58 protein-coding genes and 1 tRNA gene (1 of these 59 running past the window's edge) are annotated in these 57671 nt (G+C 48.2%); 6 read left to right on the top strand and 53 right to left on the bottom strand.

Annotation, left to right across the window (positions count from 1 at the left end):
• Positions 1–330: 330 nt before the first annotated feature.
• The 36 genes from lysS to Q9M42_RS04210 all read right to left on the bottom strand — a co-directional run bounded on the left by lysS (position 331) and on the right by Q9M42_RS04210 (position 36029).
• Positions 331–1833: a lysine--tRNA ligase gene (lysS, locus tag Q9M42_RS04035; RefSeq protein WP_322525258.1), complete on the bottom strand. Its 1503-nt coding sequence runs from the start codon at positions 1831–1833 to the stop codon at positions 331–333.
• 124 nt (positions 1834–1957) lie between these two features.
• Positions 1958–2947, bottom strand: coding sequence for a tRNA dihydrouridine synthase DusB (dusB, locus tag Q9M42_RS04040; RefSeq protein WP_322525259.1), 990 nt, complete (start codon positions 2945–2947; stop codon positions 1958–1960).
• Between the two features lie 32 nt (positions 2948–2979).
• Positions 2980–3495 carry a 2-amino-4-hydroxy-6-hydroxymethyldihydropteridine diphosphokinase gene (gene folK, locus Q9M42_RS04045; protein ID WP_322525260.1) on the bottom strand — a complete coding sequence of 172 codons (516 nt, stop codon included), beginning with the start codon at positions 3493–3495 and terminating at the stop codon, positions 2980–2982.
• Positions 3495–3857, bottom strand: a complete 363-nt coding sequence (folB, locus tag Q9M42_RS04050; protein ID WP_322525261.1) for a dihydroneopterin aldolase — start codon at positions 3855–3857, stop codon at positions 3495–3497. The genes folK and folB overlap by 1 nt, the downstream gene beginning before the upstream one ends.
• Positions 3850–4692, bottom strand: a complete 843-nt coding sequence (folP, locus tag Q9M42_RS04055) for a dihydropteroate synthase (protein ID WP_322525262.1) — start codon at positions 4690–4692, stop codon at positions 3850–3852. Before folP ends, folB begins: the two co-directional genes overlap by 8 nt.
• Positions 4693–4719: 27 nt before the next feature.
• Positions 4720–5556: an aminodeoxychorismate lyase gene (gene pabC / locus Q9M42_RS04060; RefSeq protein ID WP_440972307.1), complete on the bottom strand. Its 837-nt coding sequence runs from the start codon at positions 5554–5556 to the stop codon at positions 4720–4722.
• 2 nt (positions 5557–5558) lie between these two features.
• Positions 5559–6146, bottom strand: a complete 588-nt coding sequence (gene pabA / locus Q9M42_RS04065; protein WP_322525263.1) for an aminodeoxychorismate/anthranilate synthase component II — start codon at positions 6144–6146, stop codon at positions 5559–5561.
• 27 nt (positions 6147–6173) lie between these two features.
• On the bottom strand, positions 6174–7637 hold the full coding sequence (locus Q9M42_RS04070; protein WP_322525264.1) for an anthranilate synthase component I family protein: 1464 nt from the start codon (positions 7635–7637) through the stop codon (positions 6174–6176).
• Positions 7638–7871: 234 nt separating this feature from the next.
• A complete protein-coding gene (cysK, locus tag Q9M42_RS04075; protein WP_322525265.1) occupies positions 7872–8804 on the bottom strand; it encodes a cysteine synthase A in 933 nt (310 codons plus the stop codon).
• A gap of 109 nt (positions 8805–8913) precedes the next feature.
• On the bottom strand, positions 8914–9807 hold the full coding sequence (gene hslO, locus Q9M42_RS04080; protein WP_322525266.1) for an Hsp33 family molecular chaperone HslO: 894 nt from the start codon (positions 9805–9807) through the stop codon (positions 8914–8916).
• 212 nt (positions 9808–10019) lie between these two features.
• A complete protein-coding gene (gene ftsH, locus Q9M42_RS04085; protein ID WP_322525267.1) occupies positions 10020–12056 on the bottom strand; it encodes an ATP-dependent zinc metalloprotease FtsH in 2037 nt (678 codons plus the stop codon).
• 67 nt (positions 12057–12123) lie between these two features.
• Complete coding sequence (hpt, locus tag Q9M42_RS04090; RefSeq protein WP_322525627.1) at positions 12124–12666, bottom strand: hypoxanthine phosphoribosyltransferase; 543 nt, start codon at positions 12664–12666, stop codon at positions 12124–12126.
• 230 nt (positions 12667–12896) lie between these two features.
• Positions 12897–14255, bottom strand: a complete 1359-nt coding sequence (gene tilS, locus Q9M42_RS04095) for a tRNA lysidine(34) synthetase TilS (RefSeq protein WP_322525268.1) — start codon at positions 14253–14255, stop codon at positions 12897–12899.
• Positions 14239–14691, bottom strand: a complete 453-nt coding sequence (locus Q9M42_RS04100; RefSeq protein WP_322525269.1) for a threonine/serine exporter family protein — start codon at positions 14689–14691, stop codon at positions 14239–14241. Before Q9M42_RS04100 ends, tilS begins: the two co-directional genes overlap by 17 nt.
• Positions 14692–14715: 24 nt before the next feature.
• Positions 14716–15477, bottom strand: coding sequence for a threonine/serine exporter family protein (locus Q9M42_RS04105; RefSeq protein ID WP_322525270.1), 762 nt, complete (start codon positions 15475–15477; stop codon positions 14716–14718).
• A 166-nt stretch (positions 15478–15643) separates the two neighbouring features.
• A tRNA-Met gene (locus tag Q9M42_RS04110) sits at positions 15644–15720 on the bottom strand.
• Between the two features lie 147 nt (positions 15721–15867).
• Entirely contained in the window at positions 15868–16305 is a 438-nt protein-coding gene (locus tag Q9M42_RS04115) for a S1 domain-containing RNA-binding protein (RefSeq protein WP_322525271.1), read from the bottom strand.
• 129 nt (positions 16306–16434) lie between these two features.
• Positions 16435–16827 (bottom strand): FtsB family cell division protein, encoded by a 393-nt coding sequence (locus tag Q9M42_RS04120; RefSeq protein ID WP_322525272.1) that lies wholly within the window; start codon positions 16825–16827, stop codon positions 16435–16437.
• 221 nt (positions 16828–17048) lie between these two features.
• Positions 17049–17303: an RNA-binding S4 domain-containing protein gene (locus Q9M42_RS04125; RefSeq protein ID WP_322525273.1), complete on the bottom strand. Its 255-nt coding sequence runs from the start codon at positions 17301–17303 to the stop codon at positions 17049–17051.
• A gap of 2 nt (positions 17304–17305) precedes the next feature.
• Positions 17306–18790 carry a nucleoside triphosphate pyrophosphohydrolase gene (gene mazG / locus Q9M42_RS04130; protein ID WP_322525274.1) on the bottom strand — a complete coding sequence of 495 codons (1485 nt, stop codon included), beginning with the start codon at positions 18788–18790 and terminating at the stop codon, positions 17306–17308.
• Entirely contained in the window at positions 18790–20352 is a 1563-nt protein-coding gene (locus tag Q9M42_RS04135) for an oligosaccharide flippase family protein (RefSeq protein ID WP_322525275.1), read from the bottom strand. Before Q9M42_RS04135 ends, mazG begins: the two co-directional genes overlap by 1 nt.
• Positions 20353–20377: 25 nt before the next feature.
• Positions 20378–23917: a transcription-repair coupling factor gene (mfd, locus tag Q9M42_RS04140; protein ID WP_322525276.1), complete on the bottom strand. Its 3540-nt coding sequence runs from the start codon at positions 23915–23917 to the stop codon at positions 20378–20380.
• An 82-nt stretch (positions 23918–23999) separates the two neighbouring features.
• The gene (gene pth, locus Q9M42_RS04145; protein WP_322525277.1) at positions 24000–24554 is read right to left on the bottom strand and encodes an aminoacyl-tRNA hydrolase; all 555 of its coding nucleotides are present in this window, start codon (positions 24552–24554) and stop codon (positions 24000–24002) included.
• Positions 24555–24787: 233 nt separating this feature from the next.
• The gene (locus Q9M42_RS04150; RefSeq protein ID WP_322525278.1) at positions 24788–25456 is read right to left on the bottom strand and encodes a 50S ribosomal protein L25/general stress protein Ctc; all 669 of its coding nucleotides are present in this window, start codon (positions 25454–25456) and stop codon (positions 24788–24790) included.
• 126 nt (positions 25457–25582) lie between these two features.
• On the bottom strand, positions 25583–26533 hold the full coding sequence (locus Q9M42_RS04155; protein WP_322525279.1) for a ribose-phosphate diphosphokinase: 951 nt from the start codon (positions 26531–26533) through the stop codon (positions 25583–25585).
• 16 nt (positions 26534–26549) lie between these two features.
• Positions 26550–27938, bottom strand: coding sequence for a bifunctional UDP-N-acetylglucosamine diphosphorylase/glucosamine-1-phosphate N-acetyltransferase GlmU (glmU, locus tag Q9M42_RS04160; RefSeq protein WP_322525280.1), 1389 nt, complete (start codon positions 27936–27938; stop codon positions 26550–26552).
• A gap of 185 nt (positions 27939–28123) precedes the next feature.
• On the bottom strand, positions 28124–28420 hold the full coding sequence (spoVG, locus tag Q9M42_RS04165; protein ID WP_322525281.1) for a septation regulator SpoVG: 297 nt from the start codon (positions 28418–28420) through the stop codon (positions 28124–28126).
• 341 nt (positions 28421–28761) lie between these two features.
• The gene (locus Q9M42_RS04170; RefSeq protein ID WP_322525282.1) at positions 28762–29139 is read right to left on the bottom strand and encodes a RidA family protein; all 378 of its coding nucleotides are present in this window, start codon (positions 29137–29139) and stop codon (positions 28762–28764) included.
• Positions 29136–29978 (bottom strand): pur operon repressor, encoded by an 843-nt coding sequence (purR, locus tag Q9M42_RS04175; RefSeq protein ID WP_322525283.1) that lies wholly within the window; start codon positions 29976–29978, stop codon positions 29136–29138. The genes Q9M42_RS04170 and purR overlap by 4 nt, the downstream gene beginning before the upstream one ends.
• 59 nt (positions 29979–30037) lie before the next feature.
• Positions 30038–30901, bottom strand: coding sequence for a 4-(cytidine 5'-diphospho)-2-C-methyl-D-erythritol kinase (gene ispE, locus Q9M42_RS04180; RefSeq protein WP_322525284.1), 864 nt, complete (start codon positions 30899–30901; stop codon positions 30038–30040).
• Positions 30902–31152: 251 nt separating this feature from the next.
• Positions 31153–31407 (bottom strand): Veg family protein, encoded by a 255-nt coding sequence (locus tag Q9M42_RS04185; protein ID WP_022792872.1) that lies wholly within the window; start codon positions 31405–31407, stop codon positions 31153–31155.
• Between the two features lie 120 nt (positions 31408–31527).
• A complete protein-coding gene (gene rsmA, locus Q9M42_RS04190; protein WP_322525285.1) occupies positions 31528–32406 on the bottom strand; it encodes a 16S rRNA (adenine(1518)-N(6)/adenine(1519)-N(6))-dimethyltransferase RsmA in 879 nt (292 codons plus the stop codon).
• A complete protein-coding gene (gene rnmV, locus Q9M42_RS04195; RefSeq protein ID WP_322525286.1) occupies positions 32403–32969 on the bottom strand; it encodes a ribonuclease M5 in 567 nt (188 codons plus the stop codon). The genes rsmA and rnmV overlap by 4 nt, the downstream gene beginning before the upstream one ends.
• A gap of 88 nt (positions 32970–33057) precedes the next feature.
• Positions 33058–33822 carry a TatD family hydrolase gene (locus Q9M42_RS04200; protein ID WP_322525287.1) on the bottom strand — a complete coding sequence of 255 codons (765 nt, stop codon included), beginning with the start codon at positions 33820–33822 and terminating at the stop codon, positions 33058–33060.
• 18 nt (positions 33823–33840) lie between these two features.
• Positions 33841–35826, bottom strand: coding sequence for a methionine--tRNA ligase (metG, locus tag Q9M42_RS04205; RefSeq protein ID WP_322525288.1), 1986 nt, complete (start codon positions 35824–35826; stop codon positions 33841–33843).
• Positions 35827–35840: 14 nt separating this feature from the next.
• The gene (locus tag Q9M42_RS04210; protein WP_322525289.1) at positions 35841–36029 is read right to left on the bottom strand and encodes a hypothetical protein; all 189 of its coding nucleotides are present in this window, start codon (positions 36027–36029) and stop codon (positions 35841–35843) included.
• A 453-nt stretch (positions 36030–36482) separates the two neighbouring features.
• Between Q9M42_RS04210 and Q9M42_RS04215 the strand changes: the two genes are divergently transcribed.
• Positions 36483–36776 carry an AbrB/MazE/SpoVT family DNA-binding domain-containing protein gene (locus Q9M42_RS04215; RefSeq protein WP_022792877.1) on the top strand — a complete coding sequence of 98 codons (294 nt, stop codon included), beginning with the start codon at positions 36483–36485 and terminating at the stop codon, positions 36774–36776.
• A gap of 41 nt (positions 36777–36817) precedes the next feature.
• Here Q9M42_RS04215 and rsmI read toward each other — a convergent pair whose 3' ends face one another.
• The 11 genes from rsmI to Q9M42_RS04270 form a co-directional block, all read right to left on the bottom strand.
• Complete coding sequence (gene rsmI / locus Q9M42_RS04220; RefSeq protein ID WP_440972310.1) at positions 36818–37684, bottom strand: 16S rRNA (cytidine(1402)-2'-O)-methyltransferase; 867 nt, start codon at positions 37682–37684, stop codon at positions 36818–36820.
• The gene (locus tag Q9M42_RS04225) at positions 37653–37943 is read right to left on the bottom strand and encodes a GIY-YIG nuclease family protein (RefSeq protein ID WP_322525291.1); all 291 of its coding nucleotides are present in this window, start codon (positions 37941–37943) and stop codon (positions 37653–37655) included. The genes rsmI and Q9M42_RS04225 overlap by 32 nt, the downstream gene beginning before the upstream one ends.
• Complete coding sequence (locus Q9M42_RS04230) at positions 37930–38670, bottom strand: tRNA1(Val) (adenine(37)-N6)-methyltransferase (RefSeq protein ID WP_322525292.1); 741 nt, start codon at positions 38668–38670, stop codon at positions 37930–37932. The genes Q9M42_RS04225 and Q9M42_RS04230 overlap by 14 nt, the downstream gene beginning before the upstream one ends.
• A gap of 40 nt (positions 38671–38710) precedes the next feature.
• Positions 38711–40543, bottom strand: coding sequence for an ABC transporter ATP-binding protein (locus Q9M42_RS04235; RefSeq protein WP_322525293.1), 1833 nt, complete (start codon positions 40541–40543; stop codon positions 38711–38713).
• Positions 40540–42258 carry an ABC transporter ATP-binding protein gene (locus tag Q9M42_RS04240; protein ID WP_322525294.1) on the bottom strand — a complete coding sequence of 573 codons (1719 nt, stop codon included), beginning with the start codon at positions 42256–42258 and terminating at the stop codon, positions 40540–40542. The genes Q9M42_RS04235 and Q9M42_RS04240 overlap by 4 nt, the downstream gene beginning before the upstream one ends.
• Positions 42259–42384: 126 nt before the next feature.
• Entirely contained in the window at positions 42385–43266 is an 882-nt protein-coding gene (locus tag Q9M42_RS04245; protein ID WP_322525295.1) for an aldo/keto reductase, read from the bottom strand.
• Positions 43263–43742 (bottom strand): GNAT family N-acetyltransferase, encoded by a 480-nt coding sequence (locus Q9M42_RS04250; protein ID WP_322525296.1) that lies wholly within the window; start codon positions 43740–43742, stop codon positions 43263–43265. The genes Q9M42_RS04245 and Q9M42_RS04250 overlap by 4 nt, the downstream gene beginning before the upstream one ends.
• Positions 43743–43840: 98 nt before the next feature.
• The gene (gene yabA, locus Q9M42_RS04255; protein ID WP_322525297.1) at positions 43841–44209 is read right to left on the bottom strand and encodes a DNA replication initiation control protein YabA; all 369 of its coding nucleotides are present in this window, start codon (positions 44207–44209) and stop codon (positions 43841–43843) included.
• Between the two features lie 32 nt (positions 44210–44241).
• Entirely contained in the window at positions 44242–45057 is an 816-nt protein-coding gene (locus Q9M42_RS04260; protein WP_322525628.1) for a PSP1 domain-containing protein, read from the bottom strand.
• Positions 45058–45059: 2 nt separating this feature from the next.
• Positions 45060–46049 (bottom strand): DNA polymerase III subunit delta', encoded by a 990-nt coding sequence (holB, locus tag Q9M42_RS04265; protein ID WP_322525298.1) that lies wholly within the window; start codon positions 46047–46049, stop codon positions 45060–45062.
• 16 nt (positions 46050–46065) lie between these two features.
• The gene (locus Q9M42_RS04270) at positions 46066–46395 is read right to left on the bottom strand and encodes a cyclic-di-AMP receptor (RefSeq protein WP_322525299.1); all 330 of its coding nucleotides are present in this window, start codon (positions 46393–46395) and stop codon (positions 46066–46068) included.
• A gap of 265 nt (positions 46396–46660) precedes the next feature.
• Between Q9M42_RS04270 and Q9M42_RS04275 the strand changes: the two genes are divergently transcribed.
• The gene (locus Q9M42_RS04275) at positions 46661–47995 is read left to right on the top strand and encodes a TolB family protein (protein WP_322525300.1); all 1335 of its coding nucleotides are present in this window, start codon (positions 46661–46663) and stop codon (positions 47993–47995) included.
• Between the two features lie 34 nt (positions 47996–48029).
• Here the strand turns inward: Q9M42_RS04275 and Q9M42_RS04280 are convergent, their stop codons facing one another.
• The 3 genes from Q9M42_RS04280 to Q9M42_RS04290 all read right to left on the bottom strand — a co-directional run bounded on the left by Q9M42_RS04280 (position 48030) and on the right by Q9M42_RS04290 (position 50631).
• Entirely contained in the window at positions 48030–48455 is a 426-nt protein-coding gene (locus Q9M42_RS04280; protein WP_322525301.1) for a DUF948 domain-containing protein, read from the bottom strand.
• Positions 48456–48543: 88 nt separating this feature from the next.
• Entirely contained in the window at positions 48544–49191 is a 648-nt protein-coding gene (gene tmk / locus Q9M42_RS04285) for a dTMP kinase (RefSeq protein ID WP_322525302.1), read from the bottom strand.
• 6 nt (positions 49192–49197) lie between these two features.
• Positions 49198–50631, bottom strand: a complete 1434-nt coding sequence (locus tag Q9M42_RS04290; protein WP_322525303.1) for an aminotransferase class I/II-fold pyridoxal phosphate-dependent enzyme — start codon at positions 50629–50631, stop codon at positions 49198–49200.
• Positions 50632–50752: 121 nt separating this feature from the next.
• On the opposite strand from Q9M42_RS04290, the gene Q9M42_RS04295 reads away from it, so the two are divergent.
• Together Q9M42_RS04295 and Q9M42_RS04300 are read left to right on the top strand one after the other, a co-directional pair.
• On the top strand, positions 50753–51319 hold the full coding sequence (locus Q9M42_RS04295) for a TIGR00730 family Rossman fold protein (protein WP_322525304.1): 567 nt from the start codon (positions 50753–50755) through the stop codon (positions 51317–51319).
• A gap of 123 nt (positions 51320–51442) precedes the next feature.
• On the top strand, positions 51443–52351 hold the full coding sequence (locus tag Q9M42_RS04300; RefSeq protein ID WP_322525305.1) for a sulfotransferase: 909 nt from the start codon (positions 51443–51445) through the stop codon (positions 52349–52351).
• Positions 52352–52373: 22 nt separating this feature from the next.
• Here the strand turns inward: Q9M42_RS04300 and Q9M42_RS04305 are convergent, their stop codons facing one another.
• On the bottom strand, positions 52374–52646 hold the full coding sequence (locus Q9M42_RS04305) for a DUF3219 family protein (protein ID WP_322525306.1): 273 nt from the start codon (positions 52644–52646) through the stop codon (positions 52374–52376).
• 168 nt (positions 52647–52814) lie between these two features.
• Here Q9M42_RS04305 and Q9M42_RS04310 point away from each other — a divergent pair, with 168 nt between their 5' ends.
• Positions 52815–53666 carry a YihY/virulence factor BrkB family protein gene (locus Q9M42_RS04310; protein WP_322525307.1) on the top strand — a complete coding sequence of 284 codons (852 nt, stop codon included), beginning with the start codon at positions 52815–52817 and terminating at the stop codon, positions 53664–53666.
• A gap of 115 nt (positions 53667–53781) precedes the next feature.
• Here Q9M42_RS04310 and Q9M42_RS04315 read toward each other — a convergent pair whose 3' ends face one another.
• Both Q9M42_RS04315 and Q9M42_RS04320 read right to left on the bottom strand, forming a co-directional pair.
• The gene (locus Q9M42_RS04315) at positions 53782–56049 is read right to left on the bottom strand and encodes a glycosyltransferase (RefSeq protein ID WP_322525308.1); all 2268 of its coding nucleotides are present in this window, start codon (positions 56047–56049) and stop codon (positions 53782–53784) included.
• 14 nt (positions 56050–56063) lie between these two features.
• The gene (locus Q9M42_RS04320; protein ID WP_322525309.1) at positions 56064–57122 is read right to left on the bottom strand and encodes an endo-1,4-beta-xylanase; all 1059 of its coding nucleotides are present in this window, start codon (positions 57120–57122) and stop codon (positions 56064–56066) included.
• A 356-nt stretch (positions 57123–57478) separates the two neighbouring features.
• Between Q9M42_RS04320 and Q9M42_RS04325 the strand changes: the two genes are divergently transcribed.
• A protein-coding gene (locus Q9M42_RS04325; RefSeq protein ID WP_322525629.1) for a DeoR/GlpR family DNA-binding transcription regulator crosses the window boundary here: on the top strand, positions 57479–57671 show its beginning. 545 nt of this gene lie beyond the right edge of the window; only the first 193 of its 738 coding nucleotides appear in the window; it begins with the start codon at positions 57479–57481; its stop codon lies beyond the right edge, outside the window.

Raw genomic sequence — 57671 nt, forward strand, 5'->3', positions numbered from 1 at the left:
TCCTGAGCCAGGATCAAACTCTCCGTAAAAAGTTTGATGCTGTGGCATCAGAGATGCCCTAAAAATGTGTTGCTTTTGATTGGGGCTCTAGCTTGTCTTTCCTTTTCAAAGAACAATCTGTCGTTATTTTTGCGACTTTTATATATTAACACCGGAGTGTTATTAAGTCAATAACTTTTTTTCAGCTGTCTGAACAGCCTGCCACTCTCTTTACGGCGACAAAAAATAATATATCATCGTTTCTTATTTGTACGCAACCCATTTTTATATTTTCTTTTGATTTTTTATATAAATGCCGGCTTTCGGGTCAGAAAGCCGGCAGAAAACTGTCTACTCTTCGTGGGAAGCCTGGCTGCGCATTTGCGGAAACAAGAGCACATCTCTGATAGAAGCAGAGTCCGTGAGCAGCATCACCAGCCGGTCAATACCTATACCGAGCCCTCCTGTTGGAGGAAGTCCGTACTCCATTGCTTCAAGATAATCGTAGTCCATCATATGAGCTTCTTCGTCTCCAGCTTCTCTTTCTTCCACCTGTTTTTCAAACCGCTCCCGCTGATCTACAGGATCATTTAACTCACTAAAAGCGTTAGCGTGCTCACGACCTACAATAAACAATTCAAAGCGGTCTGTAAATCTGGGATCTTTTTCGTTTTTCTTTGCAAGCGGAGAAATGGCGAGCGGATGACCGTAAACAAATGTAGGCTGAATTAATTTTTCTTCCACAAAGTGCTCAAAGAATTCGTTAACCACATGACCAAATGACATCGTTTCCCGAATAGGCACATTATGTTTTTTAGCCAAGGCTCTGGCTTCTTCGTCACTCATTTCCTGCCAGAAATCCACTCCGGTTTCTTCTTTGACAGCGTCTACAATGTGCATTCTTTTCCACTGATTGCCAAGTTCAATCTGTTCGTCTCCGTATTGGAGGGTCGTGCTCTCCAGTACATCTTCCGCGATCTGTACGATCAAGCTTTCGGTCAGGTCCATAATATCTTCATAATCTCCGAAGGCTTCATACAATTCCATCATAGTAAATTCAGGGTTATGGCGGGTGGAAATACCTTCATTCCGAAAAACACGGCCAATTTCATATACTTTTTCCATGCCACCGACAATCAGACGCTTTAAATGCAGTTCAATCGCAATACGAATGTACAGCTCCATGTCCAGAGCATTATGATGAGTAACAAACGGACGCGCAGACGCTCCACCCGGTATTGTATGCAGCATCGGTGTTTCCACTTCCAAAAATCCCTGACGGTTCAAATGATTTCTCATGGACTGGATGATTTTACTCCGCATGATAAACGTATCTTTCACTTCCGGATTCGCAATAAGATCTAAATAACGCTGGCGATAGCGCTGTTCAATATCCTGAAGTCCATGGTATTTATCAGGCAGCGGGCGAAGAGCCTTTGTTAAGAGCGTTACTTCTGTGGCCCGCACAGATAATTCCCCTACATTTGTTTTAAATGCACGGCCTCGCACCCCGACAATGTCTCCAATATCCATATCCTTAAAGCCTTCGTATGCTTCGTCACCGACTTCGTCTTTCCGTACGTAAATCTGAATCTGCCCTTCAAGATCCTGCAGATGGGCAAATCCTGCTTTTCCTTTTCCACGCTTAGTGACCATGCGCCCTGCTATCGTAATATCCGTATTTTTTTCGCTCAGCTCCTCTTTAGAGAAGGCGTCGAACTCCCGGTGCATGGTTTTTGAATCATACGTACGCGCGAAGCGTTCTCCAAATGGGTTTTTCCCTTCATTAATCAGTGCTTCTCGTTTTTCCCGCCGTACACGGAACTGGTCGTTCAGCTCTTGATCCTGGCTCATAGTAGTCTCCCCTTTAGATCGCTTTTAATTTTTCCTTCTATATAATACCTTTTGTTTCCAGTTTTGTGCCGGCAGTCATAAACAGAGCGGCTTCCCTGGAAGAAGCCGCTCTGCGTGCAAATGCTTATGCCATACTGGGAGCTTCCGTAGAACCGACAAAATTATATAGTGTTTCCGCCACTTCATCGCGTGTATTCAGTTCATTTACTTTGCCCCGTACTTTAGAGCCGCCGTGCATACCCTTTAGATACCAGGCCACGTGCTTGCGCATTTCCCGCACAGCCACATCTTCACCTTTCAACTCTATCAAACGGTCCATATGCACGATACACACATCCATTTTTTCCTTTGGAGTTGGTTCTTCTTCTACAAGCTTTCCAGTCTCCAAATACTGGACCGTCCGATAAAACATCCACGGGTCCCCGAGAGCTGCACGGCCGATCATGACTCCGTCCACTCCAGTCGTATCAAGCATCGCCTGGGCGTCCTGAGGGGTAGAGACATCTCCATTGCCAATTACCGGGATGTTCACAGCGTCTTTAACTTCCTTAAGTATTTCCCAGTTCGCCACGCCTTCATACATCTGCACCCGGGTGCGCCCGTGTACCGCTACGCCTTCGCCGCCGGCTGCCTCAATCGCCTGGGCATTCTCCACAGCCAGTATATGCTCGTCATCCCAGCCCATGCGCATTTTCACCGTTACGGGCTTATCTACTGCGTTCACAGCTGCTTTTACCATTTGATAAATTTTATCCGGATCAAGCAGCCATTTGGCCCCTGCATCACACTTAGTGATTTTCGGCACAGGACACCCCATGTTTATGTCAATGATATCTGCATTGGTATGCTGATCCACTACTTCAGCGGCCCCGGCCATCGTTTCTTTGTCCCCGCCGAAAATCTGAAGACTGAGCGGTTTTTCCCTTTCATCCACGTAGAGCATCCGCATCGATTTTTCATTTTCATGCAGGATTGCTTTGTCGCTTACCATTTCTGCGCACACAAGCCCTGCTCCAAATTCCTTCGCAATCAGTCGGAAAGCAGGGTTACTGACTCCTGCCATCGGAGCAAGCACCACCGGGTTATTCATTTCTATGTCACGAATTTTTAACACCACAGCAACCTCCTATGTGTTGTCTTTATTTTTCACACGTCGTCGTTTTCTATTAACAGCTCGCCCCAGTATACTACATCAGCCCGTTCCTTTTCCGGCAGCTTTTTTACATACCAACGAACCGTTCTGTCCTCGTAAACAAAACGGTCCGGAGCAATATCAAAAAACGGCACCAGCACAAAGGCCCGCTCAGTTAACCGGGGATGCGGAATAATTAAATGCTCCTTGTTCATATTTTCTTCATCATAGATAAGAATGTCAAGGTCCACGGTCCTCGGTCCCCATCGCTCTTCACGTATGCGCTCAAGCTCATGTTCAATTCCGTGCAGCACCTCCAGCAGTTCTTCCGGCCCGTAATCAGTGCTCCATTCGGAAACCATATTCAGAAAATGCGGCTGATCAGTCACCCCTACCGGCGCGGTTTCATACACCGGTGAAAGCTTTGTCAGCTGCATCTGTTTTTTCTGCTGCATAGCCAGGACAGCCCGCTTTAAATACTCTTCCCGCTTTCCAAGGTTTGACCCCAGTGCAATAAAAACCTGGGGCATTATGGACGAACCCTCGTCATTTCAATAGCAACATGATCGTAGTGTCCCGCGATTGGCGGATCCGGTTTAATCACTTTTACATGAAGCTGCTCCACGATTCCAAAACGCGCAAATATTGTGTCGGCGATTGTTTCGGCGATTGTTTCCACCAGCCGGTACGTTTGGTTTTCCACGGCTTCTTTGACTGCTTCAAATGCTTCGGCGTAGTTAACGCTTTTTTCTACGTTGTCCTCTGCCGCTGCCGGCTTCAGATCCGCTTCAAGCACCAAATTGACACGAAAGCGCTGGCCGAGCCTGTTTTCCTCCTCAAACACTCCGTGATAAGCGTAAAACTCCATTCCCTGCAAATGAATTTTATCCAACCGAATGCTCCTTTCTTACTCCGAGCATAGCGTCCATCATCCGGGCTACGCGCGTCATTTCTTTTACGTCATGTACACGGACAATATCGCATCCGCGTTCGATACCAAGGCTTATTGTAGCGCCTGTTCCTTCTACCCGGTCGTCGGCAGGAAGCTCAAGCGTTTTTGATATAAGCGATTTACGGGAACTGCCAAGGAGTACGGGGTACGAAAGCGACGTAAACTGATCCATCTTCCGCATCGCTTCCAGATTCTGCTCATAGGTCTTTGCAAAGCCGATGCCGGGATCCAGAATAATACGGTCTGCTTTGACCCCGGCCTGCTCACAAATGGCTATGCTTTCATAAACATCCTGAATCATATCAGGCATCAAATCCTGGTATTCAGTATTATCCCGGTTGTGCATCAAAATTATTGGCACGTCGTATTCAGCCGCTACCCGGGCCATGTCGGGATCTGCTTTCGCTCCCCATACATCGTTAATGATATCCGCCCCGGCTTTAACAGCTGCCTCTGCAGTGGAAGCTTTATAGGTGTCCACGCTGATAGGTACGCCTATCCGGCCCCTCAGGGCTTCGAGCACCGGAACAATCCGACGCTGCTCTTCTTCTGCTTCTACAAATGCCGCCCCGGGGCGTGTAGACTCCCCGCCGATATCGATAATATCCGCGCCGTCCCCCACCAGTTTTTCTGCCTGCGCGACAGCCTGCTCTACCTCGCTGTACCGGCCTCCGTCAGAAAAGGAATCCGGCGTCACATTTAAAATCCCCATGACAAACGTTTTTAAGGAAAAATCAAGCTCCCAATTCTTCCATCGCATTACCTGATTGCGCATTTTCTCTCCTCCCTGCCGTGCCAGCTGTTATTTTTTCTCTCTTTCTTTCTGGTAGCGGCGGTGCAGCAGCCGGGCCGCTGAATAGCTTGGAAAATAATAATCCCCAAGGGCACGGACTGCTGCAATTTCCTGAATAGAATTCGTGACAAACATTTCTTCTGCTGCTTCTATATCCTGCGGGAGAAAGTGTCCTTCCTCCACGGCGTAGTCATTTTCATGTGCTAACTGTATCACAAATTGACGGGTAATGCCGTTTAAAATACCTGTCTCCACTGCCGGTGTGTACAAAGTATCTCTCTTCCGCCAGAAAATGTTGGACACGATGCCTTCTGCGGCATACCCTTCACCGTTAACGAAAATGCCCTCTGTCTCCGGCCGGTCTTTTATTTCCTGTTTGGCAAGCCAGTTGTTCATATAATGATGGGACTTCATGCGTTCCCGTCCTTCCGGACTATTCCGCCTCAGCTGAAGCCATAAAGCGTCCTTTTGCATAGGTTCCGCTCCCGCTGCCGGAAGCGGCTTCATGTAAATAACAATAACCGGCTCAAGATAGGGAGTCGTTTGAAGCCCCAGACCTCCGGGCCCTGCGGATACGTTATATCGTACGTAGGCATTCTGCAGCCCATTGGCGTCGAGCAGCTGCTGAATTTCTGCCTCGACCGTTTCGCGTTCATAGCGGAAGACAATGCCGAGCTCTTCTGCGGCGGCTTCAAGCCTTTCCATATGAGCATTCAGCAAAAACGGGTTGCCGTTATACACCCGAAACGTCTCAAATAAGCCGAGCCCATACATAAAACCGTGATCAAAAACAGAAAGACGAGCTTCGCCCGCCTTCTTGATCTCACCGTCTATATACACATACAATGCTACAGCACCTCTTCTGACTGCCGGTGCCGGTCCACAAAGCGCTTGAGCATCTGTTTCCCTTCACCAGTCATAATCGATTCGGGGTGAAACTGCACACCTTCCACAGGAAGGGTGCGGTGGCGAATCCCCATAATCTCCCCGGCTTCCGTTTCAGAGGTGATGTCAAAGCAGTCCGGCAGTGTTTCTCTTTTCACAATTAACGAATGGTATCTTGTAGCCGTCAATGGATTTGGAAGATCGGCATAAATACTTACACCGTCGTGATGAATAGCCGATGTCTTTCCGTGCATCAGCCGCTCTGCCCGTACCACATCGCCGTCAAAGGCCTGCGCAATCGCCTGATGGCCGAGACAGACACCAAAAATCGGGATTTCACCGGCAAAGCGGCGTATCGCTTCGACGCTGATCCCCGCCTCATCCGGACTGCAGGGTCCCGGGGAAATCATCAGAATATCCGGATTCAAATGGGCAATCTCCTCCACCGTAATTTGGTCGTTGCGCCGCACTTCGAGTTCTTCTCCCATTTCTCCGAGGTACTGCACGAGGTTGTACGTAAACGAGTCATAGTTATCAATCATTAAAATCATGCGAAAACCTTCCTTTCTATTCTAGTCTCAGCTCTGCTCGTGGGTGATGCCGGCCTCTGCTTCGCTCTGTCTTTTCGCTTCCCATAACGCTTTGGCTTTTTTGATTGATTCTTTGTATTCTGCTTTTGGATCAGAGTCGATAACGATCCCGGCCCCTGCCTGAACATGGGCGTACCCGTCCTTGGCAAGCATCGTGCGGATGGAAATGTTCAGCTCCGCATCCTTGTTGTAGCCGATCCAGCCGAACGCTCCTGTATAAAAACCCCGGCGTACCGGTTCGAGCTCTTCAATAATTTCCATCGTCCGTATTTTCGGCGCGCCGGTGATCGTCCCTCCGGGGAACACTGCCCTTATCATATCATATACCTGCTCTGTTTCAGCAAGTATTCCTCTTACATTGGAGACGATATGCATCACGTGGGAATATCGTTCCACTGCCATTAATTCATCCACTTTTACCGAACCATAGCGGCAGACACGGCCCAGGTCATTTCTTTCAAGATCGACGAGCATGACATGCTCGGCCCGCTCTTTTTCTGTGCCCATCAGCTCCTGTTCAAGCGCCATATCCTCCTGTTCGTTTTTTCCTCTCGAACGGGTTCCGGCAATCGGGCGGGTGGAGACCTCCGCCCCCCGTTTTTTAACCAGAAGCTCTGGGGAGGCACTGACCGTCTGCCAGTCCGGTGTATGCATATAACCCATATAGGGGGAAGGATTCAGCTCTCTCAGCTTTTGATAAATATGAAAGGCAGAGGTATGCAAAAGCTGGGTCTGGCGGGTGGATAAATTCACCTGGAATACGTCCCCCGCAGCAATATACTCTTTAATCTGCTCTACTGCCCCGCCGAACAATTCCCCGGAAAAGGAGGGCACCGACTTTTCGACAGAGACAGCCCCCTTCGATTCTGAACGCCCCTGTCCCGCAGACTTTTCTGCCGCCTCCATCCACGCTTTTTTCCATTTCTCGACGAATTCAACGGCTTCTTCCTTTTCGGCATGTAAATGCCATACCCACGTTTTCCCGGTTTTTTTATCGTGAATGAAAAACAGGTCATACAGTAGAAAATACGCATCTGGCATCCTCAGGTCATCAACCGCGAGCTCCGGCAGATGTTCAATATAACGTACATAGTCGTAGCTTATCTGGCCTACCGCTCCCCCCTGGAACGGAGGCAGAGCCGGCTCCCCTGGAAGATTGTACGGCTCCATCCATTTTGCCAATGCTTCAAGCGGATCTCCTGCATGCATTTCAGTACTTTCATGTCTATGAAGGCTCGTCTCTCCATTTTTCCCTTCCACTACCGCAAAGGGGCAGAGGCCAGCGATATCGAGTTCGCCCTGACGTCCGCTTTCAAGCAGCACATGGTAAGGTTCTTCCCTGGCAAGAAAGTCGAACGCCTGAAAAAACTCGTCATTCGTCTGAAAAAACGACGTCGTAGTCTGTGTATAAGATTCTCCTGCTTGAGGCCCTCGGGCCAGTCGCTCATCCATTATGTGTATGCCCCCGGTTTCATCCAATTCTCTCTTTTTACAGAAAATTCTCTTTACATTTCTTCCAAGTCTACGAAATTTTTTATAAAAAAACAATCAGAACGCTGCGTTTGCTTCATTACCCTTTTTCGTTCCCATTCACTCCAAATAAACTAAAGCGCATCATCAAAAATATTTTTCCATAAAAAAAGCCCGTCCCTTTTTGAGGGTACGGACTTTTAAACGTTTTTTATGTCAGTCTACAGTATCTTCAAACTGATAAAGAGGCGTGCTCAAGTAACGTTCCCCGTTACTAGGAATAACAGCCACAACTTTTTTGCCTTTGCCGAGCTTTTTCGCTTCCTGTAATGCAACATAAATAGCCGATCCGGAAGAAATACCGCCCAAAATGCCTTCCTCGCGGGCAGCACGGCGGGCATATTCAAACGACTGCTCCGTCGTTACTTCCGCTACTTCATCATAAACCTCTGTGTCCAGCGTGCCTGGTACAAAGCCGGCACCAATGCCCTGGATTTTATGAGGCCCCTTATTTCCGCCGTTTAAAATCGGGGAATCTGCCGGCTCAATACCAACGATACGCATCTCCGGATAGTGCTCCTTCAAAAGGCCGCCTGCACCAGAAATCGTGCCACCGGTGCCGATGCCGGAAACGAAGGAATCAATCGGGCCGTCAATCTGCTCCAACAGCTCACGGCCGGTCGTTTCACGGTGAATTTTCGGGTTCGCTTCGTTTTCAAACTGCTGCGGCATAAAGTAGCCTTTTTCTTCAGCAAGCTCATTCGCTTTAGAAATCGCGCCACCCATGCCGTCAGGTCCTGGTGTAAGCACCAGTTCCGCGCCGTATGCACGAAGAAGATTGCGACGCTCCATGCTCATTGTTTCCGGCATTACCAACACCGCCGGGTAGCCTTTGGCAGCAGCTACCATCGCAAGGCCGATGCCTGTGTTACCGCTTGTTGGTTCAACGATTGTATCCCCTTCTTTTAAACGGCCATCCCGTTCAGCAGCTTCGATCATCGCAAGACCAATACGGTCTTTAACGCTGCTTCCTGGATTCATATACTCAAGTTTCAAATAAACATCTGCATCGTTTTCCCCGGTTAAACGGTTTAGTTTTACTACGGGAGTATTTCCAATGAGTTCTGTAACGTTATTTGCAGCCTTCATTCATGCTCCTCCTTCAAACACCAAGTAAATTTATTGGTTTTATTATAATTTAATCGTATCAATTTGGTCAACTTCTGTCAATCTGTAGATCAAAAGGCGCATAAATAATCTAGGAGCGGTTTTCAATTTCGGAGGTGCGCTCTTTCAAACGCTCCAGATCGTCCACGTCCAGGTGATAGACCTCGTTACAAAAGTGACACGTTGTCTCGGCTCCCCCGTCCTTTTCAATCATATCCTGGAGTTCGTCGGTGCCAAGAGAAATGATCGCGTTTTCCACCCGTTCCTTGGAGCACTGGCAGGAAAATTGAACTGGCTGCGTATCGAGCACGTTCACTTCTTCACCGAGGATAATATGAAGAATTTCCTCCGGGGTTTTGCCATGTTCAATCAGCTTGGACACCGGCGGCATCTGCTGTATCTGCTGCTCAAGGTGCGCTACATATTCTTCCTCTGCATCTGGAAGCACCTGAATAATAAAACCGCCTGCTGCTTTCACAGAGTTATCCGGATTTACGAGCACTCCGAGACCAACAGACGAAGGCAGCTGCTCGGAATTCGCAAAGTAATACGTGAAATCGTCCCCGAGTTCCCCGGAGACAATCGGGACGTTGCCGGTAAACATATCCCGCATGCCAAGATCTTTAACGACCGATAGTGTGCCTTCTGTACCGACGGCACGGGCTACGTCCAATTTACCACTGTCGTTCAAATCGAAGTGAACCTGCAGGTTGTGGGCATAGCCTCTCGTATCACCCGAAGAGTTGCTGTCGACAATAATTGGACCCATCGGCCCATGCCCTTCAATTTTAATGGTCAGTTTATCGTCGCCTTTAAGCATCGCTCCCATCATGGAACCCGCTGTCATCGCCCGGCCTAAAGCCGCCGAAGCCGTCGGCCATGCCTGATGGCGTCTGACCGCCTCATCCACCATTTCTGTCGTGTGTACGGCGTAAGCACGAACCTGATGGTTAAACGCTGTTGCTTTTACTAAATAATCCTTCATTGATTTAATTCCTTCCTTTCCACTCTTGCTCTCTATATCATTATATTATCTTTGAAAACCTGATACATAGTATTGTACAAAACCAATCGAAAAACAACTAATCCGCTCGCATGCTTTCTGTTTATGATATACCGCAGAACGTGCGGAGAAAAACATCCGCTCCTTTTCATCATATAAAAAAGGATGCCCGTGTAAAGGCACCCTTTTTTATACTAGTCGCGACGGTTGGTATCGTCACTGCCGGAGCCCGAGTCCGAAGAAGTTGTCGTTTCTTCCGAGGAGGTCTCCTCCGAAGAAGATTCACCGCTGTCGTCTTTTAGGACGTGGTCAGCCTGTTCCTCTTCACGCTTTTGTTCTTCGCTTTTCGTAGCACCCATCTCTTCATCCGATTTATTCGAATAGTGATCATCCGGAAGCTTGCCGTCTTCAACAAGAGAACGGATCTGCTCTGCATCCAGCGTTTCCAGCTCCAGAAGACTTTGGGCTACAAGCTCAAGCCGGTCTTTGTACTGCGTAAGAATCTGTTTACAGCGTTCGTACGATTCCATAATGATTCTTTGCATCTCATTATCAATTTCGTGCGCGATAGCGTCACTGTAATTTTGTTCGTTCTGCATGTCACGGCCTAGAAATACCTGGCCTCCGCCGCTTGAACCAAACTGCAGCGGGCCGAGCTTTTCACTCATACCGTATTCGGTAACCATGCGGCGGGCGATATCTGTCGCACGCTGGAAGTCATTATGAGCACCTGTGCTCACTTCGTTAAACATAACTTCCTCCGCCACACGGCCGCCTAACAGGCCGACAATTTTATCGAGAAGCTCCGGCTTGGTCATAAAGTAACGATCTTCCTTCGGAAGCATCATTGCATAACCGCCGGCCTGGCCGCGCGGAACGATGGTTACCTTGTGCACCATATCCGCGTTTTCAAGCTTCATACCAACCACTGTGTGGCCTGCTTCGTGGTGAGCCACGATGTTGCGTTCTTTTTCTGAAATAACGCGTGATTTTTTCGAAGGACCGGCAATAACGCGGTCAATCGCTTCTTCCACATGCGTCATTCTGATTTTCTGCATATCAGCACGGGCTGCCACAAGCGCCGCTTCATTCAGAAGGTTTTCGAGATCCGCCCCGGTAAAACCAGGCGTGCGCTGGGCAATGGCCCGGAAGTTAACGTCTTCTGCAAGCGGCTTGTTGCGCGCATGCACCTGAAGGATTTCCTCCCGGCCGTTTACATCCGGACGGCCGATAAGAATCTGACGGTCAAAACGTCCTGGACGGAGAAGCGCAGGGTCCAGTACGTCGGCACGGTTGGTCGCTGCAATGATAATGATACCTTCATTGCCGGCAAAGCCGTCCATTTCAACCAGAAGCTGGTTCAGCGTCTGCTCACGTTCGTCGTGGCCGCCGCCGACACCGGCACCACGCTGGCGTCCTACTGCGTCAATCTCGTCAATGAAAATAATACATGGTGAATTTTTCTTCGCGTTTTCAAAAAGGTCACGTACACGGGAAGCACCGACACCGACAAACATTTCCACGAAGTCTGAACCACTGATGGAAAAGAACGGTACGTCTGCTTCTCCGGCAACCGCCTGGGCGATCAGCGTCTTACCTGTACCCGGAGGACCGACAAGAAGTACGCCTTTTGGAATACGGGCACCGATGTTGGAGAACTTACGGGCGTCTTTCAGAAAGTCTACGACTTCTACAAGCTCCTGCTTTTCTTCCTCCGCACCGGCTACGTCTTTAAAACGCACCTTCTTTTTGTCTTCCTGGTACATCTTCGCCTTACTTTTGCCAAAGTTCATCATCTTGCTGCCGCCGCCCTGGGACTGGCTGAGCAGGAAGAAGAATAAAAGGAAGATAATGATGAATGGAATCATCGTCGTAAGGAAGGTAACCCAGCCGCTTGTTTCCTCTTCAGGCTCTGTATCAAATTCGACAGCGTTGCCGTTTGGCCCCTGCGCGGTCTGCAGCTCCTGTGTTGATTCATCTGTCATCGGAATATACGACTCGTATGTTTCCGCATTTTCAGTATTCTCACTGGTCGCAGCTGTTACATTGTAAACTCCGCCCTCGGGCTGAAGCGTAATAGTAGCAAATTCGTTCTCACTAAGACGTTCATTGAACTCTGTACTGCTGATTGTATTTGTATCTCCACCATCGTTTTGGGCAAAGCTGATAATCCCTATAATAACCAGGAATAAAAAAAGCCAAAACACAGTGTTACGAAAAATTCGGTTCATTCCTGACCTCCTCCTGCATACATCGAAAGCTGCAATAATAGTATCATATTCACTTGTCTGTTCCTAATCATCCGCCTCGATAAATCTCGGGCTTTAACACACCAATATACGGCAGGTTCCGGTATCTTTCTGCGTAATCCAGACCGTAGCCCACGACAAATTCATCCGGCACAGTAAAGCCAACCAGGTCTGCGGTAAGGTCCACTACCCGTCCCTCCGGCTTATCCAGGAGCGTTACCACTTTTAACGACTTTGCTCCCCGGGTCTGCAGGAGGCTGATTAAGTATTTAAGCGTGCGCCCGCTGTCGATAATATCTTCAAGAATTACGATGTCTCTGTCGTAAACCGTGGTATCCAGGTCTTTGATAATTTTAACTTCCCCAGTGGAAACCGTGCCTCCGGCGTAACTTGAAACGTCCATAAAATCCATTTCAAGATGAATGCTCATACGTTTGACAATATCAGCCATAAAAGGAAGTGCTCCTTTTAAAACTCCTATCACTAAAGGAAAACGCCCGTCATATTCTTCCGTAAGCGTTGCGCCCAGTTCTTTAATTTTTGTCTGCAGCTCTTCTTCCGAGATTAATATATCCTGTATTTCGTCGTGCATCTGAATGTCTTTACCCTCCCAAGCGAATTTCATTCTTTCATCCGGGCTGAATTTTCACAGCCACTGTTTTATTTTATAAAACTATAGTCACAAAACAGAAGCATTACAACCATGTTATAAGCTGCCATTGTTAAAAATGGTCCATTTTCAATCATAGCACGTATAAAGGGAATTTGCTTCCCTGCACAACAAATTTTCCGAAATTGTCACTTCTTATTTCATGTGCCTTCTCAGTTCTTTTTCCATACGAAGTAGGCCGATTCTTTTTCATAGCGAAAGGAGGCACGCAGGCCGGGAAGCCATAAAATGGTCCCTTTTTCATCTGTAAATACGGGCCAGTGGGCACGTTCATGCTTTGGAACTTTCTCGTCTATAAACAGACGATGAATTTTTTTCGCTTCCTTCATGCCTGGTATATGTATTCGGTCCCCTGCGCGCGGGGGTCTTACGTATATCGGGAACGAAAGAATTCTTTCCGGCACAGCCACCCACCAATCCGCATCCTCCGGACGGTCACGACTCACCCTGACGACCCCGGGGCCGTATTTGTAGTTACCGTAGTCAGAAATACGGATCGGTTCAGGAAAAGAAGGGCCGGATTTTTTCCTGCGTAAGAATTCCAGCCTATCGTAAGATTTGCGGACCAGTATCCCCCCGGGTAAATGAAGCTCTCCTGAGGCACCGTCGGCAGAAGCCAGACTGATACAGGAATCCACCAAAGAAGCCGAAATGCCTGTTTCTTCTGTAGAAAAATAATAATTTAATAGTAGCGAAACCGTTTCCCTTTGTAAAGCAAGAGAGGTTTCATGAAAAAGATCCATTCTTACAGCTGCATCATTAAGGTCCAGCTTTTCTCCGTAAAAGTCAAGAGAAGCCCGTGCCTCGCTGGTCATATAGTTTTGCTGTTCTTTCTGCCATTCATATTTTTCCTGCATGTGCTGATGCACTAAAGGAAATTCATCTGTCAGCGCCGGAATGACATGGCGGCGCACCCGGTTGCGCCTGTAATCGTCCGTAGCATTGCTTTCATCCTCCACGTAAGGTATGCCGTACTCTTTGCAATAGAGCAGAATTTCTGTTTTTTTCACACCAAGCAGAGGACGCGCAACCTCAAAACCGTTCATTATACGTTTCGGGGCAATTCCTTCTTCGCCGAGAAGCGACCGGCCCGAAGCTGCCTGCATGATCATCGTTTCAAGCTGATCATCTGCATGGTGGCCGGTCATTAGCACGCTGTAGCCAAAATGTTCCATAGTGCGGAAAAAGAAATCGTACCTTTTTTCCCGTGCCGCTGCCTGTGTCGCCTTTTCTTCAGGAGCTTCTTTCATAAACATTGCCGCCGAAAAAAAAGGCAGCTGCTGATGCTCCGCCCAAGCACGCACCATCCGCGCCTCTGATTTCGATGCTTCCGGCCGGAAGCCGTGGTTTACATGAGCGATTCCCAAGGTAAATTCATATTTACTCTGTAAGCTTTTCAGGATGGATGCAGCTGCCATGGAATCCGGACCGCCGGATACCGCTGCGAGTACTTTCGCTCCCGGCGGTATCATTTCCCATCTCGTGATCCATTCTTCAACGATGCGTTTCATAACGCTGGCCCACTCCTTTGCCAACAGAAAATACCGAAAACGCAAACACAAGACCGGCCGCAATTGCAATGGCCTGCAGCACTGTTTCCACGCCCTGCTCCAGTCCGTATAAATACCGTTCCTGTACGAATGCGAGCATCGTTTCATACGCCCTGCTGCCGGGGATCAGTGGAATAATTCCCGGGAGACTGAAGGTTGTTACCGGGACTTTCATAAAACGGGCAAACCATTGGCTGACAAACGAAGCAAAAAAAGCAGCCACCGCCGCCGAAAAAACGAGCGACAGGCCTAAAACCGGCATCAGTGAATAAATCGCCCACGTGCCTACACCGATAAACCCGCCCCACCAGACGAGCCGGAGCGGAATATTAAAAATAATCGCAAAAGCGATCGTCGCGACAAAACAAAGGCCCAGCTCTAATGCAAACATCGCCATCGTTATTTCCCTCTTTTCCTCAGTCTATACGAAAAAAATTGTGAGTGCGACTGCCACACCTCCTGCTATAGACATGCTTGAGACAGCCGCTTCGGCGCCCCTGGCTACTCCTGCCACCAGATCTCCCGACATTAAATCCCGTACCGCGTTCGTCAGCGGCACGCCTGGCACAAGAGGAATAATCGTTCCGATAATTACCTGGTTGGTATTCATTACAAGTCCCATCTGCACCATCAGCATGGCTATTAAAGCACCCGTGAATGATGCCAGAAACTCCGAAAAAAACTTCACTTTCAGCCTCATTTGGTAGCGTACGAGCGCAACTGCTGTCACGAGTCCGCCAAGCGCGGCTGGCAGCATATCCATAATGCTCGAGCCGATCAAATAAGAAAAAGCGCCCCCGCCAATACCGGAAGCCAGGTAAATGAACCATACAGGATAATTCATCGGTGATTCTTCGATTTCTTTTAACTGCTTCTTTACTTCCCTTGAAGTAAGAAGACCGCTCACGTATTCCCTCGACAGCTGGTTGACGGAGGTCACCTTGCTTAAATCCTGGTAACGCTCCTCAATTCGGAGCATTTGTATATGATCACGCTGGTCTACAGGTGATTTAAACGACAAAAAGATAGCTGTTGTCGTCACAAATGTATTTACCTGCTCCATTCCGGCAGCCCGGCCCATTCTCCGCATTGTGTCCTCTATTCGGAACGTTTCTGAACCGTAGCGGAGCATAAGCTGTCCGGCATGCAGACACATGGCCATAATGTCATCTGCTTTTTCCACGTGCCTCCCCGCCCTTCCTCAATTAATATGTAAATGTGCTTTCGCTTAAAGTATAGAATACTCGCCAGCGGAACAAAAGTAGTTTTCAGCAGTGAAACCGCTTTAATTACCTGGAACAAAATAAAACCACTGCCCGATTGGCAGTGGAAGCATTCAAATTATAATTTGGTAGCGGCGGAGGGGATCGAACCCCCGACCTTACGGGTATGAACCGTACGCTCTAGCCAGCTGAGCTACGCCGCCATTTATTGCGACATTCACGATTATAAATTGTTTTTGTATTAAAAGTCAATATGCGCTATGAAATTAATTTCTGCTGAAGCATTTCCCCAAACAAAGAGAGCCTGCCGTGCGCTGGCAGGCTCTCTCCAGGGTTGGAAGCTTTCGGCATTACTTGCGGGATTTTTTTCCTCGTTTTTCAGTTTGCTTACGGATAGTGGCCAGGCGTTCTTCACTGTCTTTCATGAAGCTGCTCATTTTGTCTTCAAAGCTTGCCGGACGCTGCTGCGGAGGCTTCGACCCTCCACGCGGCCGGTCTCCCCCGCTTTTTGGGCGGCCACTGCCGCTGCTTTTCGGGCGTTCTTCCTGAGGACGGTCCTGCGCCTTACGGATAGAGAGTCCGATTTTTCCATCATCCTCTACCTTCATCACCTTTACTGTCACTTCATCCCCGACGGACAGAAAATCACTGATGTTTTCCACGTATTTATCCGCGACTTCACTAATGTGAACGAGACCTGTTTTTCCCGGCTCCACTTCTACAAAAGCTCCAAACTTCGTAATGCCGGTAACCTTGCCCTGTATCTTGCTGCCCACTTCAATTGCCATCTAAAAAATGCTCCTCCTTATGGATCCTATATGAAATATAAAAAGAGATTAGTGCAAAAGAAAGAGAAACGCCTCACGTTTTCAATTTCTCTGTGTCCAAGTAATTATACTCGAAGCCAAAAAACAATGTCAATTAGATGAATCGCTTTCCGGAAGTTTATAAAGCGTTTCCCCTTCTTTAGTTAAATAATATTCTTCACGGGCGACTTCCGCTATGTAATCAAGGTCGTTGTAATCCTCCACCTGCTGATTTAGATCCGCTTCTTTATCCTCAAGGTTCGCCATCTGCTCTTCCATCTGGTGCTGCTCCTCATTGTTGGCCGAAATGGTCTGCCACTGTGAGAACAAAGTAATTCCCATTAATATGACAACAAGGGCAGTGACAACAGTTAAAGCAGTCATTCTTTTTTTCAATCCACGGCGCTGCTTCTGTACTGAGGCTTCTTTACGGGCGTCTGTCTGTGTCTGCTGGTGGGAGTGCGGTCTATGAATGTTTGTTACTTTTTTCTTTTCCTCAATCAATCAAGAGCTCCTCCTTCACTTGTCTCTGCAAGCTTTGTTGTAAAACAAGCGCTTTATAAACCGTTTACGATTTTAGTTATGTTAATCATAACGGAGCAGCGAAAGAGTTTCAACACGGTTTTTCCTCTTTATTACAGTTTTTCGCTTTATTTTTTCTGTTTTCGCAGGTTTTCTTCCATACTAAATAATAAAGCCGTCCCAAAAAGGAACGGCCGTTCGTATTATTTACTTTCTTCTTCCATCAGTGTATACATCGATTCTGCTTCATCTTTTTTCGTTGTATCCTTAATGGCTTCCACTCTTAACTTTAATGTGTTCGAAGCAAAACGTACGATGATTTCATCGCCAGGCTTTACTTCCGTTCCGGCCTTCGCCTGATTACCGTTTACCGTAATGCGTCCCTGGGCAGCTACTTCCTTTGCAAGAGTTCTCCGCTTAATCAGCCGGGACACCTTTAAAAACTTATCTATTCTCACCGTTATCGTTCCTCCTTCTTCGCTTCCTGCCACCATGCTTCCGCTGTCTGCAGAAAGTTATCTTCCTTCCAGTGCCGGTTTTCTTCATTCATTTTCCGTTCAATGTAGGCAAAACGACGGAAAAATTTCTGGTTCGTCTGTTCAAGCGCTTCTTCCGGGTGCACCCGAAAGAACCGGGCAAGATTAACGAGCACAAATAAAATATCCCCAAATTCCTTTGAGCTGTTTTGTTCGTTTTCTGCCCGAAGCTCCGCTTTCCATTCGTCTATTTCTTCATGGAGCTTGTCCCACATCGGAGCGTCATCGCCCCAGTCAAAACCGGCCTTTGCTGCCTTTTTCTGAATCTCATAGGCTCTCATAAGTGCCGGCATTGCCTCGGGAATATCCGCCAGTACAGAATCTTCTTCGCCATCTTTGCTTTTTTCAGCTTTTTTAATCTGTTCCCACTGCGTATTCACTTCTTCCGGGGTAGCCGCCGCTGACTCTGCAAACACATGCGGATGCCGGCGGATCATTTTTTCCGTTACTGATTCCACCACATCATCAATAGTGAAAAAGCCTTCTTCTTCCCCAATTTGAGCATGAAGCATCACCTGAAGCAAAATGTCTCCCAGCTCTTCCTGCAGGTTGTCGTCGTCTTCAGCATCGATGGCACTTAATACTTCATAGGTTTCTTCGAGCAGGTATTTTTTCAGCGATTGGTGCGTTTGTTTCCCGTCCCACGGGCACCCGTCCGGAGCCCGGAGAGAGGCGATGATGCTGCGCAATTTGTTCCAGTTTCCAAAGCGGGCCGAAAACGGCAGCGGCGGCACATAAACGGACATTAGATTATCGACAAAGTCTTCGCGGTCAAGCTCGTACAGCGGCAGCTCCTGAAGCCGTTCTTCCCCGGAGCCCGCTCCGGAAATCATGTGCACTATGTGCTCTTCCGGATACAGATCCATCAGCGTCAGCTTCACCTCTGAAGCTGTCATACGATCGTATACCTGGGTAAGCAGCAGATGAGTGGATACTTGCACGTCTTCTCTTTTCAGCGCCGTCGCGTCCAGCAGCTGAAAGCCTTCACTCGGATCCAGCCGCAGGGCTGCAAAAACGGGGTCTAAAAAGCTTTGGCCGCCCACGATATCCACCCGGCATTTTTCGGCCTTTTCCGCTTCAAGTAGCTGCTGCACCACCATTTCTGCCACTAGCGGATGACCCGGGACTGCGTAGCAAATTTCCCCGGAGGCTTTAGAAGCCGTAAGCAGCTCTTCTGTCATTAATCCGTATGCCTCTTCAAACGAATCTGTCTGTTCGTAGACCCGGTCAAAGGTTTTATGCGCCGGCAGCTCTTCCTGAAGCTCTCTGACTACCGGATGCTCTCTGGTACGTAAATACAGAGAGGAAGCTGCGCGGAGACGACGGTAAACGTCCAGGGGGAGCTGCCCGGCATCTCCTGCGCCGAGCCCTAAAACGGTAATAACTGGTCGCATGTCGGCATTATTCATTAGGAAGTCCCCCTTTTTTCATTCTTATTTCCACCTGCGGAAAATATGTTCCACTCCTGGCGTTCGAAAAGTTTTAAGCCTTTGATAAGAGCAAGGCACAGTGCCACGCCGGCCCCGGCCAGGCCAAGAGCCCACATGCCAGCTGCCGTCCGTACATCTACGCTGCCGGCAGGCAGCTGCAGCACCCACAGTCCAGCGCCAAGCAGGACTAAAAGAGTTACCCAGCAGACGCACCACCTGGGGGGAGGCCAGGAAATCAGCCGATACTTCTGCAGAAGCACTCCCTGCAGAAGGCTCGTAACGGCAAGGCCGCCGATCGTTGCCGCAGCTGCCCCAGCTGCGCCAAAGGCCGGAATAAGCACTATATTTCCGACGAGCTTTATGACTCCTCCGGCCACTATTAATCCGGCAGCTGTCCGGACATAGCCTCCACCCTGGAAAATCGCGTTCGCAGTTACAATCCACCCGCTAAACAGAAGTGAAATAGCGAGCACAGCCATAAGCTCTGTGCCCCTGCTGTTTTCAAACAGCATCACATTCACAAAGTCAGCTACTGTATAAAGGCCTACAGCCGCTGCTCCACCGATAACCAGACTGATCCGAAGAGCAAGCCCACCGAGGAAAGCTCCTTCCTGTCCGCGCAGCGAAGGAAGTACAGCTGCTGCGAGCGCCGTAGATACTACCGTGCCGAACTGTAGAAGCGGCTGTGCCCGGTCCAGAACACCCTTCGTTTCTTTTGCATCCTGCCCGGACACACCGTAAGCCTCAAGACCGGGGACTACAGTAAACGCATCAATCCATTGATAAAATAAAAATACCATTGCACCGAGACAGGCGATCACTCCTGGGATAAGCAGTTTTTTCACCATTATTTTATACTCTTTTCCGGCTCCCCGAAAACGAAAAGGCAGTGGTTTGCGACGATGCTGAAACCACCAGAGAAGCAGCAGAATCAAAGCCCCGGCGCTGGCGCCTGCTATGGACGCCCCCATAGCTCCGGCACCTATGTTATATACCCCCTGCCCGGCCGATACTGCTGCCCAGGCAAACAACAAAATAAAGATTACCCGGCACACCTGCTCCACTACATGCGATAAAGCTGTCGCCTCCATTTTCCCTCTGCTCTGGTAATATCCGCGTCCAAGCGAAAGCACAGGCACGAGGAGAAAGACGAATGAAGTCATACGTAGTACCGGCGTAAGCTGCTCGTCTCCCATGGCTCCAGCCACCACAGGCGAAAAAAGAAACAGAAGCGCAAAGGCCGATACTGCCGCAGATATCAGCACCACTCCAGCCGCTTTCATCGTTTCGAAACGGTCGGATGCTTTTTTCTGCTGTAGCATTTCCCCGGCCAGCACAGCCGGAAAGCCGTAAAGAGCAAGAATCATCGCTATACCGTAAAACGGGTACACCTGCTGGTAAACGTAATACCCAATATCTCCAGTCATATTCTGGTATGGAATCCGGTACACAGCGCTGAATACTTTTCCTATCAGAGCAGCTGCTGTAAGCAGGGAAACACTTTTTATTAAACGGGCGAAAAAGCGTCTGTCATTTGTCATCTTCGGTCCCTTCTATCCGCCCGCTCTATTTCGGGGACGTTGTTTCTTCCGGCTCTTTTTTTGCTTCCTGTACCCCTTTTACGACTGCCTGCACAGAAGTGAGAATTTTCATTTCTTCGAGCCGCTGGTGCTGCACTGATATCTGAATCTTTTTCCCGCTGGTTCCGATACCTATATGACGTCCCAGATCATTTACAAGTCCGAACAGCGAAGCGCCGTCTGCTTCACTGCTTGCTTCTTCTCCCACCAGAATAATGGTTTTGTTAGCTTCCTGGGAAACCGACTCCACGCCGGAAGCTTCCGCGCGCAGGCGAATATTACTGAGAATAAACAGCTTTTCCACTTCCACCGGATATTCCCCGAAGCGGTCTATCATTTCACTCTGCAGATCCTCCATATCCTCAAGTGTCTCAAGCCCCCGGAAGCGTTTATACATCTCTATTTTCTGCTTGGAGTCGTCAATATAAAAGTCAGGGATGTAGGCATCTGCTTTCATATTCATGTCCATCTCCGGCTCCTGCTGCTTCGGCTTATCTCCCTTACGTTCTTCAATAGCTTCTTTAAGCATCTGCGAGTACAAATCAAATCCCACGGATTCAATGTAGCCGTGCTGCTCTGCACCGAGCAGATTACCCGTGCCGCGGATGGAGAGATCTCTCATGGCGATCTTAAAGCCCGAGCCGAGCTCCGTAAATTCCTTGATCGCCTGCAGCCGCTTTTCCGCCACCTCAGAAAGCACTTTGTCGCGCTGGTACGTGAAATACGAATACGCTACGCGGTTGGACCTGCCGACCCGGCCGCGGATTTGATACAGCTGGGAAAGTCCCATCCGGTCAGCATTGTTAATAATTAGCGTATTCACGTTCGGGATATCGACTCCCGTTTCTATAATCGTTGTTGTGACCAGTACGTCTTTGTTGCCCTCTAAAAACTCCACCATGACCGATTCAAGCTCCTGCTCATTCATCTGTCCGTGAGCGTAAGCGACCTCCGCTTCCGGGACAAGCATCGAAATCTGGTCAGCCATCCGGCTGATATTATCCACCCGGTTATGCATAAAATAAACCTGCCCGCCACGGCTGATTTCACGTTCTATGGCTTCTTTAACGAGCGTCGGGTTGTATTCCATCACATACGTCTGTACCGGAAAACGATTTTCCGGCGGGGTCTCAATAACTGAAAGATCACGAACACCGAGCATCGACATATGCAGCGTTCTTGGAATCGGCGTCGCCGTCAGCGTTAACACGTCAATGTTTGCCTTAAGCCGTTTGATTTTTTCTTTATGAGTAACTCCAAACCGCTGTTCTTCGTCGACAATCAGCAGACCTAAATCATGAAACTGTACGTCCTTAGAAAGCACACGGTGCGTGCCGATCACAATATCGACGCTTCCTGCTTTCAGTCCCCGGGTCGTTTCGTTCTGCTGTTTTTTCGTCCGGAAGCGGCTCATTAAGCCGATGTTGATCGGCTGGTCGGCAAAACGCTCTGTGAGTGTATCAAAATGCTGCTGGGCCAAAATCGTTGTCGGCACCAAAATGGCCACCTGCTTGCCGTCCATTACTGCCTTGAACGCCGCCCGTATTGCCACCTCTGTTTTTCCATAGCCGACATCCCCGCACAACAGGCGGTCCATCGGACGTTCGCACTCCATGTCTTCACGGATTTCTTCAATTGCTTTTATTTGGTCCTCCGTTTCCTGGTAAGGGAACGTAGCAGCAAACGCCTGCTCTTCCATCGCATACCGGTTAAAGGCGTGCCCTTTTGTAGCCTCTCGTTCTGCATACAGCTTGATCAGGTCGTCGGCAATGTCTTCAACAGAGGACTGTACTTTGCGTTTTACACGCTTCCAGTCATTGCCGCCGAGTTTATAGATTTTCGGATCCTTTTCTTCTGACCCCACATACTTTTGAACCTGGTCAATCTGTTCGACCGGTACATACAGTTTGTCGTTGCCCGCATAGGAGACATTTAGGAAGTCCTGGTGCACTCCTCCAACGTCCAGGGTTTCCATTCCCAGGTATTTTCCGATGCCGTGGTTCACGTGAACCACCAGGTCTCCCACCTGCAGCTCCGAATAGCTTTTAATGCGTTCGGCATTGTTCAGCTTTTCCCGGCGTCTTGAACGGCGTACCTGCTTTGTAAACGTCTCCTGCTCCGTAATGACGGCCAGCTTCTCAAGCGGCAGTTCAAATCCGCTGTCGAGCCGCCCCTGCACGATAGCAGGACGTCCTGGCGTAAACGGTCCGTCCTTGTCTGTCCGCTCTGCTTCTACTCCGTAATCATCGAGAATTCTCTGCAGCCGTTCGAGCCGGTCCCTGGTCTCAGCGGCAAAAACAATACGAAATCCGCCGTTCTGCCAGCGTTCAATCTCATTTTTCAGCACCGGCAGCTGACCGTGGAACTGCTGCATCGCCTTGCTCGTGACGTTCGCCACCCGGCGCGGGTGAAACTCGGATAAACTTCGGGTGAATAAAGAAAAAAGCACTTTCGGAAAATCGATGTTTTTCATAAGCGTAGGGAACGGCACCGAAAGCTGCATCTCTACCGGCAGTTCTCCCTGCTCCACCATGTTTGTCCGCCATTCTGCCTCTTCTTCATCCAGGCGTTCCGCTGTTTCCTGTACCCGGCTTACTTCATCGATAAAAAAGACCGTTTCCGAGGAAAAATAATTGCTCAGGGTAGCCGGCTGTTCATAGAAAAACTGCATATATTTGTACAGGCTTTGAAAACGCACGTGCTGCAGCAGCTGCTCCCGCTCTTCCGACAGGCGCTCCTGCACCTTCTGTTTCACAGTCTCGTCCTTGACCGTTTTCAGTGTTTTGCCCAGGCCATCCTCAAGCTGCGAGGCTGCTCGCTGAAACTGTTCCGGATAAAGAATTGTCTCCTGGGCAGGACTGATATTCACTTTAGTAATCTGTTCAATTGTCCGCTGGTCCTCCGGATTAAACAAACGAAGAGAATCAATTTCTGTATCAAACAGCTCCAGGCGCACCGGATTGTCCGCCGTAAGCGAATAAATGTCGATAATACCGCCGCGGATGCTGAATTCTCCGGGAGCCGCCACCATATCGGCCCGCTGATAGCCGGACGCATAGAGAAATTGCTGGAACGCATCCAGGTCAAGATCGTCCCCGTTATGCAACGGCCACTGGGCTGCTTCCCAGACAGCCGGCGGAGGCAGCAGACGGCGCAGCCCGGCCACCGGGCTCACAATAATTCCGTCAAAGCCTCTGACCAGACGGTCGAGCACTTCAATCCGCTGCGACCTCATTTCCGGGCTCGCGACCGCAATTTCAGCAGAAATAAGCTCATTGACTGGATAAATTAATACGTCCTTATCTGACCATTCCAACAAATCATCGTACAGCTTCTGCGCCTGATACAACGTATGCGTTACTACCAGCTGAGGCTTTTGCGTCTTCTCCTGGGCAAGCGTCATAAATAACGTTCTTGCCGAGCCGCTGAGCCCTGAAATCAGTTGCTCCGGAACCCCGTTTTGGAGGTCGCTGATAACTGCGCTGATCTCCGGGTTGGAGGCTAATATCGATGGTAAACCCTTCATGCTCGTTCCTCCCTGTTTATGGCGATCTCTTTTTTTTATCACGCAAAAGGGGAGCGGAACCTTGCAGTCCCACCCCGTTTTATTAATTAAACTCATTCATCACTTCATCAAATGATTTACTGCCCCATGCTTCCGCCGAGGCCGCGGCCTTTTTGACTGCCTCATCCATATGCTTTCTCTCTTCCGGTGGAAAGGTGCCAAGAACATAGTCGATCACAGACGCCTTCTCCGGCTTTCCAATGCCAATGCGGAGCCGCTTGAATTCCTTTGTACCCAGATGTTCAATCAACGAGCGTATGCCATTATGGCCGCCATGACCGCCTTTTTTACGCAGGCGGACCGTGCCCGGAGCGAGATCCAGGTCATCATACACAACTAAAACGTCTTCCGGGGACGCTTTATAAAAATCAAGCATCGGGCCTACCGCTTCTCCCGAAAGATTCATATAAGTCAAAGGCTTTACCAGTACCACTTTTTCGCCCCCTGCCATTGTTTCAGCAGTTTCGCTCCTCCACTTGCTCTTTTTCCATGACAGCTGCCACATGGAAGCGAGCTCTTCAACAGCTTCAAATCCGACGTTATGGCGTGTCTTTTTATATTTTTTCCCCGGGTTGCCTAACCCGACAATAAATTTCATGCTGGTCCCCCGCTCTGCCTCGTACGTATAATGTTCAGGCTGCTTCTTCATATTGTACTAAAAAAACTGCTTCTTGACGTTTAAAACGATTAAAGCGCTTGTCTTATTTTAAGATATTTCAGCTTAACAGCATAGCATAAATAAAGATCGCAGGGCGCCTGTAAAACAGAGTCGCCTGCGATCTTTATTTATGACGGAAGGCAGCACGCCCTCCGTCAGCTTTGGTGCAGAGATTATGAATTGTTGTTGTCATTGCTGCCTTCTTCAGAATCGCCTTCTTCGGATTCTTCATCCGCGTCTACAAGCTCAGGCTCTGCTGCTTCTTCTTCGCCTGGCTCTTCCGGCTCTTCTTCCGGTACAAGAACAGTAACAATCGTTTCTTCCGGCTCGCTCGTAATCGTGTAGTTCAAACCTTCTGGAAGATCTGCTACCTGGATCGAGTCGCCGACATTCAATGTCGAAATGTCCACGCTGATGCTGTCAGGAATTTCAGCAGGCAGTGCGCTGACAGTAATATTGAACATCATGTGGGAGACAACGCCGCCGTCTTTTTCCCCTGGCGCTTCGCCTTCGAGGTGTACAGCAACGTCTGCTTCCATTTCGGAAGTCATGTCTACTTCAAAGAAGTCAACATGGATAAAGTAATCCTTGATGGAGTCAACCTGCATATCATGCACGATAACTTGGTGCTTTTTGCTTTCGCCTTCAATAGTCAGATCAATGATACCGTTCTTCCCGGCTTCACGGATCGTTTTTAGGAATGTAACATTGTCAACAGAGATAGGCTGGCTTTCCGTTTTTTTGCCATAAATAACGGCTGGAATCGTGCCCTCTCTGCGGAGTTTTTTCGTCACTGACTGTTTTGTTTCAGGACGACGAGCTGCAGTTAACTGCGTAGCCATGGTATTCACCTCATAATTAAATTTTATTTTCACGTGTTCGCGTAATTTTGCCCACTTGAGACAGAATTATACCAGAATCCACATCAAAAATCAATGGCTTATTCAAACCATTGATTTTCTTGTAGATTAATTAAACAAGCGGCTGACCGAAGTCTGCTCAAAGACATTAATAATTGCTTTAGCCATAAGCGGGCCGACGGAAAGCTGTGTTACTTTATCAATATTTTTCTCTTCCGGGAGCACGATGGAATTTGTTACGACAAGTTCTTCAATCCTGGAATTTTCAATTCTTTCTATTGCCGGTCCGGATAGTACCGGATGGGTGCAGCATGCATACACATGGTTTGCGCCCGACTCGATTAACGCATCCGCTGCGAGAGTAATTGTTCCGGCAGTATCAATAATATCATCAATAATGATTGCCGTTTTACCTTCTACGTCACCGACAATATTCATGACCTCTGAAACGTTTGGACGCGGCCGGCGCTTATCAATAATCGCAATAGGAGCCTTTAAGCGGTCTGCCATTCTGCGTGCGCGCACCACGCCTCCGTGGTCAGGCGATACAATAACGAGATCTTCCAGGCCTTTTTCGTTGAAGTGACGGGACAAAATAGGCTCTCCCTGCAGCTGATCCACCGGAATATCAAAGAATCCCTGAATTTGCGTCGCGTGCAGGTCCAGGCTCAAAATTCTGGTCGCTCCAGCCGTTTCCAGCAGATTGGCAATCAGCTTGGCTGTAATAGGCTCTCTCGCCCGGGCCTTACGGTCCTGACGTGCGTAACCGTAATAAGGGAGGACAACGCTGATCGTTTTTGCCGAAGCCCGCTTCATGGCATCGATCATAATCAAAAGCTCCATAAGATGTTCATTGGCCGGGTCTGAAGTTGACTGGACCAAAAAGACATCGCAGCCGCGGATACTTTCTTCAATATTTATCTGCACTTCTCCGTCACTGAACCGTTTTACAGAGCTGAGCCCCATTGTTGTACCGATCTGTTCAACAATTTCCTCTGCGAGCCTTGGATTCGAGTTCAGGGTGAATACTTTCAAATTGGAGCGATCCATCGTGGACATTTTTTAATTCCCTCCGTCACTTGTTTTGCTTTTTATCTGCATTTAATTTTTCACTTACATAGTTTTCTTTATTCGTCTGCCTTGCTCGCGCAATGGAAAGCGCATCCTCCGGCACATCCGACGTAATAGTGGAACCTGCTGCTACGTAAGCGCCTTTCCCAACGTTTACCGGAGCTACAAGATTGGAGTTGCATCCAATAAACACGTTATCTTCGATTTTCGTTAAATGCTTGCCCATACCGTCGTAATTAACAGTAATGGAGCCACAGCCGATATTCACATTTTTTCCAACCTCTGCATCTCCAATGTAGCTGAGGTGAGACGTTTTGCTTCCCTTTCCGATGGAGGCTTTCTTGATTTCAACAAAATTGCCGATTTTGGCTTCATCACCGATTGACGAAGCCGGCCGGACGTGGGCATAAGGGCCGATTTGTACGGAGTTTCCTACCTCGCTGTCTGTCACTGTCGATTGACGGACCACTGTTTCGCTGCCAATGACTGCGTTGCTGATTTCGGAATGCGGGCCGAGCTGGCAGGAGGTTCCTACATGTACACTGCCGCGTAGAATTGTTCCGGGCTCAATTACTGTATCAGCGCCGATCACAGATTCCTTGGAGATATAAGTATTCTCCGGATCAATGATAGTTACTCCCTGTCGCATCCAATGTTCATTAATGCGGCGTTTCATGGCTTTTTCAGCCTGGGATAAAGCTACACGATCGTTCACCCCGATTGTCTCAGAAAAGTCCGGGGTGGTCCAGGCAGATACGGTTTCTCCCTGTGCCTGAAGGATACCAATAACATCAGGAAGGTAATATTCCCCCTGAACATTATTGTTATCCACCTGGCTGAGGGCATGAAACAGGGCTTCATTATCAAAGCAGTAGGTCCCCGTATTAATTTCCCGGATGCTTTTTTCCGTTTCGTCTGCATCCTTATGTTCAACGATCCGGACAACTTCCCCGCTGCTGCCCCGAATGACCCGTCCGTATCCGGCAGGATCGTCTGCTACGGCTGTTAAAATGCTTGCTTTTGCTTCCATTTGTTCATGATGATCCATAAGCGCCTGCATCGTGCTTCCCTGGATCAATGGAGTGTCTCCACACGCAACGATGGTCGTCCCCTTTTTACCTTCAAGCATCTGCCTCGTCTGCATTACAGCATGAGCCGTGCCAAGCTGTTCCTCCTGAAGCACATAGGAAGTACGCTCTTTTAAATGCTCTTCGACAGCTTCTGCCCCGTGGCCGGTCACCGTCACCAATTGATCGACACCGGCGTCTTCGAGCTCGTCCACTACGTGCTCCACCATCGGTTTTCCGCAGACAGGATGAAGTACTTTATAGAGACTGGATTTCATACGAGTGCCTTTTCCGGCAGCTAAAATAACGGCATAGCGATTGTTCATGTAGGTTCCTCCATATGCGCATTTTTGTCCATTAAGAATAATATCTTAAAAGCTGTAGGTTTTCAAGAATACACTATTACCTATTCTACATAATGAACGTTTACCTATCCACCTGATTTCGTTTACAGCCAAAAATAAATAACGGCCCCATCGAGACCGTTATCGCTACCCTGGTACGTATGAAGTTACGAAGCGCCGGCTTCGTTGAAATTTTTTTCTGCGGGCTGTTGTTCCTGCTCGTTATATTCTGCCAATACAGCGGACTGGATCTTCTCTCTCGCTGCTGACGAAATAGGATGGGCAATATCACGGAATTCCCCATCAGGGGTGCGTTTACTCGGCATAGCAACAAAGAGACCGTTATTTCCATCAATGACCCGAATATCATGGACCACAAACTCTTCATCAAATGTAATAGAAGCAATTGCTCTCATCCGTCCATCAGTATTTACCCGGCGCAGCCTGACATCTGTTACCTGCATGTTTTCACCACCTTTGGTTTATTAACTCTCTCATCTATATGTATCTCTTCTCTCGCATCAAGCGTAAAGAGGCTGATTATTGATTTCTATATTATTCCGCAAAGTCCTGCCCGGACAAAAAATCGTCTGCAGATATATTTAATTTTAAAGTATATAAACATGTATTCAGTATAACGATGTTTTATGTATGTTACCACATCTTTTTACTCGAGCTAAAAGTCCTGTCTCTAAAAATCTTTCCGTTATTTTTCTTATCGTCCTGTTTTATGCTCTTTTCTACCCATATCGTAAAAAAACAGCGCCCCGGCTGCCATTCGCGCAGGCAGCACAGAGCACTGTTTTTATGAAGCCAGTAAAGCAATAACTTCAATTTCCACTTTTACATCCTTAGGGAGACGGGCGACTTCGACACATGAACGGGCCGGCTGATGCTCCTGAAAGTAAGAACCGTACACTTCATTAATAACCGGAAATTCATCCATATCTTTAATGAATACGGTTGCCTTAATAACATGATTCAGCGAAGAACCGGCTTCAGCAAGTACTGCCTGCAGGTTCTGAAAGACCTGGTGCGTCTGCTCTTCAACGCCCCCGCTTACAACTTCGCCAGCCGTCGTTAAAGGGATCTGGCCAGAGCTGTAAAATACATTATTTACCTTAATGCCCTGCGAGTACGGCCCAATGGCTTCTGGAGCCTGTTTAGTAAATACTTCCTTCATCTTGATCTCTCCTTTTCCAGCTTTGTTAGAAAATTACCGGGAACGACACGGATGTTTTTCGTCTTTTCGTTTACCTCTTCCACTCTTGCAATGCTTACGTAATCATCCACCAGACGCTCTCCCGCGCCTTCAGCTTCTACAAGCACTCCGATGCCTGCCACATTTGCCCGGAACTCCTGCAGCAGCTCTATCATTCCGCTCACCGTGCCGCCTGCTTTCATGAAATCATCCACTACAAGGACGTTAGATCCTTCCGGCAGGCTCCTCCGCGCTAAGGACATTGTCTGAATGCGTCTCGATGAACCTGACACGTAATTGATGCTCACCGTCGATCCTTCCGTAACCCGGTGGTCTCTTCGGACAATGCTTACAGGTACGTCAAGATATGTACCAATCGCGTATCCAAGCGGGATGCCTTTCATAGCCACAGTGACAATGGCATCAATCTGCCTGTCCGCAAAAACAGAAGCAAACATTTTCCCCACTTCGTTCATCGTACGTGGACGCCCAAGGATATCCATCATATATAAATACCCTCCAGGCAGCAGCCGTTCTTTGTTTTCCAGCTTTTCACACAGGTCTCCGACAAACGATTCTGCAGTGCTTTTTTCCACTTTTGGTACATATCGCACGCCGCCGCTCGCGCCTGCCACCGTACGCAGTGCACCAACGCCCTGGGTTTCAAAAATTTCTTTAATGATGGTCAAATCTTCACTTACCGAGGATTTGGCGGAATCATACCTCTCCGTAAAATAACCAAGAGAGATAAGTTCATGTGGATGCTGCAGCAAAAAATTGGTCATATCAACCAATCGGCCGCTTCGTTTCAGTTTTTTCATGCTTACCTCCGTAAAATCCGAATATTTAGCAAGAATATACCATTTTCATACGGATTTTATCAAGCGTTTCGGTTGTTCAACAGGCGAACCGCGTACACTTGGGAGCAGAAGCCACGCAACGCATTATACACACGGCTGACTTTACTTTCCTTATCCACCAGCCCGAAAACAGTAGGACCGCTGCCGCTCATCAGTGCAGCATCTACACCGGAATCGAGCATGCGGGCCTTAATCTGGCCCACTTCGGGATAAAGCGGCAGAGTTACTTCTTCAAGGGTATTGGATAAAGAGCGGCAAAGCTGTTCATAATTGTTATTCCGAATCGCCTCCACCATAGCCGGGGTCATCTCCTGGCGTTTTTTAGCCGCGTCGATTCTGCGATAAATCTCCCCGGTGGAAACCCCTGTAGGAGGTTTAGCCAAAATCACCCAGCAGGACGGGGGCGGGTTAATGTGCTCAATCTTCTCTCCCCGTCCGGTAGCGATCGCCGTTCCCCCGTGTACGCAAAAGGAGACATCCGAGCCGATCAATGCCCCAATTTCTGCCAGCTCCTCCATGTCCGCACCGATTTCCCACAGCTCATTCACTCCCCGCAGCGTAGCTGCGGCATCACTGCTGCCACCGGCAAGACCTGCAGCGACAGGGATGTTTTTATGTATGAAAATCGACACGCCGTAAGCAATACGGTATTTATCCTTTAACAGTTTTGCAGCCTGGTACGCCAGGTTTCTATGGTCTTCCGGAAGAAAGCCCTCTGACATTTGCACGACAATTTTTCCATCTTTTCTTCGCTCAAACTCCAGACGATCAGCCAAATCCACCTGGGCCATCACCATTTTTACTTCGTGATAGCCATCTGCCCGTTTACCTAAAACATCGAGCGTCAAATTTATTTTCGCCGGAGCCTTTTTTGATAACTTCACCATCATTCTCCTTCTCTCATCTTCCTCCACGTTTACCGTACTTTCAACCTTCTAACATTTTAGTTGAAAAACTGCAGCATGTACAGCAGGAAAAGCTTCCCTTACTCCCGCAGGCGCACGTGAATTCGGAAATCGGGCTTTCGTCCACCTTTTGCCGTTCTTTCTTCAACATGGCTTTAAAAATGAAAAAAGCTTTCCGCTTAGCGCAGAAAGCCTGTATGCTGTCCGGGGACTGCATTCGTATGTGTTAGTTAAGCCTGAAGCTCTTCTTCTTCCGTTAGATACAGTTTGACTGTCTGGGTGAGTACATCTGTATAGCTGTAAGAAAGACGTTCGACAGGATGCTGGGCTCTGTCCAGTTTGACAATAAAGACGGAAGGATATGTTTCCTCTAAATACCCGGAACGTTCGACGGTTTTCTTGCGTCCGCCATTAGCAATTACCGTAACTCGTTTACCTACTTTTAAATCCAACGCTTCTTTAATCTCCACCAATGTTTTTCCCATTGTCTAACCCACCTCACTATAAATCATGTTAACATAACCCGGGCTAGTTGTCAAAAATTTTTCATTATAACAATTCTTTAATTTGAATGTCAATTACTAAATCTTCTTTTTCAGAATGTCTTAAAATTCTTGATAAAAAGGAGCAAGTTCATTGGATAACAGAGCAAATTCTTCCATGGAAAGCGTTTCACCGCGCCTTCCTGGATCGATGCCGGTCTGCTCAAACGCCTGCAGCAGTCTGCCTTTGCCCTCCGCTCCCGCGAGCTGGTTCAGCAAATTGTTCCAAAGAGTTTTTCTGCGCTGTACAAATGATGCGCGCACCAGCCGGAAAAAGAATTCTTCATTCATTATATGTACCGGTGGGGCAGAACGCTTTCTCAAGCGGAGAATCAGCGAATCGACTCTCGGCTGCGGAATAAAAACAGTTTTCGGAACGGTCATCACTTTTTCTGTTTCCGCAAAATACTGTACCGCTATGGATAAAGATCCGTAGGCTTTTGTACCGGGCACGGCTGCCATTCGCTCTGCCACTTCTTTTTGCAGCATAATCACAATGTTTTTAATCCGCAGCCTCTGTTCAAGCACTGCCATCAGTATGGGAGTCGTAACGTAATACGGAAGATTCCCTACGACGGATACACTTCGGCATTCACTCATGTGTTCATGAATAAACGCCCCGAGGTCCACCTGCAGAATATCGCGGTGGTGCACCCGGACATGCGGATAAGGAGCCATCGTTTCTTCAAGAATCGGAAGCAGGCGCTGGTCGATTTCGAATGCCTCCACCTGACCAGCCTGTTTTGCGAGATGCTCTGTGAGAGCGCCAATGCCTGGCCCCACCTCTATGATCCCGTCTTCCGACTCTATACCCGCTGCTTCTGCAATGCGTGTTAAAATGTTTGCGTCGATTAAGAAATTTTGTCCCAGGCTTTTTTTAAACGCAAATCCGTGTCTTTCCAGTATATCCTTCGTCCGCCCCGGGGTTGCTATATCCTTCAAGCCTTCTCCTCCTCTTCCAATAATTGCTCATATGCCGCGGTAAATTCAGCCTGGCTGATTTGAAACATCTCCAGCCTTTTCAAAAACTGCTTTCCATTGGCATATCCAATGTTCAGTATCTCTCCCAGGCGGGCGCGTTTATCTCTAGAGCCGCTTCCTGCGAACAGCCCAAGCTCCAGGAGGTCCTGCCTTGTTACTGCTGCTGTCACTTCTGGATGCTCTTTTTCGCTGCGCACGTGCCTTAAAGCTTCCCGGATCGTTTCTGCAGAAGCGTGCTCCACACCCAGACTCTGCCCCGGGCTTCCGTAAGCTTTCCCTTTTGTTAAGAAAGCGTGCTTGCACCCCGGCACATGCCGGCTGACTATCCGTCGGATTCTCTCGCCCGGAACGTCCGGGTCAGTCAAAATAATGACCCCTCTCCGCTCCCTGGCCAGTTCAATCCGGCGGAGCGCTTCCTCACTTACTGCCGATCCGTTTGTTTCAATGGTGTCTGCCTCCACCGCGTTGCGGACAGCAGCGGTATCAGATTTGCCCTCCACTACGATACATTCGTAAATACGCACGATTACCTTCCTTCTAAGCCAATTTAGTCTTTTGCTATGATACAGCCCGCTTTTCCATTTTCATGAAAAGAGCGGGCCTGTTCATCGTTTACAGACGAAAAAGCTGTTTAGCGTTTTTTGTCGTCTGTGCAGCCAATTCCTCATACGGAATTTCTTTCAATTCTGCGATTTTTTCGGCTACCAGCTTTACGTATGCAGGCTCGTTCCGCTTGCCCCGGTATGGGTGCGGCGCCAAAAACGGACAGTCGGTTTCCACCAGCAGCCGGTCCATCGGAATTTCCCTGCTTACTTCCTTGGGAAGCTTTGCGTTTTTGAACGTGACCGGACCGCCAAAGGAAATATAAAAATTCATATCCATACAGCGCTTCGCGGTTTCGGCAGTCCCGCCAAAGCAGTGCATAATACCGCCGACTTCTCCTGCATTTTCTTTCTCCAGCAGATCGACAATATCATCATGAGCCTCGCGGTCGTGAATAATGATCGGCATGTTCACTTTCTTTGCCAGGTTGATCTGCCGGCGGAATACCTCTTTTTGTACATCCTTCGGAGATTTGTCCCAGTGATAATCAAGTCCCATTTCCCCGAGAGCTACCACGCGGGGGTGGCCGGCCAGTTCCTCAAGCCATTCCAGATCCTCATCGGTCATGTCGACAGCGTCGACCGGATGCCAGCCGACTGCTGCATAAATAAAATCGTACGTTTCCGCCAGTTCTATCGCTTTAGGAATCGTCTCCCGGTCAAAGCCGACAACCGTCATGTATTCAACCCCGGCTTCTTTGGCCCGCTTGATCGTTTCTGCCACTTCTCCTTCAAATTGTTCTACGTTCAAATGAACATGCGTATCAAAAAGCATCACATTCTCGTCCTTTCTTTAATTCACGATCGATCCGTTTGGAAGAGCCTGATCGATAGTCGCAAGCGTCAGTTCTTTTCCTTTAGAAGCAGCCAAAATCATTCCTTCCGACCACTCTCCCCGAAGCTTCACCGCTTTCAGGTTGGTCACACAGATCACCTTCCGGCCTTTTAAATCTTCCGGGGTGTAATGCTCTGCGATGCCGGAAACGACCTGACGCTTCTCGTCCCCTACATCCAGTTGGATTTTAAGCAGTTTATTAGCCTTTTTGACTGGTTCTGCATCGATGATTTCCGCTACCTTCAGCTCAACTTTGCCAAAGTCATCAATCGTGATTTCACCGTTTTCTTCCGTTTCCTCTTCCTCTTCCGCTTCCACTTTCACTGTACCACCCATCGACTCAATAATATACTTTACTTCATCCTCCTGCTGAAGACGGGGGAAGACAGGCACGGCCTTACCGGCTACTCTGGTGCCTTCTTTTATATGGGCGAAGGATTTCGTCGTCTCCCAGTCTGTAATTTCTTTATCTATCCCAAGCTGCGACCAGATGCTCTTCGGCGTTTCTGTCATAAACGGCTGAATCAGTATACTGATTACCCGCAGAGATTCCGCCAGATGGTAAAGCACGGAGCCGAGCACTTCCCGCTCACTTTCATCTCTTGCAAGAATCCACGGCTGGGTTTCATCAATATATTTGTTTGTCCGGCTGATAAGCTGCCATATGGCTGTCAGAGCCACTGAAAACTCCATTTCCTCCACCGCATTTTCTACCTTTGTGACGGTTGCCTCTATCAGCTCAAGCAGCGAAGCATCATACGGACTCGCGTCCTTCACATAAGCCGGGATGGAGCCATCAAAATATTTGTTAATCATTGCCACGGTACGATTTAAAAGATTGCCCAGATCGTTTGCGAGATCATAGTTCAGTCGGTCCACAAATCCCTCCGGCGTGAACACCCCATCGGACCCAAACGGCACTTCCCGGAGCAGATAGTAGCGGACAGCATCCAGGCCGTAGCGGTCAACAAGCGGAATTGGGTCCACCACATTGCCTTTGGACTTCGACATTTTCCCGTCCTTCATTAAAAGCCATCCGTGGCCGAACACTTTTTTTGGAAGTGGCAGATCGAGGGCCATCAGCATAATCGGCCAGTAAATAGTATGGAAACGCACGATTTCCTTGCCGACAATATGCACATCCGCCGGCCAGTATTTTTGGTATTCTTCATCGTGCTCTGTCGTGTAGCCGAGCGAAGTGATGTAGTTGCTCAACGCGTCAATCCATACATACACCACGTGCTCCGGGTCGCTTTTGACAGGAATGCCCCATTCAAAAGTCGTTCTTGAAATGGACAAATCCCCGAGACCCGGTTTGATAAAGTTATTAATCATTTCATTCTTACGGGATTCCGGCTGGATGAATTCCGGGTTATCTTCATAAAACTGAAGCAGGCGGTCCGCATACTTGCTCATTTTGAAAAAATACGATTTTTCCCGCACCTTCTCTACCGGGTGGCCGCTTTCCGGACTGATGCCGGCGGTTACATTGCCTGCTTCGTCGTACTGTTTCTCTTCGAGCTGGGTTTCTGTATAGAAGGTTTCGTCCGGCACCGAATACCAGCCTTCGTATTCGCTCAGATAGATATCACCGTTTTCTTTCAGCTTTTCAAAGATGATCTGTACAGCATCGCGGTGACGGTCTTCAGTCGTGCGGATGAAATCATCGTAGGTAATATTTAATTTATCCCACAGCTGCTTAATGTTCTGCGCTGCGTCATCGACGAACTGCTGCGGGCTCACCCCGTTTTCCTCCGCTTTTCTTTCAATTTTCTGCCCGTGTTCATCAGTTCCGGTTAAGTACTTTACATCGTAGCCTCTCAGGCGCTTGTAGCGTGCGAGAGCATCCCCGGCCACTGTCGTATACGCATGTCCGATATGAAGCTTCCCGCTCGGATAATAAATCGGCGTCGTTAAATAAAAAGTATTCTTTTCTTCTGGCATATTTATGTCCTCCTTCAAAGGTGTATAAAGTCTTTTCCAATATAAAAAAGCCTCCGTCCGCCAAAGGGACGAAAGCTGCGCTCACGTGGTACCACCCAAATTTCCGCTGTTTTTACAAACAACGGCTTATTTCCAGGCGCATACGGCCCCCGGAAGTTCAGCGTTAACGCCGCCGACGGCCCGTCTTTACTGTTACAGCTCATACGGACGCCCTCCCGGACCATATTCTCTAGTTCCGCCGCACCGGTTTCCAGCACTCCCGGTTCTCTGTGCCGGCTTCTCTAGATACTCATCCATTCGTCGGGCCAATATTTTCTACACTAATATACTATGTGTTTTTTCCCTTTTCGTCAAAAATATTTTCATTCGACAATTCGACAAAATTAGTTTGATCCAAGTAAATATTTTCCTATTATAAATTTTTATGGTTTTTTATACATGAACGGGGTGATTAAGTTCTTATTTTTTTAAAATTAATATATAAATAGATGTATAAAAGGGTTTATTTCTGTATAAGTGATTGAAATTTTTGTTAAATTTCACAGAAATCATAATTCAAATTCGTTGACGGTATTAGAAAACATTGGTATTGTTAGCGTACAGATAGAAAATGTCGAATTTTGACGAATAAAGCTGAATTTAAGGAGGACCTACCAATGAAATCAACAGGTATCGTACGCAAGGTTGACGAATTAGGGCGCGTAGTCATTCCGATTGAACTCCGCCGCACACTTGAAATCCAAGAGAAAGACGCTCTTGAAATTTATGTGGACCACGACCGCATTGTATTGAAGAAATATAAACCAAACATGACCTGCCAGGTAACCGGAGAAGTGTCGGATGACAACTTATCTCTTGCCGATGGTAAAATCATTCTTTCCCCTGAGGGCGCTGAAGCAATTATTAAAGATCTTCAGGATTATGTGCAAAACCATAAATCGAACGCTTAAGTTCACGAAAAAGCCTTTCCTTTCGGGGGAAGGCTCTTTTTTTATGATTTATTTAACCCGTGGTAAGCCGCATATACTTCCTGTTTTTTAACATTCCGGCGCTGGGCAGTTTTTTTAATCGCTTCTTTGCTCGATGTACCCGCTTCCACATACTTCCGGACTTCCTCCTCCATCGGCCCGTGATCCTCTTCTCCGGATTCATCCGAAACAGGCTTTTCTGCAATTAATACACATTCCCCTTTAATGTCCCTGTCTTCAAAAGCAGCCGCTGCTTCAAGCAGGGTGCCGCGGACAAATTCTTCATATTTTTTCGTTAATTCTCTTGCCACGACCGCCGGCACGTCCCCCCATTCTTCATGCAGAAAGTGGATCGTCCCGAGCAGGCGGTAGGGTGATTCATACAAAACAATTGGTACGCCTGACGGAAGCTTTTGCAGAACTGTGCGTATCTCTTTTTTCTTCCGCGGCAGAAACCCATGAAAATAAAAGCCGCCACCCCCGAGTCCGGAAGCCGTCAGAGCTGGCAGAAGAGCACTTGCACCGGGCAGCGGCACTACCGGTATTCCCTGCACAATGCATTTTTGCACGAGTTCATCCCCGGGATCAGATACCAGCGGTGTGCCTGCATCACTTACTATCGCCACCTGCTTTCCCTCTGTGAGCCATTGCAGAATTTTTTCCTGTTTTTGACGCTTGTTATGTTCGTGATAGCTTTCTAAAGGCGTATCTATTTGATAGTGCTGGGTAAGCTTTTTTGTCTGTCTCGTATCTTCGGCCAAAATATATTCCGCTTCCTGAAGTATACGAACAGCCCGAAAAGTAATATCCTCTAAATTCCCGATCGGTGTTGGCACTAAATAAAGCATGCCATTATTTTCAGTAGCTTGAAAGCTGAACTGCTGGGTCATCATCATACGCCTCCTTCATTAACCGTTGCTTGTGACTGCGGGAAAGCTGCTTAATACGATATTCCTCCCGCATGGCCTCTCTTTTTGTAGGGAACCTCTGATGATAAACGAGCCGTACAGGGCCCCTCCCCTTCGTATACTTTGCCCCCCGGCCTGCATTGTGGGCTTCCAGCCGCTTTTGCAGATTGTTTGTATAGCCGGTGTAGAGGCTCCCGTCCCGACATTGCAGTATATAGACTACATGTTTATTTTGTTCCATAGTACGCCCGAAACTCCTCTGTATACTCTCCGTCCGCATTGTATACAATAATCGGGGAAAGGCATTCTAAACCGGACCTGCCTGCTTTTATTCCCTCCACCATTACAATATTTGCTGCCCGCCCTGCCTTTGGGTGCACAAACTGCATCCGCTTCGGCTCGATCCGGTATTTCTGGTAATAGCTAAACAGCTCTGCGAGCCTTTCAGGACGAAGAACTATAGCCACCTTCCCTTTCTGCTTGGCTAAAAATGCAGCAGACCGGACAAATTCTTCCAGGCTTCCGTGCTCCTCGTGGCGTGCATTGGCCAGCTTTTCCTGATTATTTTTCATTGTCTCCTGGCCGGTATCAAAATAAGGAGGGTTGCACGTCACCAGCGACCACTGATCCCCGTGATACCTGGAACGAACCATCCGTACGTCTTCCTGCTGAACGGTAACCTGCCCATCCGCTCCGTTCATCGCCATCGTCCGGGCCGCCATATCACACAACTCCGGCTGTCTTTCTATACCTGTTACAGGAACGCGGCTCCGCTCTGTTAATAAGAGAGGAATAATCCCGTTGCCGGTCCCAAGATCGATAATTTTCCCAACAGTTTTCGGCACAGAGCAAAAATATGCAAGCAGCACCGAGTCAATGGAAAACGCAAAAGCATTTTCATGCTGAATAATAGGTTTCCTGGAAGGGGTATAGTCGACTCTCTCTCCTGCCTGTAATACCTCTTTCACTGCCTACGCCCCCTGATTTTGTATTGATTCACAGTTTTTTTCATATATCCACCTTCTGCTGATTGGCCTCCTGAAAAGCTGCATATCGTCCATGCTTTCGAAGAAGTTCTCTGTGCGTTCCCTGTTCTGCAATTTCTCCATCATCCATTACATAGATGATATCTGCTTTTTCAATAGTGTTTAAGCGGTGCGCCACTACAAAAGAAGTACGACCTTTCATTAAACGTCCCAGCGCCTCCTGTATTCTCATCTCCGTTACTGTGTCCACGCTTGACGTTGCTTCATCAAGAATCAGAATTTTCGGGTCGGATAGGACTGCCTTGGCGATGGAAAGCAGCTGCCGCTGCCCGTGACTGAACCCGCTTCCTTCCTTCCCAAGCATCGTCTGATATCCTTCCGGCAGCCGCTCGATAAATGCATGGGCGTTAGCCGCTTTTGCTGCTTCTATTACTTCTTCATCCGTGGCCTCCAGGTTACCGTAGCGTATGTTTTCCATTACCGTTTTTTCAAACAGAAAATCATCCTGCAGAACTACGCTCATCTGCTTCCGAAGATGTTTAATGTTCCATTCAGAAAGAGGTGTCTGGTCCACGTAAATCTCTCCGGCTTCCGCCGTGTAAAAACCGATAATTAAATTCATAACGGTCGTTTTCCCGGAACCGGTAGGGCCTATAAAAGCAGCTGTCTCGCCGGCCTTCACATGAAAATCAATGCCGCGGAGCACCTTTTCGTTTTCATAACCAAACGTAACGCCCTGAAACTTCACTTCCCCGGAAACAGTCTTGGCTGTTCCTTTCTCTTCCCGGTGATCCTCCGCCTTTTCGTCCAGAAACGAAAAAATTCTTTCTGCCCCGGCAAGCGCCGCAAACAGAGCATTAAACTGATTCGCCAGGTCGTTCAAAGGCCGGGTAAACTGACGGGAATATTCCACAAAAATCACGATCGTACCAATAGTAACTGCCCCCACACCATAATACGCCAAAATGCCTCCGGCTCCTGCCGTAACCGCGAAATTAATATTGTTTAAAAAATTCATCCATTTCGGGATAAAACCCGAATACGTCTGAGCCCAAAACCCTGCATGACGAAGGGTTTCACTTTCCTGTTCAAAGTTCTTCATGACGCGCGGCTCTTTGGAAAATACCTTCACGATTGATTGGCCGGAAATCGTCTCTTCAGCATACCCATTCACGGCTCCAACTGCCTGCTGCTGCTTTTGAAACAACAGTCTGGTCCGCCTGGTAATCCAGCGCAGACCAAAAAACATGACCGGCAGAAATAAAAGTGTAAAAAAGGTGAGAAGCGGGCTGATCACTAACATAATAATGAGAATACCGGTAAACGTTAACAGGCTCGTCATGATCTGCACGACCGAGGTGTTTAAGGTGGTTGATATGTTATCCATATCGTTCGTCATTCTGCTCATGATGGAGCCGTCCTGCCGTTTGTCAAAAAACGACAACGGCAATGTCTGCAGATGAGAAAAAAGGTGGTAACGAAGCTTAAAAACGGCCTGCTGGGCAAGAGAAATCATCACATAAGTCTGGATGGTGCTCATGACTCCCCACCCAACGTACACAGCAAACAACAGTAACAGTATCGTTCCAAGCCCTTCGAGCCGCTGAGGCACTAAATACTGGTCGACGATATGACCAAGAAGCAGCGGCCCTGAAAGCATAAAGGCAGCAGTAAAAAGCACGCAGATAAAAACAGCCGTCAGCCGCCATTTCTGAACGGACAGATAAGACCAGAGCCGGGCTGTGGTACGTTTCCAGTTCTGTATCTGGTCAGTGTCCGGGCGGTCGTCTGCCCGGGAAGGATCAATGTCCGGGTGTTTATATTGAAACGGCGAGGTAATCCAGTGCCTTTTCATGTCGCCGCCTCCTTCCCGTACTGTGATTGATACAGCTGTCTGTAGAATGCAGACTCATCATAAAGCTCTTCATGAGTGCCGAATCCGATGACTTCCCCGTGCTCAAGAAGCAGCATTTTATCCGCCTTCAGTGCCGTAGAAAGCTTTTGAGTCACTAAAATAGAGGTGCATGGGTACGCTCTGAGAGCCTCTAGAAATTGTGCCTCCGTTTCCGCATCCAGCGCGCTCGTGCTGTCATCGAGGAGCAAAAGTCCCGGGTTTCTCAGCAATGCCCGGGCAATCGTCACCCGCTGTTTCTGGCCCCCCGAAAGATTTACGCCATTTTGGCCGATCATCGTCTGCTCCTGCTCAGGCAGGGCCTGGATCGTTTCCTCAAGCTGGGCCGTCTCCACCGCTCTGCTTATTTCATCAGCTCCGGCTTCCTCACGCCCCCACTGAATATTTTCTTGAATCGTTCCTGAAAACAATTTTGCCTCCTGGGGTACGTAGCCAATCTGGGTTCTTAACGAAGTAATGTTAAGATCCCTGGTTTCTGCATCATCAATAAAAAGGCGGCCGCTGACCGGCTCATACAAACGAAGCATTAACTGAAACAAAGAAGATTTACCAGCCCCGGTCGCCCCGAGAACCGCCATCTGCTCGCCGCGTTTCACGTGAAACGTCACATCATTCAGAGCCGGGACCCGGCTATCGCTATAAGCAAAAGTCACATTCTCAAACTGGACGTCTATACTTCCTTCTTCTTTTACGTCCTCCTGGCCGGAATTTTCCTTTTCTGCACCTTCAAGCACCTCTTCAATCCGCGAGGCGGAGGTTCTCGCCCGGGCAATCAGTGTAATCAGCATACCGACAACGCCAAGAGCGCCAGTCATTCTTGCAGCATAGTTCACTACCGCTACCACCTCACCTACCTGGGCCTCGTTGTTCTGCACGGCAGATCCTCCGATCCAAAGCATGAGCACAATCGCTGCGTTCATTAAAAACAAAAGGATCGGCGAAGTGAGAGCTGTATAGCGAAAAGCTTTGACAGCACTCGCCTGGAGAGCTTCATTCTGCACAAAAAAACGTTTAATTTCATGCTGCTCGCGGCCAAAAACCCGCACAAGCCTAAGGCCGCCAAGGTTTTCCTTCATCACCCTGTTCACAGCATCGATACGCTTTTGCAAACTGCCGAAATAAGTCATTCCTTTTTTCATCAGCCATGCGAGGATCAACAGTAAAAAAGGAATAAAAATCACCAGTACGAGCGCCATTCGGGCATTTACCACAAAAGCCATAACTGTCGCGCCAATTAGCAAAAGCGGCGAACGAAGCATAAACCGGAGCATCATTACAATCATGTTTTGTATCTGGGTAATGTCATTGGTAAGCCTGGTCAGTAACGAGGACTGCGGGAAATCCTGCAGATTCTCCAGGCTCGACTCCTGAACACGCTTATACATTTCATTGCGCAGATCAAAGCCGGTGCTGTGCCCGACATGATCTGCAAAAAAACAGTTCAGTACCCCGACACCAAAGCTGAGCAGGGCAAGGCCGGCCATCGCAAACCCAAGGCTTACAACCAGGCCGATGTCATTGTTTGCCAGACCTTCATCGATCAGCCTAGCAAGAAGAAGCGGCTGAAATAATTCAACCGATAATTCAATCAAAAGCAGAAAAAAAGACAACACTGCTGCTGCTCTATAAGGACGAACGTAGCGTAAAATAGTTTTCATCAAAAGACCCCTTGCACATTTCTGCCCGCGTAAAGAATTATTTATATTTTAGCACACGCCTGCAGCTTATTTCTTCTCGATCCAGCACAAAAACCGACCTTCTCATACGAAAAGGCCGGTGGGCAGCTATACGATATCGAGCGGTTGCTTTGTCTGCGGCTTCGGAAAAGCACGATCCAGCATTTCGACTTCTTCATTTGTCAGTGTAATACTAGCCGCCTCGGCATTTTCCCGCACATGCTCCGGATTGGACGTCTTCGGAATGCTCAACACCATCCCTGAACGAATGGTCCAGGCAAGGGCAATCTGTAGCGGGGTCATGCCCCGGCGCTCAGCGATTCTCTGCAGGGTCCGGCTTTCTCCAAGCGTATGCCCTCCTCCCTGATCAAGTGGACAGTATGCCATTACCGGCATCCGCTGCTCCTTCATCCAAGGCATCAGATCAAATTCAATCCCCCGTGAAGCCAGGTGATACAATACTTGATTGCAGACAGCATCGTCTCCGTTTTCGAGCGAGAGCAGCTCTTTCATCTCCCGGGTATCGAGGTTGGAAACACCCCACCGTTTGATTTTTCCATCTGCCTTTAATTTTTCCATGCCCCTCACTGTTTCTTTGAGGGGGACGCTTCCGCGCCAGTGGAGTAAATACAAATCCAGCTGTTCCACCCCGAGACGGCTGAGCGACCCTTCGCATGCTTTTTCAAGCTTCTCGCCGCCGGCGTTGTTGGGAAGAACCTTGGAAACAAGAAAGGCTTCCTCTCTTCTTCCTTCCAATGCCTCTCCCGCCAGCTGCTCTGCTTTACCTCCTCCATACATTTCGGCTGTATCAATCACCGTCATTCCATAATCAAGTCCTGTCCTCAGTGCTTCTATTTCCTGCTCCCTCAGCCCGGCATTGTCCCCCATATGCCATGTTCCCTGACCAAGCGACGGAAGCTCTGTGCCGTCCCGGAGGGTCACCGTGCGTGCCTGAACGTGCTCTTTGATGGTTTTTGAAATATCACTCATTGATGATTCAGTCCTCTCTCCATCTTTATTGTTTTTAACGGCGTTTCCATGAACATTTCTGTGAAGCGCTCTGTTTCCCGGAAGCCCTGCTTTTCATAAAAAGCTTCAGCCCGTGTGTTTCCCTCTTCCACATACACTGTCATCGTTTTCTTTTCAGTAGAAATATATTTCATCCCGGCGTCGAACAGCTTTTGTCCCCAGCCGGCGCGCTGATATCCGGGCAGCACGTAAAGAGCTGCAAGCTCTGCTTCCTCCTGCTGGAGCAAATTAATATAGCCTATCAGAACACTTTCGCTAACTGCGGCTAAAAATATGGATTCCCCGCGTTTAACATCAAACATTTTTTTAGAGTAAGCAGCTTCAATGAACGCCTCTCTTGCACGGGCTGGTATTAAATTTTCATACGTATGCTCCCACGTGATCTCAGCGACCCGGCGCACCGCTTCATAGTCTTCCTCTCGTACAGGCCTGATCATTGCATGCCCCCCTCGCTGAAAATGCATCACTTTGTCTTCTGAAGATATAAACGAAACCGCTTGTCTTTACAGACAGGCGGTTCCAGAGTGCTTGTTCCTTATTTTTGATTTAAAAACGAGAGGCAGAATAAACAGTCTCCATCCGTCCGCAGGCTGCCGTAATGCATATTACAAATGTGGAAGCCTTCATGGTACAGGCGGGCAAGGTTGTCATAGCCCTCCCCCATGCTGCTCGTCTGAATGCGGCTCGGACCCGGCTCGGACGTTCCTCCGGCTAATTCCTTTTCCTGAATTTCCTCACCGCTGTCTTCCACCCGCTGACGCAGATGCTGATTTTCAAGTACGAGTGCCTGGTTCTCTTCAATAAGCATCGCCAGCTGTTCTTTGAGCTCTCCCAGTTCATCATGGAGCCTTCCGATCCGCTCTTCCATATGAATCACCTGGGAGAAGATTTCTTTTTTATCCACTCGCACCCCCACCTTCTCCGTCCGTTTAACTGTTATCCTGCGATGAAGCCTTCATCAAGCAGCTCATCCAGCGAAAATTCCAATACTCTCTCTTCTTCTGCGTAGTTTACCTGTACGAGACGTTCTAAAATATTGATACCGGCTACCTTTCCTTTGCCTTCCGGGGTATTAATATGCTCTCCAACGTCCGGCATTTCACGCTTGGCTGTTTCATAATGATCGTTTTCATATTTCAGACAGCACATAAGCCTGCCGCACAGGCCGGAAATCTTTGCCGGATTTAAGGAAAGATTCTGATCTTTTGCCATCTTGATGGAAACCGGCTCAAAATCCCCGAGAAACGTCGAACAGCAAAGCATTCTTCCGCACGGTCCGATCCCGCCGAGCATTTTGGCTTCGTCCCGGACACCGATCTGCCGGAGTTCAATCCTCGTACGAAACTGGGAAGCTAAGTCCTTCACCAGCTGACGGAAATCCACCCGTCCCTCCGCAGTGAAATAAAACAAAATTTTATTCCGGTCAAAGGTATATTCCACATTCACCAGGTTCATATCCAGCTGATGCGTCGCAATTTTTTCGCAGCCGAGATCATATGCTTCCTGCTCAAGCTGTTTATTTTCTTTCACAGCGGCATGATCATCCTCATCGGCAAGCCTCATAACTTTTTTAAGCGGCAGTACGACGTCGTCGCCGCTGACCTGCTTATTTTCAAGCACTACTTTCCCGTACTCAATTCCTCTGGCCGTTTCTACTATGACCCAGCTTTCTACCTGTGCGTCATGGCCGTTCGGGGAAAAGTAATAAATCTTTCCCGCCTTTTTAAACCGGACGCCTACTACATCATGCAATGTCATGATCCCTCCTGTAACTGGATCAGCAGCTGTTCCATCAGAAGCTGCGCATTCGCGTTAGCCCGGAGCCGGCGCTTTGCTTCTAAAATTGCCTGCAGTCGGGCAACGACCTCCATCTCTGAAAAACGAAGGGCTACTCGTTCCAATGTCGCTTTTTGATCGAAGTATGTGATGTCATCCGAACCGTATGTGATCGACAGGAGGTCGCGATACCAAAAAAGCAGCATATCTAAGCCGATGTCCAGTTCTTCTCTATCTGAAAAATGTACAAGCCATTTATCCTGCAGTGTCAATAATGCACTGTGAAGGCGCTGATGCACCTCTTCCGTTAATTGTATCACTAGATTTCGACCCTGTACAATCCACTCAGCCTGTGCTGCGTCGTTTTCACGCTCAGGGACATGAGGCAGTTTTGCAAGCAGACCAGCCGCAATTTCCCCTGTACCTTCCCTTTCCTGAAACAAATGGCGGCGACGCTCCAAGGAGGGAGGAGAAAACGCAATCTTTTGGGCACGGGACTGAATCGTGTCCAGCAGAAAATGAGCATTTTCGGTTAATAAAATGGCGAGCGTCGGGCTTTCCGGTTCTTCGAGAAACTTCAGCAGGCTGTTGGCTGCACTAGCCGTCATACGGTCAGCGTCTTCAATAATATAAATTTTTAATCGGGCTTCCATTCCTTTATAGGTGAATTCTTTTTGAAGCATTTCCACCTGTGCTTTTTTGATCGAAGCACCTTCCGGCTGTAAAAACATTACTTCCGAATGGTTCCCGTGCGTGATTCTTCGACATTCCCGGCATTCTCCGCACGGCGCTGGGCCATTTTTTTCTACGCAAAAAAAGCGCTGTGCCATCAGAAGCGCTGTTTCACGCTTACCGGCACCCGCTTTTCCTTCAAATATATAAGCATGGGCCACGCGGTCTTTGTTCATGCTTCTTTCCAACAGCGACATTACTGTAGGCTGTTCTTCCTGCATGGCTTCCCAACTCATGTTAATCTCTCCGTCTTTAATATTTTTCAAACTCTTCCACGTTTAATTGAAAAACGGTCGCTCCACCGACCTGTACTTCCACAGGATAGGGAACGTAGGAATCCGCATTTCCGCCCATAGGCGAAACAGGAGCGACAAGCTGTTCCCGGGTTTTGCAGTTTTCCTGGATGACCATCTTTACTTCATCCACCTGCTCATCTTCCACACCGATTAAAAACGTAGTGCTTCCGGCTTTCAAAAAACCGCCAGTACTCGCGAGCCTAGTCGCCTGAAAATTTGCTTCCACCAGCGCATTAGACAACCGGTTACTATCTTTATCCTGCACCACAGCCACTAACAGCTTCATGCTCCGTACCTCCTATTCCGTCCAAATCCACAATATTTATTATTTTTATTTTACTGTATATACAGTAAAAAGTGAAGCATACCAACGAAACAGCCGTTTTTTGAATGCCGAATTCAATACTTAAGCCTAAGACCTTTTGATCAATGTTCGGGAATAAATACACTGTAATTGAAGCTGAAAGCAAAATATGGAATACTTCAAGTAATAGTTTCCTATTTATGGCATTATCGAACCATTAGATTAAAGAAGAAAGGAAGTTGGACTCATGCGCTTTCCCCGCTGGCTGATCCGCGCTGTACTTATTACCGCCGTTTTATTAATAAGTTCTACAGCTATTGGCTATTCCAAGGCAGAAGATCCTTACCGGTCCTTTGACGGAATGGGAAGCAGCTTGTCTGTCGCTCCTTCTGATGACAAATTGGCATTCACCTATATCACGGACGGCCAGGAGAAAATATATACCTCAACCACTGATGGCAAAAACCCTGAACCGCTTACTGACCTAAAACAGCCGCAATTTTCTCCTTCTTTCCATCCGCACTCGCCAGAGGATATTCTATTTTTATCGGAACAAAATAATTCAATTCGCTCTATTTATACAGCAGAGACAGAAAGCAGCCAGCATGAACGGTTAACCGGCAGTGAGCTTCATGTACGCGATGCTGCCTACTCGCCGGATGGCACGCTCATTTACTTTTTAGGGATGCCCGCAGACGCCTGGAAATCAGCAGACCGGAGCACAGAGGAAGGGTTTAGCATCTACTCCATGCCTGCCGGCGGAGGAGCTTACAAAAAAATCACCAGTGAAAGCAAATATTTAATGGGAAACATCTCCCCAGACGCTACAGGCAATATGCTTCTTTATACTTATACCGAAGGCCCGGATGATGAAATGCAGGTGGGAATGAAAACCCTGAATAATAAAGTATATGAGGAGCATATCGAATTTGCGAACAACCTCCCCGGGGGGCTGTACAATCCGACAGCTTCACCGTCAGAAAGCCACTATGCCTACACCACCAACGTCGCTTCCAGCCAGGAGTCCAACTACCAGTACGATTTATTTTTATATGATCTTGAGGACATGCAGGCCAAAAGATTAACCGACCATGAAAATAACATTGATTCTCCTTCTTTTTTTCATCATTCAGATGATATTGCCTACATGCACCAGAAAAACTGGCCGGAGGGGCCCGCGGAGTATGAACTGCGTATTGTAAACAGCGAGTCCGGAACCGATGAAGTGGTTCCGGTTAATATGAACCAGGCCGGGGCTTCGCTGCTCTCTGCAGGACTCGGAGCAGCCCAGAAAGCAGTCAACGTATATGTAATTGGTTTTTTCTACACTCTGTTTGGCAGTTGGTTTATTATTGCAGCGTATAAAAAATACCGTCCGTTTCTGGTCGGAGCGGCAAGCGCTGTTGTTGCTCTGGGGCTGTGGGGCTTCTGCCATTTTGGAGAGACCTCCTATCCATGGCTCGCTGCCATCTGCTCCGGACTTGTCGTTCCTCTCTTTATCTGCACAGGTGTTTTATTTCTGTTCGCCGGTATTCAATCGTACCGGCTGAGCATACGCGAGTACAGAGCTTCTTCCCAGTAAAAAAGCAGCCAGGGGCGGTCCCTGCTGCTTTTTTCTATGCTTGTTTACGGTTTTTCCATTTAGCGTACAGGTCGACCACCGTATCCCCGATGTCACGTATTTGTGCCACCTGTTCATTTTCTTTCGTAAGCTTTTGATTTTCATGAAGCGTTTCGGTAGCTACAGCACGCGTCGCTATGTGATATTTTCCTACGGCTTCTTTGGAACCTTTAAGCGTATTCGTAAGCTCCTGGATCGTCTCCATATCCCGGTTGACGGAATCGTTAATAACCTCCAGGCGCTGGGTCAGTGTTTCCGACTCATTAATCAGGCCGTCTGTTTTCTTTTGAATCCGTTCCATTGTTTCATTGATGGTCTTCATCTGGGAAGATGCTGCTTTAACAGCCTGAACAACACCGATAACTAACCAGACAAGTGCCAAAACAATGATAGCGATACTCACATACAAAATAGCAATCATCTGTCCGGCTCCTTCCTTACTTGCGATATTTTCCTAAATGCCTTTTCCCGTTTTTATTTTATTGTATGTACTGAATTTGTATTTTTCTTCAACTTTTTACGTTTAGGTAGGCCTGTACCTTTTCCCTGCATTCTTTAATTACTTCTTCAAGCGGCTTTTCGGCATCGATTTTTTTAATACGGGCCGGGTATTTCTCCGCGAGCATCATATATGCTTCATGTACCCTTGTATGAAAACGCGCAGCTTCATTATCCAGGCGGTTCCATTCCCTTTCTTCGGCCCGCTGGATTCTTGCTATCCCTTCCTCAGGATCTACATCGAGCAACAGCGTGAGATCAGGCATACGTCCTTCGATCGCAAACTCATTTACAGCTGCCACTTCATCTATGCCAAGCCCCCTGGCTGCCCCCTGGTAGGCGAGGCTGCTGTCCACAAAGCGATCGCAGAGCACCACAGCTCCTTCTTCCAGAGCCGGGAACACCCGTTCCACCAGGTGCTGGCGTCTCGCTGCGGCGTATAACAGTGCCTCTGTGCGCGCATCCATCTCTGAATATTCCGGCTCGAGCACCAGACTACGGATTTTTTCAGCAATCCGAATACCACCGGGCTCCCGCGTTTTCAACACCTTGAATCCCTCTTCCTGCAGCCACTTTTCGAGAGCTGTAATAACCGTAGACTTTCCGGACCCTTCTCCTCCTTCCAACGTAATGAACTTGCCTTTATTCGTCTCCTGCATATGACTCTATCCTTTCTTCCTATGTTTTACTTTTACAAAAAAGCGGTTATCTTTTTGACTGCCACCCTGCAGACGTCCCCCGTTCTGCAGAAGGTCAAGGGCATAGCGAATTCTTCCGGCATCCATGTATTCTCCTTCAAGCCATAGAGGGATTCCCGGAGGATAGGGCACCAGCGGCGCTGCTGCAGTTCTTCTCTCTGCGTTTTCAAGCAGTACCCACTCTTCTCCGCCGGGCTCTTCTTCCCAGGCGCCTTCGGAGAGCCGGGGAAACAATTCAAACATGGAAAAGGACTGGCCCACGTTCCCATGCCGGGGCTCAAGCTTTTCCCATACTCTCTTAACTGCCTTTAAAGGGAGGCTGATATGTTCGCTGGTCAGCGGCAGAGTCCACAGCAGGTAGCTGCTGCCGGCAAGCTCTGAATAGATGTGCTCCTGTTCGAAGGCTTCCTGCACCTCCCATCCTGTATATCCTTCAGGCACCGGGATCATCCATTTTAACGGATCCGCAGCTACGTGCTCCGGCGGCTGTATCAGCCTGCTGCCGATAACTGCTTCAAGCTGCTGCTTTTGGGCGGAAAGCTGTTCGGGACTCCATCCCTCATGCTGCATTGTATGTACGTAATGACGGGCAGCATCGAGCGAAGCGAGCAGCAGATATGAAGGACTGCTCGACTGCAGCATTCCCATATAATAGGATAGACGTTCACGGGAAACCCGGGAGCCGGACACATGCAGATACGCACTCATCGTTAGGGCCGGCAGCATTTTATGCGCGGACTGGACGACCACATCCGCCCCCTGGGCGAGAGCCTCCTTCGGAAGATTCGGGCTTGCTGCAAAATGGGCTCCGTGGGCTTCATCCACGAGCAATACTCCTTTATGCCTGTGTACGAACTCTGCAAGAGAGGATATATCACTGCTCCACCCTTCATACGAAGGAGAAGTGATGATCGCCCCTTTTAACGAAGGGTAACGGCTCCACGCCTCCGCCAGTATTTCCCGGGAAATACCGATGGAAAGCTGTGTATATTCATCTATTTCCGGCCGTGCAAATACAGCCCGAACCCCGGCAAGCTTCAACGCATTCATCACCGATTTGTGAGCATCACGCTGCACGAGCACCTCGTCTCCCGGAGAAAAGGCGGCCATCACCATCGCAAGGTTCCCGGTCGTAGATCCGTTAATTAAAAACCATGTTTTTTCGGCCCCAAACACTTTCGCCGCTAAATGTTCCGCTTCTGCAATCCCTTCTTCAGGCTGGTGAAGGTCGTCGAGTCCGGTGATTTCTGTCAAATCGTAAGGAAATATGTTTTTCCATTCCTGCAGCGACGCCGGGAAAACGGTGCCGTTTTTATGCCCGGGCACGTGAAAGGAGACCGGCCGGCCGGCCATATGCTGCTGAACCATGCGGACTATAGGCTGCTCCTGTTGGCAAACCATGACAACCACGCTCCCTTTTCGCCTCTATTTTTTATCTTAACATGAAAATTTGACTGTTCTTTCTCTTTTTTTACTCGTGCTATACTATTCAATGATTGAGATATTAAAGGAGAGATGCCTGATGAAAAGCATTGCTGTATTTTGCGGCTCCCGCCTTGGAGGCGATCCCGTATATAGAGATTCAGCAGCAGCTCTTGGCAGAGAGATAGCCTCCTCCGGGCGCACACTGGTCTATGGCGGATCCAACGTAGGAACGATGGGCCACCTCGCAGATGCTGCGCTCGAAGCCGGAGGTGAAGTAATAGGAGTTATACCGGACAAACTCGTTGAACGGGAGATTGCCCATCCTTCCTTGAGTAAGCTTTATAAAGTATCTACAATGCATGAGCGAAAAGCCAAAATGGCCGAACTGGCCGATGGATTTATAGCGCTGCCGGGCGGGCCCGGGACCCTTGAAGAGTTTTTTGAAATGTTTACATGGGCCCAAATCGGTGTGCACCAAAAACCATGTGCGCTTTTAAACATTCACCACTATTATGATCACCTGCTCCAATTTTTCAACCATATGGAACAGGAGCAGTTTCTCCCTGCCGACCACCGCGATAAAATTATCGTTTCTGACTCTCCGGAAGAACTTCTTCAGCAGCTCAGCGAAAATCCGGAGCTCGAAAAGAAGTCCTACGAGTAACAGGCATAAAGCTGTGCCTGTGCTCTTTTTCATTCATTATTACCTCACTCGGATAAACGCTTTGCGGAGCATCTTATTTTTCGTTATGATATTAATAATTAAACAAACTATACGGAGGAACCTATGCGAAAAAAAGTGTTTATACATATCGGTTTTCACAAGACAGCTACTACATTTTTACAGCAGAATGTGTATCCTAAACTAAAACAGGAAATCAAATACATACGAAAAAAGCGCATCGATCAGGAACTGTATGATTTAAGGCTGAAACGGCTGAGCGATGAAAATATTTATACCATCCGCACAAACATTGAAGCATTTATGCACCCGGACAAGCCGGTGCTTATTTCCTATGAAGGCCTCTCCGGGAGCCCGTTTTCCCAAAAAAAATCAAAAAATAATCTAAAGGTGCTTGAAGACCTCCGCCGCACTTTTCCGGCAGATACGTATGATACTCATATTATCGTTGGGGTACGGGATCAAATTGACCTGCTGACATCTCTCTACGTTCAATATCTCCATCAAGGCGGGTACAAGAGCGCCAAAGCTTTGTTTAAAGACTGGGAGGACCATGGCATTCTGGATCATTATCACTATTATCGCTATCTCCAAAAAATAGAAGAGCTTTTCGGACCGGATAACTATTACCTGCTGCAGTATGAAAACTTTCGCAACGATGAATACGGGCAAATTTTGCAGCTGCTTCAGTATATGGGCATCGACCGTGTGCCAAAATATAACCGCTCAAAGCTGAACCGCAGCTACGGAGTTATGCAGGCAGTAATCGCCCGCAAGTTGAATTATTTTGTTAAAACACCGCTGAATCCAAACGGTAAAATTCCCATTGTCGACATTCCAAAGATTGGTATTGTATCTCCGCGGCGGCTGCTGCAGAATAACGCAAGCTTTGCCCTTCATTACAAAAGGTACTCGCTCCCTGTGAATCTTCAAAAAGTGCTGCAGCTGAAATACCAGAAGGATAATGAGAAGCTTGCCGAAGCCTATCACATTAAAGATTATTCCAAGAGCTAACCGAAGAGCCCCAGCTCTTCGGTTATTTTTCAATCAAGGCGAGCGTATAGAGGCTTCTGCTCCCAGGTTCATAAAGATTCACCGTATCTGTGGAATACTGCAGAATCTCAGCCCGAAACGGTTCTGCTGCACCCACCTGCACATTAAAGTCATTTTCGTACAACAATACCGTCACATCGTGATATTCCTCATGCGTAACCTGAAACGTAAATTCGACGAGCCGTTTTCCTTCTTCCGTACGATCGTTTCTTAACAATGCCTCTTCATGAAACGCACGGCTATTAATATAAATCATTTTTTTCCTCCTTTTGTTCTCCGCTTCATTCTGCCCTATAAAACCTCCCGTTACAATAATTATGTCCAGTCCTCCCACGGCAGTTTAAGCCTGCCCTCCTGGTGGTACGGTAAGGAAAGGCTTTGTATAACTACGTATAGCCAAGCTGCAAAGAGAGGGGTATAACATATGAACACCATCAAATCCTATGTCAAAGAGCTCGTGGGCGAGTTTAAAAAGGACGATGTCCCATTACTTGCCGCCGCCCAATCCTACTATTACCTGCTTTCCATTTTTCCAATGATGATTTTAATACTTACCATTCTTCCCCTTCTTAATATTGATTCCCAGGCCATCGTCACCCTTGTGCAGAATACAGCTCCAAGCGGCATGACTTCTGTGCTCGAGGAAAACATTCTGAGTATCGTTGAAACCCCAAGGGGCGGACTTTTCACTATCGGCCTGATCGGTGCATTGTGGTCGGCTTCAAATGGGATCAACGCTTTCATTAACGCCTCTAATACGGCATACGACATCGAAGAAACACGCTCATTCCTTAAAGTCCGGGGCCTTTCCATTGCGCTGACGCTCGGCATGATTATTGCGCTTGCTGCCGCTCTTATACTCCCTATATTCGGCAACCTGATCATTGATTTTATCAGCTCTGTCGTCGCACTCCCACCGCAGACCGAGCTGCTGTTTCAAATTCTCCGGTGGGTCGTCGCCCTGACTATAATGTCTGCCGTTCTTCTCGTACTATACCGTTTTGCCCCGAATAAAACATTAAAGTGGAAGGAAATTCTGCCCGGCGCTGTCACAGCTGCAGTGCTCTGGCAGCTGATATCTCTCGCTTTTTCCTTTTATGTCAGCAACTTCGGCAACTACTCTGCCACCTATGGAAGCCTTGGTGGTATTATTATTCTGATGCTATGGTTCTTCCTGACCGGCATGATTTTAATGATCGGTGCTGAACTGAACGTTATTTATCACCGCAGGCGCGGGAAATCCTCCACCACGTCCGCTTCCACGGAAGAAACGTGAGCCATGCTCTCCAGGAGCAGCCCTTTTTTCTTATAAAGGCTTATCGTTTCAGGATCAGGTCAAAAATAGTAAAAGAAAGGCCCCCCTTCGCAGGGGCCTTCCTTTTTTGCCTTGTTCAGCTGATGCCTGAGGACTGACTGCTGATGCTTTCCTGTAAAAACTGCATCCCTACCCACGTTTTACGGCCCCGCTGCTGGATCCATTGGGTCCGTGCGTAGTTATCGGGAAAATGATCCTCTCTCCCGGAAATATAGACAATATCTCCGGGCTGAATACTTTTAACGTTTTTCACCTGCACTCGGCAGCCGCTCATGCTGTAATCCTTGACTACTGCTTCATAAATAACGTTGTTTACTTTTACAGTTGCAGACATATTTACCTGTTCCCGGACTGACATCCGTTTTGCCTGAGCCGGCTGTTTTTCCGTACCCCTGAAAAACTTCAGAAAGGCTCTTCCAAGCGAAGAACGCTCGTATATACGTTTCGTATAAATATCGGTCATTTCTAAAAACATGACCTGGATTAAACTCCGGTACTGCTCCAGAGTCACATTTTGAAATTTACCTCCGGCAGCAGCTACGGCCTCTGCCTGGCCGCCGACCCACAGCTTATGCACGTGGATCCCGTTAATAGGACCGGCGCTGAGCGTAAAGTGTTCTTCATGGGAAAGCCAGGATTTTGCTTCCGGGTGTGCTACTTCAAAACGCACCCCAGTCTCACTCAGATCCAGCACTTTGCACGGAAGCGTGCTTCCTCCGGCTGACACAGTGCCTTCCAGATCTACTTTGTGCCGTTCGGCTCCGCGAAAACGTGGACGTTCCACTGAAACCATTAATGCCAATACGAGAGCTACAGCGTTATAGAGAATCCAGAAAATATTAATGTACAGTACGTCTTCGTTTTGAAAAAGCGTTAAGGAGGTAGTGAAATGCAGAACTACTCTAGCCAGCGCAACAAAGGTGAACGCAAGCAGTACCAGATAAGGGATGCTGACCCTCCACAAAAACTGCCGGCGGTCATTTTGGATACCCTTGGCTGTGACATTAAACTTGATGTTTTTCCGCATAAACGCTTCCGTAATTACCGAAATTGCCATGTACGGCGCCATGGCTACTTCATAAACGTGACTCCAGAGCGCGGTTCGTTTTTGGTCGGACATTAACCGAAAGGCCAGCTGGGATGAAAGAAAGGCCGGCAGCCAGTAAAGCACCAGCGTTTCAAACTCTGCATTCAGGCTGTAAATGGAAAAAATCAAAAACAACAGTGGCGCCAGCAGGAAAATCATTTTATAAACGCCGAAGAACCAGTAGTTGATGCCGTCCATATAGAACAGCCGCTGCATAAAGGAGAGGCCTTTGATTTTCATCGGATTCCATTTCCGCATGACCTGGATATTGCCCCGGCACCAGCGGTCTCTCTGCTTTAAAAGGTCAGCATATGTTTCCGGGGCGAGCCCGACGGCCAGAGTTTCGTTCACAAACACCGTCTTTTGGTCCCCGGTTTGAAGCAGCATCCCAGTCGCCATATCTTCCGTAATCACCCCAGTGGCAAATCCGCCGATATTCTCGAGCGATTTTCTGCGGAACAGAGCGTTACTACCTACGTACATGGTAGCGTTAAAGCGGTCTTTTCCTTCTTCAAGCCGGCGCATGAAAAAATCCTGCTCATTGGTGATGTTGTCTTCAAAAAACAAATTGTACTGAAAAGGATCCGCGTTATAAAACACTTGCGGTGCCTGGACGAACGAAACTTTTTCGTCCGTGAACTGTCCGATGGTGCGCTCGAGGAATTCGGCTTTTGGCACCATATCAGCGTCCATCGTCACGACTATTTCCCCGTCGGTTCTTGTTAACGCATCATTCAAGTTGCCAGCCTTCGCGTGTTCATTGCCGGGGCGGGAGATGTAGTCTACACCTAAGCTTTCTGCAAGACGGCGCACAGCCTCTCTTTTTCCGTCATCGCAGACGTACACCCTAAGTAGCTCTTCAGGATAGCGCATCATCGTGCATGCAGTCATGGTGCGCTTCAGAAGGTCTTCCGGTTCGTTATATGTGGCGATAAACACATCGACGGTAGGCAGGCTTTCCAGCTCTGAGAGCGGAATATGTTTTCGTTTGAATGGTTTCCAGGATAAAATCGTAAACATGATTGCCTGAAAATAGCCCATTATTTCTGTGGCCAGTAATAGGATCCCTGCGATAAAGCTGATGATGCCCAGTGTAGGAATCGTTTCGGCCGCTCTCCAGAAAAGATAGACAGCATTGATGATAAGAAAAAGGGAGAGCAGTATGTGCCGGGACCATAGCCATTTTTTTGCTGAAAAATACAGCAGCATTAGTACAATTATCTCTGCTGCTAAGATGTACCAGAATGTGTCATACATGTCCTGCCCCCCTGTCAAAGTATATGATTAAAAATAAATGTTCGTTTCATGCGGTCATAGGCAGGTTTCGCTTCCCAGTTGCTGTCAAACAGCAGCGGCTCCCCGTTTTCTGATTCCTGCTCAGTGACCCAGCTTTCTGCATCACCAACCCCCCAGACGGTAAGGCCGCTGCAGGACTCCTCTTCCATACAGACGCCCGTTACATCTGCATAAATATCTGCCTGTGTCTCCAGACGTTCCTTTCGGGGAGCATCCAGATTTTGCAGCTTTACATCCATCTCGGTTACAGCAGTCTCAAAACCAGCCGTTCCCCAACGCTTCAAGTTCTCCTGCATCTTTTCCCTGGAAAATCTCGGATCGGCAGCATCAATGTGAGTCTGCATGCCAATACCGTCAATCGGGACGCCCTCGTTTTTCCAGCTGTTCAAGGCTTCAAACATAGCATCCGTTTTTTCATTTTTCATTTCATTTCCGTAATCATTGTAGTAAAGCTTTGCTTCTGGAGCCGCTTCGCGTGCCCATTCGAAGGCAAGAGGAATATATTCCGGGCCTATGTACTCCAACCAGATTGTTTCCTTGTAGCTTCCGTCGTCGTTCCAGGCTTCGTTAACGACGTCCCATTCCTGCACGCGTCCGCTGTAGTGCCCGGCCATAGTCTGCACGTGATCCTTCAGCACCGCTTTAGCGCTTTGTTCATCCACTACTTCTTCATGAACCCAACCGGGAAGCGCTTCGCCCCATACAAGCGGGTGGCCCCGGACCTTCATGTCATTTTGTTCAGCAGTCTCTACAATTTCATCTGCTTTTTGAAAGCTGTAATTTCCCGGTTCAGGCTGTACGGCTTCCATCTTCATCTCGTTTTCCACCGTGATACTGCTGAATTCTTCAACGAGCAAGTCTTTATACTTTTCATTGTCCGAAAGCGGGTCCCAGCGCACCGAAGCACCTATATAATGCCCGGAATTCTCAGCGTTTGTACCAAGTGAAGCGTTTGATTTCACTGCAAACCATCCTCCTGCCCCTGCCATAAGTAAGATCAGAAGCCCGGCTGTTACAAAAACGATCTTCTTCAAAACAGCATTTTCTCCTTTTTTGTGTTGTCATTATAAAGGCTGATTTTATAACTTTTTTTTCCAATTACGTATGTATTTATACTTAATGATACCATTATTTTAGTGCGTTAAGAAGCTTTAACCCACACTTTTCCATTGATAATTCCAATCTATTTCTACATCCATAAATTTAAAACGAAAGGCAAATTATGTTGAACTGCGAAGTTTTTATGTATAAAAAACCTTTGTTTTTAAAGATTTTTGCTTAAAAAACCAGTATTCCTGCCTGATTTATGCTTATAGTGTAACTAATAAAATTAAGACTGCAGCTGTGATAAGGAGGACCGTATATGCTGGCTTTTGAATGAAGAGAAAAGATTCTATCCACCCTCTACAGTGATAAAAAAGTATTCGTCGCTCCCCTTGCTTCAACGTTTAACGTCACTGAGGAAACGATTCGCCGTGACCTGGAAAAGCTTGAACGTGAAGGCACTGTTACCCGTAATTACGGAGGAGCCACGCTCAATGAACGCACGAGCGAAGACCTTCCATACCAGACAAGAAATACGA

The sequence above is a fragment of the Marinococcus luteus genome, from assembly GCF_034497705.1.
Taxonomy (GTDB): Bacteria; Bacillota; Bacilli; order Bacillales; family Marinococcaceae; genus Marinococcus; species Marinococcus luteus_A.

Excerpts from the sequence above, each read along its gene's own strand:
- metG (WP_322525288.1), bottom strand. The coding sequence starts at position 35,826 with ATGCCAGAAGAAAAGAATACTTTTTATTTAACGACGCCGATTTATTAT.
- Q9M42_RS04185 (WP_022792872.1), bottom strand. The coding sequence starts at position 31,407 with ATGGGAAAAACATTGGTGGAGATTAAAGAAGCGTTGGATTTAAAAGTA.
- Q9M42_RS04310 (WP_322525307.1), top strand. The coding sequence starts at position 52,815 with ATGAACACCATCAAATCCTATGTCAAAGAGCTCGTGGGCGAGTTTAAA.
- Q9M42_RS04305 (WP_322525306.1), bottom strand. The coding sequence starts at position 52,646 with ATGATTTATATTAATAGCCGTGCGTTTCATGAAGAGGCATTGTTAAGA.
- lysS (WP_322525258.1), bottom strand. The coding sequence starts at position 1,833 with ATGAGCCAGGATCAAGAGCTGAACGACCAGTTCCGTGTACGGCGGGAA.
- rsmI (WP_440972310.1), bottom strand. The coding sequence starts at position 37,684 with ATGACCCAGCAGTTCAGCTTTCAAGCTACTGAAAATAATGGCATGCTT.
- Q9M42_RS04295 (WP_322525304.1), top strand. The coding sequence starts at position 50,753 with ATGAAAAGCATTGCTGTATTTTGCGGCTCCCGCCTTGGAGGCGATCCC.
- folK (WP_322525260.1), bottom strand. The coding sequence starts at position 3,495 with ATGCCCCAGGTTTTTATTGCACTGGGGTCAAACCTTGGAAAGCGGGAA.
- Q9M42_RS04070 (WP_322525264.1), bottom strand. The coding sequence starts at position 7,637 with ATGGATGAGCGACTGGCCCGAGGGCCTCAAGCAGGAGAATCTTATACA.
- spoVG (WP_322525281.1), bottom strand. The coding sequence starts at position 28,420 with ATGCAGGTAACAGATGTCAGGCTGCGCCGGGTAAATACTGATGGACGG.
- Q9M42_RS04275 (WP_322525300.1), top strand. The coding sequence starts at position 46,661 with ATGCGCTTTCCCCGCTGGCTGATCCGCGCTGTACTTATTACCGCCGTT.
- Q9M42_RS04170 (WP_322525282.1), bottom strand. The coding sequence starts at position 29,139 with ATGAAGGAAGTATTTACTAAACAGGCTCCAGAAGCCATTGGGCCGTAC.
- Q9M42_RS04100 (WP_322525269.1), bottom strand. The coding sequence starts at position 14,691 with ATGGCGATGTTTGCATTAGAGCTGGGCCTTTGTTTTGTCGCGACGATC.
- Q9M42_RS04240 (WP_322525294.1), bottom strand. The coding sequence starts at position 42,258 with ATGAAAACTATTTTACGCTACGTTCGTCCTTATAGAGCAGCAGCAGTG.
- Q9M42_RS04245 (WP_322525295.1), bottom strand. The coding sequence starts at position 43,266 with ATGAGTGATATTTCAAAAACCATCAAAGAGCACGTTCAGGCACGCACG.
- Q9M42_RS04135 (WP_322525275.1), bottom strand. The coding sequence starts at position 20,352 with ATGACAAATGACAGACGCTTTTTCGCCCGTTTAATAAAAAGTGTTTCC.
- pabA (WP_322525263.1), bottom strand. The coding sequence starts at position 6,146 with ATGATTTTAATGATTGATAACTATGACTCGTTTACGTACAACCTCGTG.
- hpt (WP_322525627.1), bottom strand. The coding sequence starts at position 12,666 with ATGCACGACGAAATACAGGATATATTAATCTCGGAAGAAGAGCTGCAG.
- tilS (WP_322525268.1), bottom strand. The coding sequence starts at position 14,255 with ATGAAACGCATCGTTGAAGAATGGATCACGAGATGGGAAATGATACCG.
- Q9M42_RS04250 (WP_322525296.1), bottom strand. The coding sequence starts at position 43,742 with ATGATCAGGCCTGTACGAGAGGAAGACTATGAAGCGGTGCGCCGGGTC.
- pth (WP_322525277.1), bottom strand. The coding sequence starts at position 24,554 with ATGAAATTTATTGTCGGGTTAGGCAACCCGGGGAAAAAATATAAAAAG.
- Q9M42_RS04155 (WP_322525279.1), bottom strand. The coding sequence starts at position 26,533 with ATGTCCACGATGGATCGCTCCAATTTGAAAGTATTCACCCTGAACTCG.
- Q9M42_RS04210 (WP_322525289.1), bottom strand. The coding sequence starts at position 36,029 with ATGAGCTGTAACAGTAAAGACGGGCCGTCGGCGGCGTTAACGCTGAAC.
- tmk (WP_322525302.1), bottom strand. The coding sequence starts at position 49,191 with ATGCAGGAGACGAATAAAGGCAAGTTCATTACGTTGGAAGGAGGAGAA.
- Q9M42_RS04200 (WP_322525287.1), bottom strand. The coding sequence starts at position 33,822 with ATGCTTTTTGATACGCATGTTCATTTGAACGTAGAACAATTTGAAGGA.
- holB (WP_322525298.1), bottom strand. The coding sequence starts at position 46,049 with ATGAGTTGGGAAGCCATGCAGGAAGAACAGCCTACAGTAATGTCGCTG.
- purR (WP_322525283.1), bottom strand. The coding sequence starts at position 29,978 with ATGAAAAAACTGAAACGAAGCGGCCGATTGGTTGATATGACCAATTTT.
- Q9M42_RS04225 (WP_322525291.1), bottom strand. The coding sequence starts at position 37,943 with ATGGAACAAAATAAACATGTAGTCTATATACTGCAATGTCGGGACGGG.
- glmU (WP_322525280.1), bottom strand. The coding sequence starts at position 27,938 with ATGAACAATCGCTATGCCGTTATTTTAGCTGCCGGAAAAGGCACTCGT.
- Q9M42_RS04300 (WP_322525305.1), top strand. The coding sequence starts at position 51,443 with ATGCGAAAAAAAGTGTTTATACATATCGGTTTTCACAAGACAGCTACT.
- hslO (WP_322525266.1), bottom strand. The coding sequence starts at position 9,807 with ATGAAGGATTATTTAGTAAAAGCAACAGCGTTTAACCATCAGGTTCGT.
- Q9M42_RS04280 (WP_322525301.1), bottom strand. The coding sequence starts at position 48,455 with ATGATTGCTATTTTGTATGTGAGTATCGCTATCATTGTTTTGGCACTT.
- Q9M42_RS04290 (WP_322525303.1), bottom strand. The coding sequence starts at position 50,631 with ATGGTTTGCCAACAGGAGCAGCCTATAGTCCGCATGGTTCAGCAGCAT.
- cysK (WP_322525265.1), bottom strand. The coding sequence starts at position 8,804 with ATGAAGGCTGCAAATAACGTTACAGAACTCATTGGAAATACTCCCGTA.
- ftsH (WP_322525267.1), bottom strand. The coding sequence starts at position 12,056 with ATGAACCGAATTTTTCGTAACACTGTGTTTTGGCTTTTTTTATTCCTG.
- folP (WP_322525262.1), bottom strand. The coding sequence starts at position 4,692 with ATGCGCAATCAGGTAATGCGATGGAAGAATTGGGAGCTTGATTTTTCC.
- Q9M42_RS04150 (WP_322525278.1), bottom strand. The coding sequence starts at position 25,456 with ATGGCTACGCAGTTAACTGCAGCTCGTCGTCCTGAAACAAAACAGTCA.
- Q9M42_RS04235 (WP_322525293.1), bottom strand. The coding sequence starts at position 40,543 with ATGAAAAGGCACTGGATTACCTCGCCGTTTCAATATAAACACCCGGAC.
- Q9M42_RS04215 (WP_022792877.1), top strand. The coding sequence starts at position 36,483 with ATGAAATCAACAGGTATCGTACGCAAGGTTGACGAATTAGGGCGCGTA.
- mfd (WP_322525276.1), bottom strand. The coding sequence starts at position 23,917 with ATGAAGGGTTTACCATCGATATTAGCCTCCAACCCGGAGATCAGCGCA.
- mazG (WP_322525274.1), bottom strand. The coding sequence starts at position 18,790 with ATGAATAATGCCGACATGCGACCAGTTATTACCGTTTTAGGGCTCGGC.
- Q9M42_RS04270 (WP_322525299.1), bottom strand. The coding sequence starts at position 46,395 with ATGAAGCTGTTAGTGGCTGTGGTGCAGGATAAAGATAGTAACCGGTTG.
- Q9M42_RS04315 (WP_322525308.1), bottom strand. The coding sequence starts at position 56,049 with ATGTATGACACATTCTGGTACATCTTAGCAGCAGAGATAATTGTACTA.
- Q9M42_RS04115 (WP_322525271.1), bottom strand. The coding sequence starts at position 16,305 with ATGGCAATTGAAGTGGGCAGCAAGATACAGGGCAAGGTTACCGGCATT.